This window comes from Aquabacterium parvum, from assembly GCF_001447195.1.
Taxonomy (GTDB): Bacteria; Pseudomonadota; Gammaproteobacteria; order Burkholderiales; family Burkholderiaceae_C; genus Aquabacterium; species Aquabacterium parvum.
The window spans coordinates 56,148-99,343 of record NZ_LFRI01000245.1 but is presented as its reverse complement, the minus strand read 5'-3'; the positions used below and the strand labels follow the sequence as shown (position 1 = coordinate 99,343).

41 protein-coding genes, 3 tRNA genes and 1 pseudogene (1 of these 45 only partly in view) are annotated in these 43,196 nt (G+C 62.1%); 40 read left to right on the top strand and 5 right to left on the bottom strand.

Going from position 1 to position 43,196, the window contains the following annotated elements; genetic code table 11:
- Positions 1-111: 111 nt before the first annotated feature.
- From ABG80_RS09370 to ABG80_RS09325, 12 genes are all read left to right on the top strand, one after another.
- Positions 112-978 carry an ABC transporter substrate-binding protein gene (locus ABG80_RS09370; protein WP_200964292.1) on the top strand — a complete coding sequence of 289 codons (867 nt, stop codon included), beginning with the start codon at positions 112-114 and terminating at the stop codon, positions 976-978.
- A complete protein-coding gene (locus tag ABG80_RS09365; RefSeq protein WP_083505963.1) occupies positions 975-1,784 on the top strand; it encodes an urea amidolyase associated protein UAAP1 in 810 nt (269 codons plus the stop codon). The genes ABG80_RS09370 and ABG80_RS09365 overlap by 4 nt, the downstream gene beginning before the upstream one ends.
- A gap of 20 nt (positions 1,785-1,804) precedes the next feature.
- Positions 1,805-2,473, top strand: a complete 669-nt coding sequence (locus ABG80_RS09360) for an urea amidolyase associated protein UAAP2 (protein WP_200964295.1) — start codon at positions 1,805-1,807, stop codon at positions 2,471-2,473.
- On the top strand, positions 2,473-3,261 hold the full coding sequence (locus ABG80_RS09355; protein WP_058087440.1) for an ABC transporter permease: 789 nt from the start codon (positions 2,473-2,475) through the stop codon (positions 3,259-3,261). Before ABG80_RS09360 ends, ABG80_RS09355 begins: the two co-directional genes overlap by 1 nt.
- 2 nt (positions 3,262-3,263) lie before the next feature.
- Entirely contained in the window at positions 3,264-4,019 is a 756-nt protein-coding gene (locus ABG80_RS09350) for an ABC transporter ATP-binding protein (RefSeq protein WP_058087439.1), read from the top strand.
- Positions 4,020-4,027: 8 nt separating this feature from the next.
- Positions 4,028-4,708 (top strand): nitrile hydratase subunit beta, encoded by a 681-nt coding sequence (gene nthB, locus ABG80_RS09345; protein WP_058087438.1) that lies wholly within the window; start codon positions 4,028-4,030, stop codon positions 4,706-4,708.
- Positions 4,709-4,714: 6 nt separating this feature from the next.
- Positions 4,715-5,308 carry a nitrile hydratase subunit alpha gene (gene nthA, locus ABG80_RS09340; RefSeq protein WP_058087437.1) on the top strand — a complete coding sequence of 198 codons (594 nt, stop codon included), beginning with the start codon at positions 4,715-4,717 and terminating at the stop codon, positions 5,306-5,308.
- Complete coding sequence (locus tag ABG80_RS21365; protein ID WP_083505961.1) at positions 5,305-5,712, top strand: nitrile hydratase accessory protein; 408 nt, start codon at positions 5,305-5,307, stop codon at positions 5,710-5,712. The genes nthA and ABG80_RS21365 overlap by 4 nt, the downstream gene beginning before the upstream one ends.
- Positions 5,709-6,413 (top strand): cysteine hydrolase family protein, encoded by a 705-nt coding sequence (locus tag ABG80_RS09335; protein ID WP_058087436.1) that lies wholly within the window; start codon positions 5,709-5,711, stop codon positions 6,411-6,413. Before ABG80_RS21365 ends, ABG80_RS09335 begins: the two co-directional genes overlap by 4 nt.
- Positions 6,413-6,604 carry a CbtB domain-containing protein gene (locus ABG80_RS24060; protein WP_083505960.1) on the top strand — a complete coding sequence of 64 codons (192 nt, stop codon included), beginning with the start codon at positions 6,413-6,415 and terminating at the stop codon, positions 6,602-6,604. Before ABG80_RS09335 ends, ABG80_RS24060 begins: the two co-directional genes overlap by 1 nt.
- Positions 6,525-7,316: a CbtA family protein gene (locus ABG80_RS24055; RefSeq protein WP_083505959.1), complete on the top strand. Its 792-nt coding sequence runs from the start codon at positions 6,525-6,527 to the stop codon at positions 7,314-7,316. Before ABG80_RS24060 ends, ABG80_RS24055 begins: the two co-directional genes overlap by 80 nt.
- 81 nt (positions 7,317-7,397) lie before the next feature.
- On the top strand, positions 7,398-8,747 hold the full coding sequence (locus tag ABG80_RS09325; RefSeq protein ID WP_083505958.1) for an allophanate hydrolase: 1,350 nt from the start codon (positions 7,398-7,400) through the stop codon (positions 8,745-8,747).
- A gap of 90 nt (positions 8,748-8,837) precedes the next feature.
- Here the strand turns inward: ABG80_RS09325 and ABG80_RS09320 are convergent, their stop codons facing one another.
- A complete protein-coding gene (locus ABG80_RS09320; RefSeq protein ID WP_058087434.1) occupies positions 8,838-9,194 on the bottom strand; it encodes an antibiotic biosynthesis monooxygenase family protein in 357 nt (118 codons plus the stop codon).
- Between the two features lie 388 nt (positions 9,195-9,582).
- Between ABG80_RS09320 and ABG80_RS09315 the strand changes: the two genes are divergently transcribed.
- The 3 genes from ABG80_RS09315 to ABG80_RS09305 are packed head-to-tail and all read left to right on the top strand — an operon-like array spanning position 9,583 to position 13,051.
- Positions 9,583-10,161 (top strand): hypothetical protein, encoded by a 579-nt coding sequence (locus ABG80_RS09315; protein ID WP_058087433.1) that lies wholly within the window; start codon positions 9,583-9,585, stop codon positions 10,159-10,161.
- A gap of 21 nt (positions 10,162-10,182) precedes the next feature.
- Positions 10,183-11,733: a class I SAM-dependent DNA methyltransferase gene (locus ABG80_RS09310; protein ID WP_058087432.1), complete on the top strand. Its 1,551-nt coding sequence runs from the start codon at positions 10,183-10,185 to the stop codon at positions 11,731-11,733.
- A complete protein-coding gene (locus ABG80_RS09305) occupies positions 11,723-13,051 on the top strand; it encodes a restriction endonuclease subunit S (RefSeq protein WP_058087431.1) in 1,329 nt (442 codons plus the stop codon). Before ABG80_RS09310 ends, ABG80_RS09305 begins: the two co-directional genes overlap by 11 nt.
- Positions 13,052-13,128: 77 nt before the next feature.
- On the opposite strand, the gene ABG80_RS23455 is transcribed toward ABG80_RS09305, so the two are convergent.
- On the bottom strand, positions 13,129-13,314 hold the full coding sequence (locus tag ABG80_RS23455; protein ID WP_235513805.1) for a hypothetical protein: 186 nt from the start codon (positions 13,312-13,314) through the stop codon (positions 13,129-13,131).
- Between ABG80_RS23455 and ABG80_RS09295 the strand changes: the two are divergent.
- A pseudogene (locus ABG80_RS09295) lies at positions 13,253-14,778 on the top strand (IS3 family transposase). The gene ABG80_RS23455 and the pseudogene ABG80_RS09295 sit on opposite strands and share 62 nt — an antisense overlap.
- Before the next feature lie 542 nt (positions 14,779-15,320).
- On the opposite strand, the gene ABG80_RS09290 reads toward ABG80_RS09295, so the two are convergent.
- Together ABG80_RS09290 and ABG80_RS09285 are read right to left on the bottom strand one after the other, a co-directional pair.
- A complete protein-coding gene (locus ABG80_RS09290; protein WP_058087429.1) occupies positions 15,321-16,562 on the bottom strand; it encodes an ImmA/IrrE family metallo-endopeptidase in 1,242 nt (413 codons plus the stop codon).
- A 28-nt stretch (positions 16,563-16,590) separates the two neighbouring features.
- Positions 16,591-16,875 carry a type II toxin-antitoxin system HigB family toxin gene (locus ABG80_RS09285; protein WP_058087428.1) on the bottom strand — a complete coding sequence of 95 codons (285 nt, stop codon included), beginning with the start codon at positions 16,873-16,875 and terminating at the stop codon, positions 16,591-16,593.
- Positions 16,876-17,780: 905 nt separating this feature from the next.
- Between ABG80_RS09285 and ABG80_RS09275 the strand changes: the two genes are divergently transcribed.
- The 7 genes from ABG80_RS09275 (at position 17,781) to ABG80_RS09255 (ending at position 26,725) form a co-directional block, all read left to right on the top strand.
- Positions 17,781-20,996 (top strand): type I restriction endonuclease subunit R, encoded by a 3,216-nt coding sequence (locus ABG80_RS09275; RefSeq protein ID WP_058087426.1) that lies wholly within the window; start codon positions 17,781-17,783, stop codon positions 20,994-20,996.
- Positions 20,997-21,249: 253 nt separating this feature from the next.
- Positions 21,250-22,377: an ImmA/IrrE family metallo-endopeptidase gene (locus tag ABG80_RS21355; RefSeq protein WP_083505957.1), complete on the top strand. Its 1,128-nt coding sequence runs from the start codon at positions 21,250-21,252 to the stop codon at positions 22,375-22,377.
- The gene (locus tag ABG80_RS21350; RefSeq protein ID WP_083505956.1) at positions 22,370-22,909 is read left to right on the top strand and encodes a DUF4411 family protein; all 540 of its coding nucleotides are present in this window, start codon (positions 22,370-22,372) and stop codon (positions 22,907-22,909) included. Before ABG80_RS21355 ends, ABG80_RS21350 begins: the two co-directional genes overlap by 8 nt.
- 446 nt (positions 22,910-23,355) lie before the next feature.
- Positions 23,356-23,940 (top strand): aminodeoxychorismate/anthranilate synthase component II, encoded by a 585-nt coding sequence (locus ABG80_RS09270; RefSeq protein WP_058087425.1) that lies wholly within the window; start codon positions 23,356-23,358, stop codon positions 23,938-23,940.
- Between the two features lie 10 nt (positions 23,941-23,950).
- Positions 23,951-24,994: an anthranilate phosphoribosyltransferase gene (trpD, locus tag ABG80_RS09265; protein WP_058087424.1), complete on the top strand. Its 1,044-nt coding sequence runs from the start codon at positions 23,951-23,953 to the stop codon at positions 24,992-24,994.
- 66 nt (positions 24,995-25,060) lie between these two features.
- Complete coding sequence (gene trpC / locus ABG80_RS09260; RefSeq protein ID WP_058087423.1) at positions 25,061-25,861, top strand: indole-3-glycerol phosphate synthase TrpC; 801 nt, start codon at positions 25,061-25,063, stop codon at positions 25,859-25,861.
- Between the two features lie 15 nt (positions 25,862-25,876).
- Positions 25,877-26,725 (top strand): uracil-DNA glycosylase, encoded by an 849-nt coding sequence (locus ABG80_RS09255; protein WP_152987551.1) that lies wholly within the window; start codon positions 25,877-25,879, stop codon positions 26,723-26,725.
- Positions 26,726-26,761: 36 nt separating this feature from the next.
- Here ABG80_RS09255 and ABG80_RS09250 read toward each other — a convergent pair whose 3' ends face one another.
- Entirely contained in the window at positions 26,762-27,406 is a 645-nt protein-coding gene (locus tag ABG80_RS09250) for a porin family protein (RefSeq protein ID WP_058087422.1), read from the bottom strand.
- 353 nt (positions 27,407-27,759) lie between these two features.
- Between ABG80_RS09250 and ABG80_RS09245 the strand changes: the two genes are divergently transcribed.
- From ABG80_RS09245 to rplD, 17 genes are all read left to right on the top strand, one after another.
- Positions 27,760-28,320 (top strand): glycosyltransferase family 2 protein, encoded by a 561-nt coding sequence (locus ABG80_RS09245; protein ID WP_058087421.1) that lies wholly within the window; start codon positions 27,760-27,762, stop codon positions 28,318-28,320.
- Between the two features lie 66 nt (positions 28,321-28,386).
- Positions 28,387-29,148, top strand: a complete 762-nt coding sequence (locus ABG80_RS09240; RefSeq protein ID WP_058087420.1) for a polysaccharide biosynthesis/export family protein — start codon at positions 28,387-28,389, stop codon at positions 29,146-29,148.
- Between the two features lie 12 nt (positions 29,149-29,160).
- The gene (locus tag ABG80_RS09235) at positions 29,161-31,137 is read left to right on the top strand and encodes a GumC family protein (RefSeq protein WP_058087419.1); all 1,977 of its coding nucleotides are present in this window, start codon (positions 29,161-29,163) and stop codon (positions 31,135-31,137) included.
- Between the two features lie 3 nt (positions 31,138-31,140).
- Complete coding sequence (locus ABG80_RS09230) at positions 31,141-32,388, top strand: glycosyltransferase (protein WP_200964291.1); 1,248 nt, start codon at positions 31,141-31,143, stop codon at positions 32,386-32,388.
- A complete protein-coding gene (locus ABG80_RS09225; protein WP_058087418.1) occupies positions 32,385-33,791 on the top strand; it encodes a beta-galactosidase in 1,407 nt (468 codons plus the stop codon). The genes ABG80_RS09230 and ABG80_RS09225 overlap by 4 nt, the downstream gene beginning before the upstream one ends.
- Complete coding sequence (locus tag ABG80_RS09220) at positions 33,788-35,020, top strand: glycosyltransferase family 4 protein (RefSeq protein WP_200964290.1); 1,233 nt, start codon at positions 33,788-33,790, stop codon at positions 35,018-35,020. Before ABG80_RS09225 ends, ABG80_RS09220 begins: the two co-directional genes overlap by 4 nt.
- Positions 35,020-36,429, top strand: coding sequence for an O-antigen ligase family protein (locus ABG80_RS09215; RefSeq protein ID WP_058087417.1), 1,410 nt, complete (start codon positions 35,020-35,022; stop codon positions 36,427-36,429). The genes ABG80_RS09220 and ABG80_RS09215 overlap by 1 nt, the downstream gene beginning before the upstream one ends.
- Positions 36,426-37,253, top strand: coding sequence for an acyltransferase (locus ABG80_RS09210; protein ID WP_058087416.1), 828 nt, complete (start codon positions 36,426-36,428; stop codon positions 37,251-37,253). Before ABG80_RS09215 ends, ABG80_RS09210 begins: the two co-directional genes overlap by 4 nt.
- Positions 37,254-37,268: 15 nt before the next feature.
- Positions 37,269-38,690, top strand: coding sequence for a murein biosynthesis integral membrane protein MurJ (gene murJ, locus ABG80_RS09205; protein ID WP_058087415.1), 1,422 nt, complete (start codon positions 37,269-37,271; stop codon positions 38,688-38,690).
- Positions 38,691-38,726: 36 nt separating this feature from the next.
- Positions 38,727-39,794, top strand: coding sequence for an acyltransferase family protein (locus tag ABG80_RS09200; RefSeq protein ID WP_058087414.1), 1,068 nt, complete (start codon positions 38,727-38,729; stop codon positions 39,792-39,794).
- A 114-nt stretch (positions 39,795-39,908) separates the two neighbouring features.
- Positions 39,909-39,994, top strand: a tRNA-Tyr gene (locus ABG80_RS09195).
- A gap of 81 nt (positions 39,995-40,075) precedes the next feature.
- Positions 40,076-40,149, top strand: a tRNA-Gly gene (locus ABG80_RS09190).
- A gap of 119 nt (positions 40,150-40,268) precedes the next feature.
- Positions 40,269-40,343: transfer RNA gene (locus ABG80_RS09185), tRNA-Thr, on the top strand.
- A 52-nt stretch (positions 40,344-40,395) separates the two neighbouring features.
- Positions 40,396-41,586 (top strand): elongation factor Tu, encoded by a 1,191-nt coding sequence (gene tuf / locus ABG80_RS09180; RefSeq protein WP_058087413.1) that lies wholly within the window; start codon positions 40,396-40,398, stop codon positions 41,584-41,586.
- Positions 41,587-41,665: 79 nt separating this feature from the next.
- Positions 41,666-41,977: a 30S ribosomal protein S10 gene (rpsJ, locus tag ABG80_RS09175; RefSeq protein WP_058087412.1), complete on the top strand. Its 312-nt coding sequence runs from the start codon at positions 41,666-41,668 to the stop codon at positions 41,975-41,977.
- Between the two features lie 291 nt (positions 41,978-42,268).
- Positions 42,269-42,943: a 50S ribosomal protein L3 gene (gene rplC / locus ABG80_RS09170; protein ID WP_058087411.1), complete on the top strand. Its 675-nt coding sequence runs from the start codon at positions 42,269-42,271 to the stop codon at positions 42,941-42,943.
- On the top strand, positions 42,943-43,196 hold the 5' portion of the coding sequence (gene rplD / locus ABG80_RS09165) for a 50S ribosomal protein L4 (RefSeq protein WP_058087410.1). Its footprint extends 370 nt past the window's final position; 254 of the gene's 624 nt are visible here — the first part of the coding sequence; it begins with the start codon at positions 42,943-42,945; the stop codon falls past the right edge of the window. The genes rplC and rplD overlap by 1 nt, the downstream gene beginning before the upstream one ends.

The window sequence follows — 43,196 nt, the reverse complement described above, 5'->3', positions numbered from 1 at the left end:
GCCCCACCACCAACCTGCGCCTGAGATCCTGCAATTCGTCGTTCATCGCTACGTTCCCACGTTCATCTACGTGGGAACGTAGGCTGTCAGAGCACAGCCTTGGTGGCTAGGGTGGGGTTCAATGACCGCTTACGATGCTTCACCCAACAGGGGCTTGATGTCGAGACTGTGTTCTTCGCGAACCCCGGTGACAACAACGCTGCACTTGCTGGCGGCGCCATCGACTTCAGCACGAACCCCTTCACGCTGCCATTCTTCGCCGCCAACAGTGGCGTGCCCATTCGCGTGATTGCAGCGGCAGGCGGCTGGGGCGTTATGGAGGTGGTCTCGCAAGGCAAGTTTGGCTTCAAGTCGATGGACGACCTCAAGGGCTACATCAAAGCGGGCAAGCCCAAACTCAAAATCGCGACTCTGCAAGGTGACACCTTGGAGTTGATTCTCAAGCGCGATTTCAGCCGCCTGTCCATCTCCGAGAAGGACGTTGAGTTGGTGTACTTCAACGACCTCCTTGCCATGGTCGAATCTTTCCGCGCCGGCCAGGTTGACCTGTTGAGCCACATCAAGCCCTACACGACCGACATGGTCGTCAGCAGAGGGGCTGCTGTTCTGACAACGTCAGCCAAGACCTATTCGACCACCACGCCTAACACGGTGGTCAGCGTCCTTGACAAGACTCTGAAGGAACGCCCCCAGGTCATCTCAGCCTATTTAAAAGGCCTGATTTGCGCTGCAGCCATCATCAACAAGCAACCGGAGAAGGCTGTGGAGTACCTGACCAAGGGCAATTACTTCCGCGTCCCACCCAAAGTGCTCTTGGCCTCGTTCAAGGCTGCGCCGGCCCCGGTCAGCTTCGTCCCTGACGTCAACACCATTCAAACCGTTGTTGATGAGCTGACGCAGATGGGGTATGTCAAAGGCACTACCGGCACGAAAGACATTTTCCGCTTAGACACCATCAAAGCACTGGAGAAGCAATGAGCAGCCGAGACACCGGCGCTAGCAGCGTCCTCGCATTCGATGACCTTCCCCCGCTGGCCCGTGCTGCGGTACCAGATCACTCAACGGTCTACTCATCCGACTTGACGCTTTGGCGAGAGCGCATGCCAGGGGGCTTTCACTGGTCAGGGCTTGTGCGCCGTGGGAACAGCCTTCGCATCAAGACCCTGGGTCCACGTGCCAATGTTGCGGCGCTCTTCTACAACTTCGAAGACCGTGGTGAGCGCTACAACATGCCTGACACGTTGAAATCGCAAAGCACCGCCTGCCTGCGCAAGGGGCTGGTCTGCTACTCGGACATGGGGAGAGTGCTTTGCTCCGTCGCCGACTCCAGCATTGACTGGCACGACACCATCGGTGGAATGACTGACGCATCAATCGCGGCAGAAAGGTATGGCGTCAAAACCTACCAGGAGCATCGTAATGCGATGCACCGCAACGCACGCGACGGCTTCCTGACGCAACTTGGGAAATGGGGCCTTGGCAAGCGAGACCTCGTGCCAAACGCGAACTTCTTCAGCAAGGTGGAAGTAGACGACGGCGGCAACATGCTGTTTGCCCCAGACCACTGTGTAGAGGGTGACTTTGTTGACCTGCGTTTTGAGATGAACACCATCGTCGTGCTTTCCACCTGCCAGCACCGGCTGGACCCGAACCCAATCTACGAGCCTACGGCCGTCGAACTGGTTTGTTGGCGCTCCGGCACGGCTGGCAAAGACGATGCTTGCCGCTTATCCATGCCGGAAAACGGGCGTGGCTTCATCAACACCGAACGCTACTACCTATAAGGCAAAGGTCTGTCATGAACATACGCATTGTTGAAAGCAAGCTTGACCCGGCGCACGCCGTCTTCCAAGTTGACCATCCGGCGGGAACGTCGTGGATGCATGAAATCAAGAAGGGCCAGATTTACCGCATTGTCGACCTCGAGGGGAACCAAGCCGTCGACACGCTTTTCTACAATGCCCGAGATACTTCTGAGCGATACAGCTTGGTCCACACGATTCTGGCGCAGCAGAACCTCTATCTCGGCGTCGGCACACAAATCATGTCCAGTGAGAACCGGCCGATGCTCACCATCGTGGCCGACACGTGTGGAAGACATGACACGGTGGGTGGTGGTGCCTGCTCGTCTGAAAGCAACACAGTGAGGTATGCGCTTGAGAAGCGCTTCATGCACAGCTGTCGAGATAACTACATGCTGGGTATTGCGGAGCATCCATCGGGGCTTGACAAGCGTGATGTCGTGTCGAACATCAATTTCTTCATGAACGTCCCGATGACGCCGGAAGGACGCTTGACGTTTGAGGATGGCATCTCAGGTCCTGGCAAGTATGTCGAGATGCGGGCGGAGATGGACATTCTGATTCTCATTTCCAATTGCCCGCAGTTGAATAACCCCGCCAACGGCTACAACCCAACCCCGGTCCGCTATCTGGTGTGGGATGAACCAGCACAGAGCGCAGAGGTAGCGTGATGGGCAAGCGCTCTTTCAAGTCAGCCGCGCCGCCACTCGTTGGTGCTTTGTCAGTCGGGGCATTGCTCGGTGCTTGGGAGCTGGCCGGTCTCAAAGGAGGGGCGCTTGCCAGCGTGTTGCCGCCACCGTCGCAGTTCCTTCACAGCATCGCTGCGAGTGACTTCCGAATTGGTCTAGGTTCACAGGCTGCCACCGTAACTCAATCGCTGATGGCAACGTTCCTACGGGTCTTCGTCGGCATGGGCATCGCGTTTGTCGCGGCCATCCTGACGGGCGCGTTGCTGAGCTTGTCGCGCATCGCGACCTGGGCACTGTCGCCCATCCTGCAACTGCTCGCCCCCATTGCCCCCATTGCGTGGATTCCGACAGCCATCGTGGTCTTCGGCATCAATGACGTGACCGCGATATTCATCGTCTTCATGGGGGTCTATTTCATCTTGACCCTGGCCACTCTGGCCGAGATTCGACGAATCCCGCCTGAATTCAGCATCGTGGCGGGGAATCTAGGAGCATCGCCCGCTCAACGCTGGCTATGGGTGACGCTTCCGGCAATCCTGCCAGGCGTGTTTGTACTGCTTCGCACCAACTTCATCGCTGCCTGGATGGCCGTGCTGGTTGCCGAGATGGTGGGCCTACGAGACGGGCTTGGCGCCATCATCATGATGGGCCGCAATCTCTTTAACAACGAGTTGGTGATGTTTGGCATGGTGGTCATCGGACTGACCGGCTTCATTGTTGACCGCCTGCTGCAGTTCATTGGGCAGCGCATCCTGTGGTGGAGAGTATGAGCATGCTTAAGAAAACTGAACCCACAGATGCATTCCGTGTCGAGCAACTAACGGTGGACTTCGGCGGCAATGATGGTGGACCACTCCAGGATTTTTCGCTCGCGATTCGCCAAGGTGAAATCACCTGTCTTCTGGGTCGCTCGGGTTGCGGCAAGACGACTTTGCTGAAATCCTTGGGGGGCTTCGTGGTGGGGCGCGACACAGGTGGCGTGCTGTTCGAGGGCCGTTACATCAATGGCCCGACGCCTGACATCGTGATGATCTTTCAGGAGAACAACCTGTTCCCTTGGCTGACCGTGCGCGGAAATGTTGAGTTTGGTCTCAAGTTCAAACCAAAGACCAAGGCTCGCGAGGAGGCGGTCAACGAGATGCTGAAGACCGTGGGTTTGGACGAGGCGGCCGGTCGGTACCCAAACGAGCTTTCGGGCGGAATGCGTCAGCGCACGGCCATCGCCAGGGCACTCGTGTCGGACCCTCATGTCCTGTTGCTCGACGAACCTTTTAGCGCACTTGACATCAGCTTGAGGCGACGCATGCATGCTTTGATGCTGGAACTCTGGGAAAAGACCGGTATGACGATGGTGATGGTCACTCACAACATCGAAGAGGCGCTGCAGGTCGGCCACCGGGTCGTCGTGCTGGGTGACCGGCCAGCGCGTGTTTTGATTGACGCAGACACTCGTTCCGAAGCCTTGAAGGACCGCTATTCGCCAGAGTTTCTGGCGTTGCAGCAGCGGATTGAATCAGTCATCTACTGAAAGCAATCATGAACGGCATTCACGACATGGGTGGCCTGCACGGCTTTGGCTTGGTGGCTCGCGAGAAAGATGAGCCGGTGTTTCACTCTCGTTGGGAAAGCAGGGTCTTTTGCATGACCCAGGTTCTTGATACAAAACAAATCTGGAATCTGGACGAGCACCGCCACGAAATCGAACTCATGCCGACCGCCGACTACCTGACGGCTGGGTACTACGGCCGCTGGCTTTTCGCGATGGAGCGTTTGCTGGCCCGCAAGGACATTTTGGGTGTGCAAGAGGTCCAGCAGCGAGTCGACGAACTCAGTGAAGGGGCCGAGCGACTCACCCCACCGGCGGCTGGAGCCAGAGCCTGGCCCTTGTCGAACGACAGGAAGGTTCGATGGGGCGCGTGGCGCCATGAAGAGACCGTGACACCTCGCTTTTCCGTTGGGCAAATCGTCCGGGTTCGCAACCTCCATCCGGAGGGCCATACCCGGGTGACAGCTTATGCGCGCGGAAAGGTCGGCGTGGTCGACCGGGTCAACGCCGAAGCCTGGATATTCCCGGACACCAGAGCCCACTACCGGGGCGAGCACCCGCAGCCTGTTTACGGCGTGCGCATTCCGGCAACGGAGCTGTGGGGGCCACAAGCCGAAGCCAACACCAACGTCTTCATCGACTTGAGCGAAGACCACCTTGAACCAGCCTGAACTGACATGGACAATCACTCAAACACTGAAAAACCTTGGCAAGCGGTTAGGACCGAGGCGGTCGAAAGCCTGCTCGTCGAGCTCGGCGTGATTGACTCGGCGCGAGTCGATGAGTTTGTCCGCCACTATGAGGAGAAGGTCGGGCCAAAAGGTGGCGCTCGGGTTGTGGCCCGGGCCTGGATGGACCCTGACTTCAAGGCGCGCCTCATGGCGGATGGTCTGGCGGCCTGCGCCGAGTTGGGCCTGGGCGGGCCTGAGACCGAGAAGCTCCATGTGGTTGAGAACTCGGCGACAGTTCACAACGCGGTGGTCTGCACCTTGTGCTCATGCTATCCGTGGCCCATTCTCGGCGTCCCCCCGGCCTGGTACAAGTCCAGCGCGTACCGGTCACGCATGGTGCGAGAGCCACGTCGCTTGCTTGCGGAGATGGGGCTCGTGCTTGACCCTGCAGTCGAGGTTCGTGTCTGGGACAGCGTCTCGGAGATTCGCTACCTGGTGTTGCCCGAAAGACCTGCTGGCACTGAATCGTTTACGGAAGAACAACTAGCTTCGTTGGTGAGCCGTGACGCGATGATTGGCGTGGCCAAGGTGGCACTATGAATGCTGCTCTCGAAACGGCACCAGCAACCTTTCCCACGCCATGGGCTGCCCGGGCATTTGCGCTGGTCAATGCCGCAGCGCAATCTGGCCTGTTCGACCTGCGGGAATTTCAGCAGGCCCTGATTACCTCGATCCGCGCCAAAGAGGCTGAGGGAGGCTGTATTGGCGACGAGGCGGCCTACTACGACTGTTGGATTGAGTCGCTGACCAACCTTGTGCGAGACAGGGGCGTCTCACCCACAAAGCTTGCGGAGGCAGAAGCCGCCATCAGAGAGCGCTTTGCTTCTCGGCAACATCAGCATGACCACCACACCCACCATGACCACCACGGTCATGACCATCACAGGCATGACGAGCATCCTGGCGATACGCCTCGACCCATTTTTGTGGAGCAAGCACGATGAGACAGGTAAGCGCCCAGCCGTACATGTTTCCGGTAGAGAGGCACTTTGACCCGAAGACTGCTGTCCTCGTGGTGATTGACATGCAGAGGGATTTTTGTGACCCCCAAGGCTACATGGGACGCCGCGGCTCGGATGTCAGTGCGGCCCAAGCGCTGGTCCCTCGGATTGCCTCATTGCGAACTGCGGCGCGGGCTGCAGGCATGCGTGTCATCTACACGCGGGAAGGTCACCACCCCGACCTTGGTGACCTACCAGCAAGCAAGCGTGCCAAGACGCGAAGAGCGGGAGCGGAGATTGGCTCGAAGGGCGCCTTGGGACGACTGCTCATTCGAGGAGAGGTGGGCTGGGACATCATTGCTGAGCTAGCACCAGGGCCGGGTGAGACGGTGATTGACAAAGTTGGCACGGGCGCCTTCTACGCAACCGAGCTTGAGCACCGTCTTCGCGTGCAGGGCATCGACCAGGTGATTCTGGTAGGTGTCACCACGGGCGTGTGCGTCTCGACAACGGCACGTGAGGCCTCAGACCGCGGCTTCCATGTGCTGGTCCTGGCCGACTGCTGTGCAGAACCGGAGCAGCGCATGCATGACATCGCATTGGAGCTTCTCCAAGTGGAGGGTGGCTACATCGCCGCCGTGGCCGACAGCCATGCATTGATGGATGTGCTCTCCAGTCATTTCGAAGCCAAAGGAGGGGAGTGATGAACAACCATGTTGAGTTCACGGAAGCTGGGGTACCTGGCGAAGCCAGCAGTGTCCGTTCTCGATGGGTAAGCGCTGCCATCTCAGTGCTTCTGGGGATGTTGATTGTGTATGGCGTCGGCTTTGCGCCCGGCACCCTGCATGGCAGTGCACACGACGCCCGACATTCAGTTGGCCTCATCTGTCATTGAGGCGGCCATGCTGACTCGAATTCTCCTCATTGGAATCCTCGGTGGCGCGATGGCCGGCTCAGCGGCATCGTTGGTGCAAGGCACAGTCCTTCAACCCATGATTGTGTTGGCAGAGGCCGCAGAAGCTGCACAGCCGGAGCGCGAGGCCGTCTCTGACCATGACCACGGGGAACATGAACACACGCACGGATCAGACGAAGAGCCGCCCGGCGACCCCATCGTGCGAAAGATATCGACCGCTGTAGCCGTGATCTGCACCGCCATGGGCTATGGACTGATGCTCAGTGGCGTACTTGCACTGTGCCGCAAACAGGGGTGGCGGGCTGGCTTGACCCTTGGCGCGATTGGATTCCTTTCTTTTCAATTGGCCCCTGGGCTAGGAATACCTCCACAACCGCCTGGGATGCCATCCTATGACGTGCACATGAGGCAGTTGTGGTGGCTTCTGACAGCATTCGGCACATTGGGGGCCTCCTTCTCGGCCATCCAAGGCGTCAGACGTCGCAAAGTGGCGCTCTTGACGACATCGCTTGCCCTGATAGCTCTGCCTCACATCCTGCGGTTTTGGCTTCCTGGCACGGGGCCCCTGCCCGAGCTGGCTTACCTGACCACACCGTTTGTGCTCGCCTCATTTGCCATGACGGCAGTGCTTTGGCTGTCGTTAGGCGCGGCGGTCGGATTTCTACAAGCCCGCATACCGCCATACGCATAGCGCAGCGGTTTTCATCAATTCAGTTCACACCGGTGAAACACCCGGTGCGAGTCAACTCGTCTTTAACCACAGAGAGTACACATGCACATCAGCATAGAGCCACACATTCGCGGGCTGATTCAAAAGACGGTGACCGGCGAGTTGCACCCCTTGACCATCGTCGACGAGGTGCTTCATCGGCTGGAGAGCCAGCGCGAGAATCCCATCTTCATATTCACGGTAACCCCGCAAGCCCTGCGCCAGCGAGCCAATGAGCTTGCCGCCCTGACGGAAGTAGAGCGAGCGCGCTTGCCGCTTTATGGTGTGCCGTTTGCCGTGAAAGACAATATTGACGTGGCAGGCATGCCCACGACTGCCGGTTGCCCCCAGTACGCCTACACCCCCGAGAAAAATGCTTTTGTGGTTGAGCGCCTACTCGCCGCCGGCGGCATGCTGGTCGGAAAATGCAATTTGGACCAGTTCGCAACGGGGTTGACAGGCATGCGTTCGGTTTATGGCAGTCCTATCAATCCCTACAGCCCTGACCACATTTCTGGTGGTTCAAGCTCCGGCTCGGCTGTGGCGGTGTCTTGCGGCATTGTCCAGTTTTCCCTTGGGACGGACACTGCGGGTTCGGGGCGCATTCCTGCAGGTTTCAACAACATCTTGGGCTTTCGCCCATCGGGAGGCCTTCTCAGTGCATCAGGTGTTGTTCCTTGCGCCAAATCACTTGACACGATTTCGGTGTTTGGGAACTGTGCTGACGACGTCCGACGCGTTCTGGAGGTGGCCGTTGGTTTTGATGTTGAGGACCCTTTCTCGGTTGAACTGCCAAGCCGCTCAGATGCATTCACGGCACCTTCCTTTGGCGTTATCGAATCCCGAGACGAGTTTTTCCTTGGTGACGCTCACGCCCGCTCGGCCTATGAGCGGGGCGTAGCGCGACTGAGGGCGCTTGGCTACCGAGTCGAACTTATCGACTACGCGCCGTTCAAGGAAATCTCGGATATGACGTACTTCGGGCCGTCCATGGCAGAGCGGACTGCCGTGCTTGGTGACTTCATCGCTAGCCATCCTGAGGCCAGCTACACACCCGTCGTGAGAGACGCAATTGCCAATGCCGTCAAGTTTTCGGCAATCGATGCTTTTGAGATGATGCATCGCATCAAGGAACTTGAAAGAACAATCGAACTTGATGTGTGGTCGAGGGTGGACGTACTGTGTCTTCCAACAGCACCCACGATACATACCCGGGAGGTGGTCAGGAAAGACCCGGCCTATGGCTCGAGCAGTCTCGGTGCCTACACAAATTTCGCGCCGTTCCTGAGCATCCCCGCCGTCTCCGTTCCGAACGGCTTCCGGCCTGATGGTCTGCCATCGGGCATCATGTTTGTGGGCCGCCGTGCCGACGACATGCGTTTGCTTCAGGTCGCTGAGATGTTCACCGGGTAGCCAGGTTTGCTGGCATGGAAGGGCGCTTGATTGTTCCCTCCTGTGGCTGCAAATTTGCAAGTCGGTCAAAATGCCAAGGTGGGGCAAGGTTTAGGACCCAGCTTCCCATCGATCCGAGCTGTATGGGTTTGACACCGGCAGGAGGCCCTTCAATTTTGAATCCCCGTATACCCTAAGGACCTCTGCTATTACCACTTGATAGCCATTCAGCCACTGTCCCTGCTTTGCCTTGGCTTCCAAATGCGTTGGATGCTTCATGAGGGCCTTTAAGGCTTCAAGGGATTCCCAATAGTAGACGTTGGACACAAGACCCGTGGAGTTGTTCTCCCAAGTCTCCTCGCCTAAGTAGCCGGGGATGTCGCGCGCTGCTTCAGCGATAGCTTGGTCCAGCCGATGAAACTCATCATCAAACTGGTTCTTGGCAAAGATGAAGGTAGACAAAAACATTGTGGTGCTCCTGGTGATTTAGTTGATTGCTGGTTAAAGCGACTCAAGGGAACTCTCTTGACTATGTATGCCCAGAGGGCTGTAGCTTCATGCGTCAACCGTGATTGCGTGGAGGAGCTTTTCACGCAAAACCGTCGAGTGACCGCTGTTGCTGACGCAAGCGGCCCATCGTTTCTCCGCGCACGAGGTCCGCAACCGCTGCAAAGGGGTCATCGCCGACCGGTCGCCCTCCTCGGGGCGAGGACCGCGCAGGAGGGCCGCCGTTGGACGACTGTCGCAGGCTTTGTTGCGCTGTCGCGCACTCTATTGCGCGTGAACAGCTGCTCACCGGGGTTGACTCCCTAAGCTTGCGTGTGACCGTGGTCGGGTCAATGCAAGGAGACCCGACATGCGCAAGTTTTGGTACATCACTGGCGAGCTGGCCGAGGTGCAGCGGTACATCAATGTGCCGATGCGATGGTGCGAGCAATACCCTGCCCGCGAACGGCGCGAGTTCTGGATTGCCGCCGATGATGGTCGTGACATCAAGCTCGTTGTTCACAGCAGGGTGATGCCCGCGCGCCGGGGGCACCGGGTCAATGTGTTGCTGCTGGGCAATTGGGTGGTCGGGCTGGCCAACCTGACGACGGGGCGGCAGGTGAATTTCGTGTCAGAGGATCCGCCAATGTTGCTGCGCAAGTGCGATGCGCTGGCGGTGCTGGTCATCCTGGCTGGCGGCCTGGCCGCAGCGGTTGCCTGGGACGTTCGGAGCCTGGTGCTCACCGTGCCGGTGGTGCTGATGTACCTGCCGTTGCGTGTTTTGGGCCGTTGGCTGACGACGTGCCGACTGCGTTGGCAGGTGAGCCATTGGCTGGCATCCATGGCCTGGGCGCCGTGCGCTAGAGACAATGCCGCCTTGGCCCTGCCATCGCGTACGGCTCACAACGTCTACAGCCTCTGTCTGAAAAGCCGGAAATCAGAGGATTGAACGCCCGATAAGATCACCCCCATGATTGACGACATCAAAAAGACACTCTGGGCCACCGCCGACAAGCTGCGCGCCAACATGGACGCCGCCGAATACAAGCATCTTGTGCTCGGCCTGATTTTCGTGAAGTACATCTCGGACACTTTTGCCGCCCGCCGCGCTGAGCTGAGCACCCGCCTGCGTGACCCCAACGACGAATACTTCTATGGCGATGCCAGCCAGGAAGACATCGATGCGGAACTCGAAGACCGCGACTACTACCGCGAGGTCAACGTGTTCTGGGTGCCCGAGCCTGCGCGGTGGGAGGCCATCCGAGCCGCAGCCAAGCAGCCTGACATCGGCAAACGCATTGACGACGCCCTGAGCCTGATCGAAGCAGAGAACCCCAAGCTTAAAGGCATCCTCGACAAACGCTATGCCCGCGCCCAGTTGCCCGATGGCAAGCTGGGTGAGCTGGTTGACTTGATCTCCACCATCGGCTTTGGCACCGATGCCAGCACCGCCCGCGACGTGCTGGGCCAGGTGTACGAATACTTCCTGGGCATGTTCGCCAGCGCCGAAGGCAAGCGGGGCGGGCAGTTCTACACGCCCGCCAGCATCGTCAAGACCTTGGTGGCTGTGCTGGCCCCACACCATGGGCAGGTGTATGACCCGTGCTGCGGTTCAGGCGGGATGTTCGTGCAATCCGAGAGGTTCATTGAGGCGCATGGAGGCCACCTGGGCGATGTGTCCATCTACGGGCAAGAGGCCAACCCAACCACCTGGCGCTTGGCGGCCATGAACCTGGCCATTCGCGGCATCGACTTCAACCTGGGCCGCGAACCTGGCGACACCTTCACCAAGAACCAGCATCCTGATTTGAGGGCTGACTTCATCCTGGCCAACCCTCCTTTCAACATCAGTGACTGGTGGCATGGCAGCCTGGAAGGCGACCCTCGCTGGCACTATGGCGACCCACCGCAAGGCAACGCCAACTACGCCTGGTTGCAGCACATGCTGCACCACCTCAAGCCCACCGGGCGCGCGGGCATCGTGTTGGCCAATGGCTCAATGTCATCCAGCCAGAACAACGAAGGCCAGATCCGAGCGGCCATGGTCGATGCCGACGTGGTCGAGGTGATGATTTCTTTGCCTGGACAGTTGTTCTTCAACACCCAGATCCCGGCTTGCTTGTGGTTCCTGGCCAAGCGCAAGCAGCGCAAGGGCGAAGTGCTGTTCATCGACGCCCGCAAGCTGGCCCGCATGATCAGCCGTGTGCAGTGCGAGTTCACTGATGAGGTGATCGAGCGCATCGCAGGCACGGTGGCTGCTTGGCGCGGCGAGGCCGATGCCGCCGCGTATGAAGACGTGCCCGGCTATTGCCGCAGCGTGCCGTTGGCCGAGATTGCGCAGCACGGCCATGTGCTGACGCCAGGGCGCTATGTGGGCGCCGAAGAAGTGGAAGACGACGACGAAGCCTTTGCCGACAAGATGCAAAAGCTCACCGAAAAGCTGGGCGAGCAGATGGCCAAGGGCGCGGAGCTGGATGCGCTGATTCGGCAGAAGCTGGGGGGGCTGGGGTATGAGTTCTGAGTGGCCAGTCCTACCACTTGAGGAATGCTTAGACGCCCTCATTGACTATCGCGGAAAGACGCCTGATAAGACCGACTCGGGCATTCCCCTCATTACCGCAAAGATCATCAAGGCGGGGCGAATTGAGACCCCTACGGAGTTCATCGCTGTCGATAACTACGACGCATGGATGAGGCGTGGCATACCTCGGGCTGGCGATGTAGTGCTCACGGTCGAGGCCCCACTTGGGGAGGTAGCTCAGCTTGGAAAAGAGAAGGTGGCTCTTGCTCAGCGGGTCGTCACCCTGCGAGGTAAGAAGGGGCTTTTGGACAGCACGTATCTGCTGTACCTCCTTCAGTCGGAAGAGCTTCAAGATCAACTACGGTCTCGTGCAACTGGTACCACCGTGCTGGGCATCAAGCAAAGCGAGCTGCGAAAGGTCCCTATCAAGTTGCCGCCGGTCGATGTTCAGCAGGAGGCCGCGGGAGCGCTAAAAGCACTCGACGACCGCATCACCCTCCTGCGCGAAACCAACGCCACCCTCGAAGCCATCGCCCAAGCCCTGTTCAAGTCCTGGTTCGTCGATTTCGATCCCGTGCGCGCCAAGCTGGCTGGTCTCGCGCCCGAAGGCATGGACGAGGCCACTGCTGTGCTCTTCCCTGATGCCTTCGAAGAGTCGGCTCTTGGCCTGGTGCCGAAGGGGTGGGGTGTTCATCGACTGGGCGACATTGTTGAGCGAGTAACCAAGGGCACGACGCCAACAACGCTGAAGCGCCCCTTTGTAGAGTTCGGAATTAATTTTGTCAAAGCGGAATCCATGACGGATGACGGCGACTTTATCCCTGCAAAGTTTGCGTTCATTGATGCTGAGACTCATAAGCTGCTTCAGAGGTCTCAACTGAAGGAGGGTGATGTATTGATCTCGATTGCTGGCACCATCGGGCGAACAGCCGTCATGACTGAAGACTTCTTGCCAGCGAACACCAATCAAGCCGTGGCGATTATTCGACCTAGAGATGAACTGCTACCGAGTGGGCTCATTGTTCGGTTTCTCAACAGGGCCGAGTCGAAGCAACTCATGGGCGAACGTGTTGTTCAGGCTGTGCAGGCAAATTTGAGTCTGGGCACGCTATCTGACTTGAAGCTTGTGGTGCCGCCTTCAGATGTCATTCGCCAAATATTCAACGCAGCCTTAGCGCCAATTGATGCTGCCAAGACGATTAATCGGAAAAGGGCTCGCACGTTGGCCACCCTCCGCGACACCCTCCTCCCCCGCCTGATCTCCGGCCAACTGCGTTTGCCAGAAGTCCAGAAGCTCAACGAAGAGGCCATCGCATGATTAGTGATCTGACGGTGCATAGACCAATGAATGAGCCCGCACGAAGCGGGCTCAGGGTCAAACGGGCAACGGTGAGGTCACTTGCCCTTTGGCTTGCCCGCCGCGTCAGAATAGTTGTCGTGCCGATAGAACTCAACAATGAGCGGGCGGCGATGAAGGATTTCAGTGGCTCGATACGGACAAGCATTCAAAGACAGAGCGGTGGCCAGGTTGTTGCCGCCGGAGAGCGCGGCGTTGGCGGTGGTCTCGAAAGAGATAGGCATTGCAGTGGACACGCTGGAGCGTTGGCTCGCGGATGCCCTGTCCAAGCCTGCCCGAGGGCGGGCTTGGACAGCCAGTGCTCGGCTTGAGGCTGTGATCACCACGGCCTCGATGAGCGAGTCAGACAAAAGTGCCTGGTGCCGAGAACACGGTGTGTATCCGAACGAGCTGGATCAATGGCGCGCCAGCTGCACCACGGCATTGTCCGACCCCCACGAGGCTCGCGCCAGCCCTCAGTCGACCCGGCAAGACCGCAAACGCATCAAGGAACTCGAACATGATCTGCGGCGCAAGAACGCCGCGCTGGCCGAGACAGCAGCCTTGCTGGTGCTATCAAAAAAACTCGAGGTGATCTTCAACAAGGGCGAGGACGAATGATCGCCCTCGAAGATCGCCGAATCGTGGCCCACAACATCCAGATTGCCCATGCGAATGGCGCGCGTTTGCGCCCGGCGTGTGAGATGGCTGGCATTGATCTGCGCACCCTGCAGCGCTGGCAGGCTCACGCGGGGCTCACAGCGGGCGATGGCAGGCCTTTGGCTGCCCGTCCCATGCCCCGTCATGCCTTGACGCCAGACGAGCGTGCGCAGCTCCTGGCCGTGGCCAACCAGCCTCGCTTTGCCAGTGTGCCGCCAGCGCGTATCGTGCCGATGCTGGCCGACGAAGGCGTCTACCTGGCCAGCGAGTCGAGCTTCTGCCGTGTTCTGCGCGAGCACGGGCAGAGCCGTTGCCGAGGCCGCGCCAAGGCTCCCAGGGCCTCGCGTCCGCCGACCACGCACATCGCCACGGCTGCACGACAAGTGTGGTGCTGGGACATGACCTATCTGCCCGCGAACGTCATGGGGCGCTGGTTCCACCTGTACCTGATCCTGGATCTGTACAGCCGCAAGATCGTTGGCTGGGAAGTGCACGACACGGACGACTCGGTTCATGCCGCGCATCTGGTGCGCCGCACCGCCTTGGCCGAGGGCATTGCCATGCTCGCCCAAAAACCCGTACTGCATGGCGATAACGGCTCCACGCTCAAGGCCACGACGGTGTTGGCCATGCTCAACTGGCTGGGCGTCAAACCTTCGTACTCCAGGCCACGTGTGAGCGATGACAACGCCTATGCCGAGTCCTTGTTCAGGACAGCCAAGTACCGCCCAGAGTTCCCCGCCAAGGGCTTCGCAAACCTCGACCAGGCCAGGACATGGGCCGCTGACTTTGTTCGTTGGTACAACCACGATCACCGCCACAGCGGCATCAGCTACGTCAGCCCGGCTCAGCGCCATGCCGGTGAGGATCACGCCATCTTGGCTGCTCGCCACGCGCTGTACACACAGGCCCGCGAGGCCAACCCAGCTCGCTGGTCTGGCTCGACGCGCGACTGGTCACCGCTAGGGCCGGTCACTCTCAATCCAGAACGTGATTGCGTCGTCAGGGGCCACTCCCCAGCAGTGGATATATCGCTTCTGGCTGCATGAATGACGCGACAACTACCTTGACACGCGCCGCTTGCCACCAGGCCGTTGTGTCAGCGCTGAGGCTGCCACCGACTTCACTGCAGCCGGGGTCTTGGGGTTGCTCAACAGCTTGGAGGCTGTGGAGGCGACGCGAGCAGACGTCTGCTCATTGGGGGTCTTCTTGGTTGCCAAGATGGATACCTTTCAAAGTTCACGTGCAAGGAAGTGGCAGGCGCCTTGAGAACAAGGCACCTGCCACCAATGGGTCAGACGAACAATTCCATCTGACCGGGATGCGAGCGCCAGTGTTGGCAAACAAGTTCCCGGCGTCCAAGCCGGAAACGGACGTATGCCCGCACAAAAACGCTCTTCCAACGGGCGTAGGCCATGCCAACTCCTTTGCGAAGAATGGAGGGGTTTTCACGTATGCCCGTGCACTGCGAACTGGTAAGATCCGCCGTCTTCGCTAAGACGTGTTGTGCATGGGTGGTTTGGTAGACCCCTGTTCACCTCACCAAAGGCCCTTGAGTGTTAGCGCACTCCGGGGCCTTTTTCTTTGCTGATCAACTGGGTTGAGCGTGCTCCTGAAGTTGATCAGGGAACTGGCTGCGGACTTCAGCCTTGATGCTGCTGAGCAAGCGCCAGTTGCCGGATTCAAAACGCACGCGCCCAGCCACGATGGTGGGATGGATGCGCAGCTTGTCTGCCAAAGCCATGGCGGCATCCATCGTGGGAGAGCTGACCAAATCTGACGCCAACCATTCGGCTTGTGGAATCAGAATTTCCCGAGCGCCATCGTCGGCCTGGCGTTCCTCTTTGGTTTGCTGATGGATCTTGTCTTCAAGGTTGTCGGCGATGAAAGAACAGCCAGGGCCCAAATGCATTTTGACGTGCACCAGCTCGTGCAGCAAAGCGAACCAGAAGTTATCGAGCCGGTCATGTCTTAGCGTCAATGCCACAACGGGGCGATCCCCATCAAGCATGGCGGCACCATCAAGATAAGTCCTGTTGAAGTGGTTCTCGAACACCAGGGCAATGCCCATGTCGGCCAAGAATTCCTGCGCCAGACGAGGCCCTTGCTCGAAGCGAGACAGGCGCGCCAACTCTTTCAGGCGCTCGTCCGTCAAGCTGCCGTCCACGTACGCCGATTTGAACTTGATTTGGCGAGCCTTTTTGAGCACAGCCACATGCCAAGTCAGCAGGGCATAGTCATCCATCGTGCGGCTACCGCTTTGGTGCATTGGCGCACGCAGCCTTGCTTGCTGGGTGGGGTGTAGCTGGATGCCGCGCATGAAGGAACGAACCAATTCCTCGGCGTTGTCCTTTGCTTCTCGGAGCGTGCCTCGAAAGTCTTTGAAGTAACCACGGTTGAACATTTCCTTGATGGGGAACTTGCTCGCGTCGTAGGCCGGGTCCTCAGACAGGTCAATCGCATCATCGGTCTTGGCCAGCAAAACATCAGCCGGGATGCCCAGCTCTTGATGCAGCTTGCGGATCATGGCCAGGTTGAGCGGGCGCTTTCGTGCCAACACCTCAGACACCTTGGGCAGTGAGCCCATGTACTGCACCAGATCCACCTTCTTGAGCCCCAGCTGATCCATGCGAAACAAAATGGCCTCAATCGGATCAGGAGCCACGGGCTCGACTTTGCTGCGCTCGTAAGACTCAATGACCAAGGCCAGCAATTCCAGTTCAGCTTCCTTGCTGGAGCCCGGCGCCAATTCTTCGTCCATCAAAGCCGACAGACGAACGACAGCCGCATCGTAATCACGCTGCGTCTTGATCACTTTCACCTGTTGCTTCATACCCGTTCCTTTCATTTGCCGAGCCAGCTTAAAACTTCAGCTTGTCGTACTCGGCATGTGTGCCAACCCACTCGATCAAGATCACGCCGTTTTGGTACTTGGCCTTGATGACCAATCGGTAGGTGTTGCCCTTGATGTTAAAAATTACCTTGTTGTCCGCCAGAAAGCTGGCACTGGGGTATCGGATCTTGACGTCCTGCGGGCCTGCCCAATGGGCGCGCTCAGCCTCAATGCGCCAGGCGTCAAGTGGCCCACGTGCATCAGCGTGTTTGCGTTTGAAATCGTCGAGCTTGATGAGGCCAAGTAGTTGCATGGTTTGGTCATGACTGTTCCCCCCAGTCCTTTGCGTATGATACTTCCCTGCGCAGGGTTGTGTCAATTGTGGTTGAGCGGAGGAAGTGTCATGACAATGGCACGGGCACCTACGCTGTGGAGCGCATGAAGCAGATGTTTGTGGGGCCACTGAACCCCGAAACGGGGTTGGGGCTGGAACTGTTCACGGTTCGCCTCCCGCAGTTCCCAATCGAGGGGGGCGTGAGACCATCTTGAACGCACCCACCCACCGCGATTACCTGAACCCTGGCGAAATCCTGATTCGTGTTGAGTTGCGAGACCTGCTCGGGTTGGGTGATTCGCCCTCAGCCAGTGTGGAGGCCTCGCATCACCTGACCAAATGGAGCCAGGACGATGGCTTCCTGGCTGGTCAAGCAGGTGCTACGTGGTAAGCCGTTCCACACCTTGAAATGAGCGTTTAGCAACTGTTAAGCAAACTGCTAAACAGTCTAAAAATGGCTTTCAAATCAATAGCTTGCAGATGAGTTTGCTAAACGCGTTGTTAAATGCATGCCCCTCAGGGGGCTACGGCCCGGATGGCCCACCGAGGCGGCGTCTGCCATCAGCTCCGGTAATAACGGCGGTAGCTCCGGTAGTAAGCACGCCAGCTCCGGTAGCAACGGCGGCGGCTCCGCTATGCGCGCAACTTGCCGTTCTGGGCGTAGAGAGTGCTTAAAAGCAAAACCTTTGCGACAAGGCCGGAAGGGGAATTTGTCTTTAAATTCAATGGTTTAAGTGCTTAAACGCAAAACATAGTGCGCCTGCCAGAAAGCGAAAAGCCCCGATGAACCCACCGAGGCTGCAGCGCCAACCGGGAACCCCCAATCCACTTGGGCTACATTTTAACTACCTCGCGTCAAGCAAGCAATAAGCATCAGGGTGTCGATGACCGAAGACCAACTCGAACAAGAAGCACTGGGCTGGTTGGCTGAGGTGGGCTATGCGGTTCATTCCGGCTTAGACATTGCGCAAGACGGCAGCAACCCGCAACGCGCCGACTACCGCCAGGTCATCTTGCCCTTCCGGCTGCGTGAAGCCATCCAGCGCCTGAACCCCAGCATCCCCACGTCGGCGCGTGAAGACGCCCTGCAACAGGTGCTGGACCTGGGCATCCCGGCCTTGTTGCCTGCCAACCGTGCCTTGCACAAGCTGCTGGTGGGCGGCGTGCCAGTGCAATACCAGAAAGACGGCGATACCCGGGGTGACTTCGTGCGCCTGGTCGATTGGTCTGATGTATCGCGCAACGAGTTCTGGGCCGTCAACCAGTTCACCATCAAGGGGCCGCACCACACCCGCCGCCCTGACATCATCCTGTTCATCAATGGCCTGCCTCTGGTGCTGCTGGAGCTGAAAAACCCCGCCGACCAGGTTGCCGATATCTGGAAGGCCTACGACCAGATCCAGACTTACAAGGCCCAGATCCCCGATGTGTTCCAGTACAACGAGGTGCTGGTCATCTCGGATGGCACCGAGGCACGCCTGGGCTCTTTGTCAGCCAACGCCGAGCGCTTCATGCAATGGCGCACCATTGATGGCGTCAGCCTCGACCCGCTGGGCGAATTCAACGAGCTGGAGACCTTGGTTCGTGGCGCCCTGGCGCCGCAGTACCTGCTGGACTACCTGCGCTACTTCGTCCTGTTTGAGGATGACGGTGCCCTGATCAAGAAGATCGCCGGGTATCACCAGTTCCATGCCGTGCGCGCCGCCATTGAGCACGTGGTCGCCGCGTCGCGCACCGACAGCCCGGCCAGCATCCAAGGTAAGGGTGGCGTGGTCTGGCATACACAAGGCAGCGGCAAGAGCATCACCATGACCTGCTTTGCCGCTCGGGTGATGCAAGAGCCAGCGATGGCCAACCCCACCATCGTCGTCATCACGGACCGCAACGACCTAGATGGTCAGCTCTTTGGTGTGTTCAGCCTTGCGCAGGATCTGTTGCGCGAGCAGCCCGTGCAGGCCACCACGCGGCAAGAGCTGCGTCAGCTCCTGAGCAACCGACCATCCGGCGGCATTGTCTTCGCCACCATCCAGAAGTTCATGCCTGGTGAAGACGAAGACATGTTCCCGGTCTTGTCCGACCGCCGCAACATTGTCGTGATCGCCGATGAAGCCCACCGCACGCAATATGGCTTCGAGGCCAAGCTGAAGACCCGCAAGCTCAAGCCCGAGGCTGGGAAGAGTCCCGCCACGGCGCTCATCACAACCGATGGCGACGGTACTGTGGTGGCCTCCACGGCTGACTTCGCGCCGCCTGAGTACAAGACCAGTTACCAGGTGGGCTATGCCCAGCACCTGCGCGATGCCTTGCCTCAAGCCACCTTCGTGGCCTTCACCGGCACGCCCGTCAGCAGCACCGACCGTGACACCCGCGCTGTGTTCGGTGACTACATCCATGTCTATGACATGCAGCAGGCCAAGGAAGACGGCGCCACGGTGGCCATCTATTACGAGTCACGCCTAGCCAAGCTGAGCCTGAAAGAGGACGAGCTGGCCCACATCGACGACGAAGTGGACGAGCTGGCCGAAGACGAAGAAGAGAGCGACCAGGCTAAGCTCAAGAGCCGTTGGGCGGCGCTGGAAAAAATCGTCGGCGCCACACCGCGCGTGGCCAGTGTGGCCAGCGACTTGGTCAAGCACTTTGAAGAACGCGACAAGGCCCAGCCCGGCAAGGCCATGGTGGTGGCCATGAGCCGCGACATCTGCGTGCACCTGTATGACGAGATCACCAAGCTGCGCCCCGATTGGCACGATGCGGACCCGGAGAAGGGCGCCATCAAGATCGTGATGACCGGCTCGGCCAGCGACAAGGCCTTGCTGCGCCCACACATCTACAGCGCCCAGGTCAAGAAGCGGCTTGAGAAGCGTTTCAAAGATCCCACCGACCCGCTGCGCTTGGTGATCGTGCGCGACATGTGGCTCACCGGCTTCGATGCACCGTGCGTGCACACCTTGTACGTGGACAAGCCCATGAAGGGCCACAACCTCATGCAGGCCATTGCCCGCGTGAACCGTGTGTTCAAGGACAAGCAAGGCGGCCTGGTGGTGGACTACATCGGCATCGGCAATGAGCTGAAGGCCGCGATGAAGGAATACACCGCCAGCAAAGGCCGGGGCAAGCCCACGGTCGATGCCCACGAGGCCTACAGCGTGCTGGCCGAAAAGCTCGATGTGCTGCGCGCCATGCTGCACGGCTTTGACTACAGCGGCTTCCTCACAGGGGGCCACAAGACCTTGGCAGGTGCCGCCAACCATGTGCTGGGCATCAAGACCGAGCAAGGCCGCGAAGGCAAGAAGCGCTTTGCCGACACGGCATTGGCCATGAGCAAGGCCTTCACCCTGTGCTGCACGCTGGACGAGGCCAAAGCCGTGCGCGAAGAGGTGGCCTTCATGCAGGCCGTCAAGGTGATCCTGACCAAGCGAGACATCTCAGCACAGAAGCGCACCGACGAACAGCGAGACCTGGCCATCCGCCAGATCATCAGCTCTGCCGTGGTGTCTGAAAGCGTGGTTGATATCTTTGATGCCGTGGGCCTGGACAAGCCCAACATCGGATTGTTGGACGATGACTTCCTTGCCCAGGTGAAAAGCCTGCCCGAGCGCAACTTGGCGGTGGAGTTGCTGGAGCGCTTGCTCGAAGGCGAGATCAAGAGCCGCTTTGCCACCAATGTCGTGCAGGAAAAGAAGTTCTCCGAGCTGCTGGGCAACGTCATCAAGCGGTACCAGAACCGATCCATCGAAACCGCGCAGGTGATGGAGGAGCTGGTCGAGATGGCCAAGAAGTTCAGGGAGGCGGCATCGCGCGGCGAGACCCTGGGCTTGACCGACGACGAAGTGAAGTTCTACGACGCACTGGCCATGAACGAGTCAGCCGTGCGCGAACTGACCGATGAAACGCTCAAGAAGATCGCCCACGAACTGACTGAAAACCTGCGCCAGAACATCAGCGTGGACTGGTCACAACGTGAAAGCGTGCGGGCCAAGCTGCGGCTGATGGTCAAGCGCATCTTGCGCAAGTACAAGTACCCGCCAGATGCTGCGGATGCGGCGGTGGAGCTGGTGCTGGAGCAGGCTGAGTCGCTCGGGGATGCATGGGTGGGTTAGCCTCGCATCATTTTTTGGTTACGCGCAGGGAGATAGACGAAGTGCCGAGATTCAGGGCATCTGCCGCATAACGGGCCTAAACATCCCTCAGTCTCGGGGGTGGCGATGCCAAAAGTGCTGCCAGACTTCAACCTTGTAAGAACTTGTCCGGATCGGCAGGGCTTGTTGTGGCGGCCACAATGACGTGTTGCCCTGAGCGCACGCATTGCTGCGATCGTTCCGTACTTGGTTGTTTGCGCCTAGACTGATTCAAATGCAGAATTTGACCTTATCTACTGATGTACTTACATGGGCGGCCGATCAAATCGGCAGGTCCTATGAGTCTTTGGTTGAAGGTCTGGCAAAGCGCGAAAAAGATAGGGATCGGCTTCTTGAGGGGCGACTGACTCCCGCTCAAGCTGAGAAGGTGGCTAAGCTCACTGGAGTGCCATTTGGCCTGCTCTTTCTGTCGGTGCCGCCTACTATCCGACGACCTGCAATACCGGATTTACGTCAAACGGTAGATCCATTGCCCCTTAGTAAGGATTTTCAGGAGGCGTATGAAGATGCGCTTCGGAAGCAGCAATGGTACGCCGAGCATCTTAAGGAGGCCGGAGCAGAGCCATTGCCAATCGTTGGGAAATTTAATGCCAAATCTTCCCCCGCCGATGTGGCGGCAGATATTGTTAGTTCTCTTGGTATATCCGATGCTCTTCGGAAAACGGCTGCGACAACAGAAGATTATTTCAGTATTTTGGCCGAACGGATTGAGAATCTTGGCGTGCTTGTTATGAAGACTGGCATTGTTAAGTCTAATACAAAACGCCCGCTCTCGGTTAGTGAGTTTAGAGGATTCGCTGTAGCTGATAAAATTGCGCCGCTCGTTTTTATTAATGGGCGTGATGCGGAGGTGGCGGCAGTTTTCACGTTGATTCATGAGATTGCCCACATTTGGACTGGTCAAAGCGGCATATCGGATATAGGGCTTGCAAAGACGAGTAATCGTGGTATTGAGCAGCTTTGCAACCAAGTTGCTGCCGATGTTTTGGTTCCCAAAGATGAGTTTTCTCAATTTTGGAAGACCTTGGGGGACGTTTCTGCTGTAGCGAAAAAATTTCGTGTAAGCCGTATTGTTGTGGCTCGACGGGCGCTGGATTTTGGTTTTATTCAATACCAAGAGTATTCTGATATCGTAAATCAGAGTCGAATGAAACCCGCAAAAGCAGGGGGCGGGGGAGATGCATACCTCACAATACCTGTCCGAAATAGCAAAAAATTAACCGCAACAATTGTGAGAAGCACGATGGCTGGGGAAACATTGCTTCGAGAGGCGGCAACTCTTCTGCATGTGAAGCCAGATACGATAATGGAATTGGGGCGAAGGGGGAAGATTTTTGGCTAGCAAGTATTTGATAGATGCAAACATCTTCTTCCAGGCAAAAAACTTTTGGTACCAGTTCGGATTCTGTCAGCAGTTCTGGACGTGGCTTGAAGATGGGCACAGCGCGGATGTTCTTTTTAGCATAAAGAAGGTCAAGAAGGAAATAGCCGATGGCGTTGCTTCTTGTCCTGTCAAAGGCTGGGTAAAGCACTCGCTAGATAGCAGCTTCTTTCTCGATGACGAAAAGGTTGGGAAGGTTAATCTTCATTATGCAAGTCTCATGGATTGGGCTGCCCAGCAACAAGCTAAACAAGTATATTCGTACGCGGCCCTTGCAACCTTTGCAAATAAAGATAAGGCCGACGCGTATCTAGTGGCGGCGGCGAAGCATTACGACTGCGTGATTGTTACTGCCGAAACTCCAACCTCGGGTACAAAAGGGGTAAATAATATAAAAATCCCAAATGCTGCTAATGCAGTGGGTGTGCAGACAATAACCTTATTTCAGCTGCTGAGTAAGCACGCCGGACCAGCTTTTAAGTTTCAACCTTGAAGATGCGCTGGCGATTGTCCGGTTTTCCTCTGCATTACGGGGCAGGGCCGACCGCTATAAACGCCGCTGCAGGCAGCCTCTGCCAAAGCGAAGCCGCATCCTTGATACGCAGATGATGTAGACGCGCTGATCACGTGTTCCACATGGTGGGAACTGGGTCCCATAGCTCGCTACGCAAAGGCATTTAGCAAGTTGGCGAGAGTCGATGCCCAGATTGGCTAAAATCATCACCTATGCGTGCGTTCTTGTCTTCCTCAGCACCCCTCTACCGTCAGCGTTGGCGTAAGCCAGCGACCTGATCGACCTATTGCGCCCCTGCTGGGCGCCAGACTCCCCACCTGCATGTGACACTGGCTGTCCAGTGAGCAAAAAAGCGGGTATCAAAGCGGGTATCAAAACGAGGGCTGCCAAGAAATCCCTCATGAAATCAATAGGATAGAGCGCATATGCTGCTGATGATCGACAACTACGACAGCTTCACCTTCAACCTGGTGCAGTACTTCTGCGAACTGGGTGAAGAGGTCAAGGTGGTGCGCAACGACGAGGTCACCCTCGACGAGATCGCCGCCATGAAGCCCGATCGCCTGGTGCTTTCGCCCGGCCCCTGCTCACCCGCCGAAGCCGGTGTGTGCGTGCCCGCGCTGCAGCGCTTCACCGGCCAGCTGCCCATCCTGGGCGTGTGCCTGGGGCACCAGAGCATCGGTGCGGCCCTGGGCGGCAAGGTGATCCGCGCCCGCGAGCAGATGCATGGCAAGACCAGCGTCATCACCACCGATGAGCAGGGCGTCTTCGCCGGCCTGCCCAGGCAGTTCACCGTGATCCGCTACCACTCGCTGGCCATCGAGCGCGCCACGCTGCCCGAGTGCCTGCACATCTCGGCCACCACCGAAGACGGCGAGATCATGGGCGTGCGCCACAAGGGCTCGCTCACCGACCCCCACTTCGCACCCCTGGAAGGCGTGCAGTTCCACCCCGAGTCCATCCTGACCGAGCACGGCCACGCCATGCTGGCCAACTTCCTGAAGATGTGAGGCGCCAGCCATGAGCCAGATCACCGATCAGCAAGCCCTGCAGCGCGTCATCGAGCACCGCGAGATCTTCCACGACGAGATGCTGGGCCTGATGCGCCGCATCATGACCGGTGAGATGTCGCCCGTGGTCATGGCCGCGCTCATCACGGGCCTGCGCGTCAAGAAAGAAACGGTGGGCGAGATCACTGCAGCGGCGCAGGTCATGCGCGAGTTCGCCACGCCCGTGCAGGTCGATGACAAGCGCCACATGGTCGACCTGTGCGGCACGGGTGGCGACGGCGCCCACACTTTCAACATCAGCACCACGGCCATGTTCGTGGCCGCCGCGGCGGGTGCCCGCGTGGCCAAGCACGGCGGGCGCTCGGTGTCCTCGTCCACCGGCAGCGCCGACGTGCTCGAATCGCTCGGCGTGGGCATCAACCTGCAGCCCGCCAACGTGGCCCAGGCCCTGCTTGATACCGGCATCGGCTTCATGTTCGCGCCCAACCACCACGGCGCCATGAAGCACGCCGCGCCCGTGCGCAAGGAGCTTGGGGTGCGAACGCTGTTCAACATCCTCGGGCCCTTGACCAACCCGGCCGGTGCGCCCAACCAGCTCATGGGGGTCTTTCACCCCGACCTGGTCGGCATCATGGCCCGCGTGCTGCAGCGCCTGGGCTCCAAGCACGTGCTCGTCGTGCACGGCAGCGATGGCCTCGACGAAATCACCCTCAACGGCGACACCCTGGTGGCCGAGCTCAAAGACGGCGAGGTGCGCGAGTACCGCATCAACCCGGGCCAGTTCGGCATCGCCGAGCACGACGGCTCCATGCTCAAGGCCCAGACGCGCGAGATGTCGCAGGCCGTGCTGCAGCGCGTGCTGGCCAACGAGCCTGGCCCGGCGCGCGACATCGTGCTGATGAACGCCGGTGCCGCGCTGTACGCCGCCGATGTGGCGGACAGCCTGGCCGATGGCATCGAGCGCGCCCGCGAAGCCCTGGCTTCGGGCCGGGCCGCCGAGAAGCTCGAACAGTTCGTGCAGGCCACGCAGCGCCTGGCGGCTTCGCAAGCCTGATTCCGCCCTTCGCGCCAACAACGATCGCCGGCGAGCTCACCCGCGACGCCCCTGAAAGCCCACCTCATGTCCGACATCCTGCAAAAGATCGTCGCCGTCAAGCACGAAGAGATCGCGCTGGCGCTGAAAACCCGCTCGCTGGCCAACGTGCGCGCGCAAGCCGAGCAACGCAACAGCGACCTCAACGATGTGCGCGACTTCACTGGCGCCCTGCGCGCCAAGGTGGCCGCTGGCCAGGCCGCCGTCATCGCCGAGGTCAAGAAGGCCAGCCCCAGCAAGGGCGTGCTGCGCGAGCAATTCGTGCCGGCCGACATCGCGCGCAGCTACGCCCAGCATGGCGCCGCCTGCCTGAGCGTGCTGACGGACGAGCGCTTCTTCCAGGGCTGTGAGGCCTACCTGAAGCAGGCCCGCGAGGCCTGCAGCCTGCCCGTGCTGCGCAAGGATTTCATGGTCGATGCCTTCCAGGTCTACGACGCCCGGGCCATGGGCGCCGACTGCATCCTGCTGATCGCCGCCTGCCTGGACGATGCCCAGATGCGCGACCTCGAGGCCCTGGCCCACGAGCTGGGCATGGCCGTGCTGGTCGAGGTGCACGACGGCGAGGAGCTGGACCGGGCTTTGAAGCTCAAAACCCCGCTGGTTGGCATCAACAACCGCAACCTGCGCACCTTCGAGGTCACGCTGGACACCACACTGGGCCTGCTGCCGCGCGTGCCCGCCGACCGCCTGCTGGTGACCGAGTCCGGCATCCTGGGGCGCGAAGACGTGCAGCGCATGCGCGCCGCCGACGTGCACGCCTTCCTGGTGGGTGAGGCCTTCATGCGCCAGCCGGATCCTGGCGTGGCCCTGGCCCAGTTGTTCAACTGAACGCCAAAGCGGGCCATGGCAAGCAAGGCATCGGCACCGAAGCAGGTGCCTCAAGCGGCGCTGGATTTCGGTGCTGAGCCAGTGGGTGTGTCGGCTGTGTCTGCCTCGGCTGGCGAGCCTGCAGCGACCCAGGCGCCCGCGCTGTCACGCCCGCTCGACGACCTGTTCGATGCCGTGCCGCCCGACTGGCGGCCGCTGACCGATGCCTTCCGAGCCAGCCCGCAGGGCCGGGCCCTGATCGATCGTGTCGACCTGGCCCGCGCGGCGGGTGCGGTCATCTACCCCGACGAGGTTTTCCACGCGCTGCACCTGACGCGACGCGTCGACGTGAAGGTGCTCATCCTGGGCCAGGATCCGTATCACGGACCCGGTCAGGCCCATGGGCTGGCGTTCTCGGTGCGCCCGGGCGTGGCCATCCCGCCCAGCCTGCGCAACATCCGCAAGGAGATCCAGCGGGAGCTGGGCTTGCATGCGCCCGTGCACGGCTGCCTGCAAGGCTGGGCCGAGCGAGGGGTCTTGCTGCTCAACACCGCGCTGACGGTGCAGGCCGCCGAGGCTGGCAGCCACGCCGGCTGGGGCTGGGAGCTGCTGACCGACGCCCTGGCCCAGGCCGTGGTGGCAGATGCCGGTGCGCTGGTGGTGATGCTGTGGGGTGCGCATGCCCAGCGCAAGGCGCCATTGCTCGAAGCCGCGCGGCGGGCGTCGGGGCAGTCGCTGGACGACCTGCTGGTGCTGCAAAGCAACCACCCCTCGCCCTTGTCCGCCACGCGCGGGCCGTTGCCCTTTGTGGGCAACGGGCACTTTGGTCGGGCCGTGGCGTTCTGGCGTGAACGCGGTCAGGCGCTGGACTGGGGCTTGGCCTGAGGCCTGCCTGGTCCGGCGATGCCGGATTCGACGGGTTCAGTCCACGTACCAGACGCTCTGGATGGCGACGTGGTCGCCTTTGACCTTGTCGAGCTCCGGGAAGTCCTTGTAGCGGAAGGTCTCGTACACGTAGCGGCCCTTGAGGCTCCAGCCCGGCGTCACCGCGTACTCACCTTCGACGATGAAGCCGGTGCTGGCCTTCATGTCGAACTTGGCATCGAAGCGGGTGGTGTCGCCAGCAAGGCGGCCGTTGTCGATCTTGACCGTGGGCTGGGTGGACTTGCGCACACCGAAACCGATGCGTGCGCGGTCGGTGGCGTGCCACAGCAGCGTGGCCTCGACGGGGACGCGGCGGAAGCGGTACTTGGTGTTGTCCTGCCCGTTGCTCTGGTCGTTGTGGTACGCCACGACGGTTTGCAGGCTCCAAGGCAGGTTGCCCAGCTTCAGGCTCAGGCCCACGCGCAGGTCCAGGCCGTCGCCAGCCCTGATGTTGGTGACATCGTTGGCGCTGGCGCCCTCGGCGTCGTTCTGCACGCGCAGCAAAGTGTCGCCACCCGCAGCCAGGCCCACGCCGATGAACGGACGCAGCCCTGTTGGCGAATAGGTGTTTTCGGCGACTTGGGCGCCAGCCGTGGCGACAAAAGAGGACAGCAGGCAGGCTGCCAGCAAGGTCTTGCGCATCTTCTTCCCTGTTGAATGTTGGCTCAAGCGCCCGATTCTGCCCCAGTCGCGCCGAGCACGGGGAGGCCAGCAGGCGCCTTAGATCCCCCGTCAAGTGTGACTTTGACCAAACAGAGTGGCAATGCATGTGTTCTGAAACAGTAACCCACCCATGCTCGGGATTACACGGGGTTTGATCCCTCTGACACACTGGCCCTCAGCGTTTTCCCACCCTTTTGGGCGTGCGCAGGGCGATGCGGTTGATCCCTTGGCTGACCCATCCACCCATCGAACCCGCTCCAGCCCAACCGGATGAACACCATGAACGACCGCCAACACCCACTTCCCTCGCTGGGGGCAGCCTGCCCGCCGGCGTGCGCCTGGTGCTGTCGCCGCGCAACGGTGGCTTCGGGGCGGGCGTCAACATCGGTGTGGCTGCGTTGAGCACCGACCTGGTGCTGGTGCTCAACCCCGACACCTACTTCCTGCGCAACCGGGTGGAGGTGCTGCAGCGCTTGTTCACCGAGACGCCCAACCTGGGCATCGCCGGGCTCAAGCTCATCAACCCCGATGGCAGCCTGCAGTACTCGGCGCGGCGCTTTTATTCCCTGCTGGACATCCTGGCGCGCCGCACCCCTTTGGGCAACCTGGGGCCGCTGCGCAAGCTGGTCAGCAGCCACCTGCTCAAGCGCAACTGGCAGGTCGTGGCCGTTCCCGAGGTGGAGCTGGTGCACGAACACCAGCGCCACAGCCAGGCTGGCATCTGGTCCAGCTCGGGCCAGACCCACCTGCGCAGCATGGTGCGCTTCTTCACCAAGTTCGGCGTGCCCTGGGTGCGGCGTCCCCATCGCTCGAAGATGAAGTCGGCCTACCTGAGGTGGCGCAGGCAGGTCATCGAGCATGGGGTGGGCGCCCAGTCCGACGCCCAGGTCTGATCGACCCTGCCGGCCCCTGTGGCCGGCTTTGGTTTGGCTCTCGTTCCTCTCCACTCCTGGTTCGACATGAAGCGCATTGCCCTGGTCCTGTCCAGCTGCCTGCTGGTGGCCTGCACCCCGATGGGGAACCTGCAGCCCTCCGAGCAGGTGCGATACCTGACCGCCGAAGACCTGGCCGCCATGGCCAAGGAGCCCACGCGTGTTCAGGCGGGTGACACGCTGCGCATCGTGCGCGACGCGCAGGACCCGGCCATGGACTTGCGCAACCTGGTGGAAGACAGCCAGACCCAGCTCTACGTGGTGCGCCCGGACGGCAGTTTTTCCTTCCGCTTCGCCGGTCGTGTCGAAGCCGCAGGCAAGACACCCGATGAGCTCGCCACCGAGATCTCCGCCAAGCTCGACGCCTACTACCGCCAGCCCGGCGTGACCGTCAACATCGTGTCATCGCCCAGCAGCAAGGTGGTCATCGGCGGGGCCGTGCGCGCGCCCGGCGCCATCGACACCAACGCGATCGCCACGCTGGAGCAGGGCCTGTTCGCCGTCGGTGGCCTGCTGCCCGCGGCCGACCCCACCCACATCGCCCTGCTGCGCTTGAACCAGGCGCAGCGCTACCAGCTGTACTTCGTGGACATGAGCCGCATCCTGCAAAGTCAGTCGGGTGACGCGGCCACGCCCAACCTCGCCTTGCGTCGCGGCGACATCCTCTTCGTGCCCAAGTCGACCGCCGGCAACGTGGGCGATGGCGTGGAGGTCTACATCAACCAGATCCTGCCCTTCTCGCGTTCGCTGGGCATCGGTTATTCCTGGGGTGAGACCCGCGTGAAGTAAGGCCCGGCCCACATGATCGACATCCGTTCCTCGCGCGACATCGTCCGCCTCTACTACATCTTCCGCCGCAACTTCGTGGTGGCGATGGCCGTGACCGCGCTGCTCATCGTGGCCGGGGCCTTCTTCTGGCCGCCCAGCTACACCTCCGAGGCGCGCCTGCTGGTGCGCGCCGGCCGCGAGAACGTGACGGTGCCGCTGGACGTGGGCGAGCGCCAGGCCTACACGCCCTACGCCACGCAGCGCGACCCGATCGTCGACGACGAGAAGATGCTCACGGGTGACCCGGTGGTCAACCAGGTGGCGCGCCTGTACCTGGCCGAGGTGGCCGCCATGCCGGCACCCGAGGGTTGGAAGGCGCAGGTCAAGATCGCGCTCAAGAAGGGCGTGCAGGCCGTCATCGATGGCATTCGCTGGGTGACCGTGGCGCTGGGCCTGAGCGAGGCACAGAGCCCCGAAGATCGCCTGGCCACCAAGCTCGCCAGCAAGTTCAAGGTCAGCCACGGCATCGGCTCCAACGTGATGGAGCTGAGCTTCACCTGGGACGACCCGCTGACCGCGCAGCGCATCATGCAGACCTGGATCAAGGTCTACACCGATGAGCGCACCAACGTGCTCGGCCGCAAGAGCCTGGTGCCCTTCTACGACGGCAAGGTGCGCGGCGCCGACCAGCAGATCGAGTCGCTGAAAGAGCAGATGCGCACGCGCCTGGCCGCCATCGACGGCGTCAGCGCCGAAGAACGCCTGACCGCGCTGACCAAGCGCATCAACGAGCTGCGCGACCGCCAGGCCGAGGCCCAGTCCGAGAAAAGTGCCATCGAACACGGCGTGGCTTTTGCCACCAGCCAGGCCGGCCGCATGAAACGCGAGGTGGTGGCCGAGCGCGAGGTGGGGCTGAGCCCTTCCTGGATCGCCATGAGCGCCCAGTTGGCCGAACTCAAGCGCCAGCGCACCGACGCGCTGCGCGTGTACAAGGAGGGCGCACCGGCGCTGCAGGCCATCAACGAAAGCATCGCGGCGGTCGAAGCCCAGCTCAAGGCCGAAGAGCGCAACACCCAGCGCGCCGAGAAGCGCACACCCAACGAGTTGGGCGTGCTGCTCGAGCGCAACCAGCTTGAAAAATCGCTGCGCCTGCAAGAGCTGCGCTCGATCACGGCATCCATCGAGCGCGAGCTTGAAACCTTGGGCAAGGCGCGCGCCCGCGTGCTCAGCCAGGAGCCCGAACTCGCCCGCCTCGAACAAGCTTTGCAGGTGGCCGAGAAGTCTCGCCTGCTCTACCTCGACAGCCTTGAAAAGGCCCGCATCGACCAGGCCTTGGACGACAGCCGCATCAACAACATCGCCGTCATCCAGGCTGCGTCGTTCAGCCCCAGCCGCTCCAGCCCCAAGAGCCTGCTGATGCTGTTCCTGGCCTTGCCCGCGGGCGCCATGGTCGGCCTGTTGACCGTCTACATCAGCGCCATGCTCGACCAGCGCATCCACGATGGCGGCCGCATCGAAGCGCGCTTTGGCGTGCCGCTGTGGGGCACCGTCAAAGACGTCAAACCGGGCGAAGAAGACAACGAGTTCTACGCCAGCTTGCTGCGCATCGTGGGCACCTTGCCGATGGACCGCATCCGAGACAAGGGCCTGATCGTGGGCCTGGCCTCGTCGCGCAAGGGCGAGGGCGTGAGCTTTTTGATTGTGCACATGGTGATGCAGCTGCAAGCCCTGGGGCTGACGGTGCGCGTCAACCCCGAAGACGCCCGCGTGTCGCCTGGCGAGGTGGTGCTGATGAACGGCTCGAACCTGCTGAGCAGCCAGTCTGCCTTCGTTCGCCTGCGCCACGCCGACCTCAACGTGCTGGTCGTCGAGGCCCGCACCAGCGTCGTGCCCGTGGTGGAGAACGCCCTGGGCATGCTGCGCACCGCCTTCCGCCGTGTCGACGGCGTCATCCTCAACCGCCGTCAGTACGAGGTCCCGGCCTCGGTGATGCGCTTCTGGCAGCGTTGACCCATGCGTGGCATCCGAGTCGTCCTTTTGTCGCCCTTGCCGCCTGAGCGAACGGGCATTGCCGATTACGCCGCGAACTGGCGCCGCGCAGCCAATGGCGCCGGCATCGAGGTGCTGACGCCCCTGCAAGGCCAGCAGCCCATCGAGTCCTTGCAGGCCGCGCGCCGCTGGGTGTCCGAGCGCGACTGGTCTCGCGTGGACGTCGTTCACGCCGAGCTGGGTGGTGGGCGCCATGGTGAGTTTTTTGTGCTGGCGGCCTTGTCCGAATTGCGTGACAGGCCTGCGCTGTCGGCCACCGCGCACGACCCGGAGCGCCTGGTGTGGCGTCCGGTGGCGCGCTGGTGGCGTGCGCTCGATGGCTCGCGCGTGCTGCCCAGCTGGTTCAGCAAACTCACCGCCGTGCTGGTCGACCCGCACACGCTGATGTGCGAGCGCCGCCTGGCCAAGCGCCTCGATGGGCTGGTCACGCTCACCCGCACCGGGGCGCAGGCCCTGAGCAAGCGCATGCGCCTGGTGCCCGAGCGCGTCAGCGTCATCCCCCATGGCGTGCTCAGCCTGCCGGTGGCGCCGCTGCCCGATGACACCGTGCTGCGGGTGCTCTACTTTGGCTACATCTACAGCGGCAAGGGCATCGAAGACTTGGTCGACGCGGTGGGTCAGGTGGTCAAGCAGCACCCGGAACACGCCGGCCGCATCCGCCTGACGATCGCCGGGGGCACGGCGCCCGAGATGACCTTCGGCGGCGGTCGCAGCTACCTCGACGAGCTGCGCCAGCGCGTGGCCGACCGCGGCATCTCCGGGCATGTGGACTGGGAGCTCGACGTCGAAGAGCCCGACATCCCGGCACTCATCCAGCGCCATCACCTGGTGGTGCTGCCATACCGCGAGTCGCGCAAGCTCTCGCTGCTCGGGCAGATGCGTGGCACCAGTGGTGCGCTGGCCTGGGCCATTGGCTGCGGACGCGCGGTCATCACCTCCGACGCCCGCTCCTTTGCCGAAGAGATCTCGCACGGCAATGGCCTGGCCTACAAGCAAGGCCAGGTCGGGCAGCTCGCCCAGGCCCTGCATGGCTTGCTGGTCGACCCCAGCAAATTGATCGACTGGACGAAGGCCGCCGGCCGCGTCGCAGAGGCCCGTCAGTGGGACTGCACCGGTCACGCCTTTGCCGGGCACTTCCAGCAGGTCGTTCAGCGTCGAGGCAAGGCGCGGGCCCGTGCCGGCTTGCCCGTGGCCAACCGGGGGCAGGCGTGAGCGACGGCGGCGCAGGGCTGGATCGCCGCGCCTTGTTGCAGGCCGGCGGCGCCCTCGCGACCCTGACCGCTTCGGCCGCAGGCTGGGCTGCCTGGCCCTGGCAGAAACTGCCCGAGCAGGTGCTCAAGCCGGCGCGCACCGTGGTCTGGCAGGACTTCCTGGGCTTGAACGCCCAGCTGCAGTGGTTCCCGCCCGAGGTGGCGGCGCACCAGGTGCAGCGCATGAAAGAGCTGGGCCTGAATTGGGTGCGCCTGGGCTTGCACTGGATGCTGCTCGAGCCCAAAGAGGGGCAGTTCGACCTCGCCCCCATCGACCGCATGATGAAGCTCGTCGAAGGCAGCGGACTCAAGAGCATCGTCTACATGGTGGGCACGCCGCGCTTTGCCTCGTCGGTCGAAACGGGCAACCAGTACGAGCGCTACTTCGACAAGTTCCCGCCGCGCGATCCACGCCTGTACGCGCAGCGCCTGATGCAGGTGGCCAAGCGCTACCCGCAGGTCAACGTCTGGCAGGTCTGGAACGAGCCCAACATCCTGGGCTTCTGGGCCCCCAAGCCCGACCCCGAAGGCTACGGTCGCATGCTGCTGGCCTCGGTCCAGGGCCTGCGCGCCACCGTGCCGGGCAAGCCCATCGCCATGGCCGGCATGGCCTACTTCAGCGAGATGGGCGACGGCAGCGGGTTGATGATCGAAAAGCTCGGCCGCCTGGGCGCCTTCAACCTCGACGTCACCGTGGCCTACCACCCGTACACCACGAAGGCGGAGGGCTCCGACGCCGACGCCCGCGACTTCGTCAAGCGCGTGGTGCCCGCTCACCAGTGGCTGCGCTCGGCTGGCGTCAAGCAGATCTGGGCCACCGAATGGGGCTGGTCGAGCTACAAGGGCCCGGTGGAAGAGCAGCCCATCGTCGGCGAAGACGGCCAGGCCGACTTCACGCTCAAGCGCCTGGCCCTGATGGCCGCGCTCGATTACGACAAGGTCTTTCTGTTCACCTTGTCGGACCTGGACTCGCGCGCGTCCGAGCGCGACCAGCACTACGGCCTGCTGCGCCTGAACGGCGAGCCCAAGCCCGTGTTCCACGCGCTCAAGCGCTTCCTGCAGGTCTGTGGCCCCCGCCTGGAGCCCGACACGCCGCCGGCCGTGGAGGCCGTCAAGGGCGATGCCCCAGAGGGCCTGGTCAGCATCGGCTGGCGCCGCCCAGATGGCTCGCGCCTGTGGATGGCCTGGGCCGAGAAGAAGGCCGAGGTGCGCATCGCCGCTCAAGGCAAGGGCGCGGTGCTGCACCACCCCGTCTCGGGCCGGCAAACCCCCATCGAGCCCAACCAGGGCAAGCTGCGCCTGACCCTGGAGCCGGGCCTGCAGATCCTGGTGCAGGCCGCTGCGACAACCTCGGGGAAGCCGTGAAGTCCCTGCGCATCCTCTGGACCCTGCCCTACCTGCCCTGGCCCGTGACCAGTGGCGGCAAGTCCCGGCAGTTCAACCTCATCCGCGAGATGGCGGCGCGCGGCCACCGCCTCACGCTGCTCATCCAGTCCAAGACGCCGGCCGACGAGGCCACGCGCCGCGTGCTGGGCGCGCTGGCCGAAGAGGTCATCGTGCTGCCGCGTCGCCCGCTCAAGCACCCTGCCACCTTGTGGCGGGCGGCCATGTCGCGCCAGCCCTTGCTGACCACCATCAACGGCCACGCGCCGGCCTTGAGCGCGCGCTTCGAGCGCTTGCTGGCCGAGCAGAAGTGGGACATCGTGCAGGTCGAACACAGCTACGGCTTTCAGCCCTTCGAGCAGGCCTTGCGCCGCCACCGCCAGCGCTTCGTCATCACCGAACACAACGTCGAGTCGGCGCTGGGTTCGGCCACCTATGGCAAGTGGCCGGCGTGGCTGCGAGGCCTGGCCGCCTGGGACCAGCGCCGCGCCCGACGCTGGGAGCGCCACGTGTTGGCCCAAGCCAGCGCCATCGTCGCGGTCACGGACGCGGACGCCGGGCAACTCGGTGTGATAGGCAATGGCCGGCCCACCCACGTGGTCAGCAATGGCGTGGACACGCACGCTTTCGCTGCCGTGCGGCACGACGCGGCCTCGCGCACCGTGCTCTTTCTGGGCAACTACGAGTACGCGCCCAACGTCGATGCCGTCGAGTGGGCCCTGACCGACATCGCCCCGAAGGTGTGGGCCCTGGCGCCCGATGTGCGTTTTCGAATCTGCGGCCATGGCATGCCGCAAGCCTGGGCCAAGCGCTTCCCTGATGAGCGCATCGAGTGGCGTGGCTACGTGCCCGACCTGACCGAGGTGCAGTCCCACAGCGCCGTGTTCATGGCGCCGCTGCGCTTTGGCGGTGGCTCCAAGCTCAAGGTGCTCGAGGCCATGGCCGCGGGCCTGCCGGTGGTCTCCACGCGCGAAGGCCTGTCGGGCCTGCCCATCATCGACGGACGCCACGCCCGCATCGCAGACACGCCCGAGGCCATGGCCCAGGCCCTGATCCAGGCGCTGGACCACCCTGATGCCGCCCGGGCCATGGGCAACGCCGCTCGGGCGCTGGTGCAGGCAGAGTTCGACTGGTCTGCGGTGGCCGCACAGCTCGAAGGCGTCTACGCCTCGGTGCTGACTGGCGATCGATCTGCCAGCGGGGTGCACTGATGCACCAGGGCGCTCGCGCCTCGCTGCTCCTTCCGGTCACCCTGGGGGCGCTGTTCGCTGCCTTGATGGTGCTGACCACCCCGGTGCTGACCGGCATCGCCCTGGTGGCGCTGGCGTCCCTGCTCTTCGTGGTCAGCCAACCCAAGCGCGGCTTCCTGCTGTTTTGCCTGTTGGCGCCCGCCCTGCCCTGGATGACGATCTCGCTGGGCGTGCGCATCACCACCTCCGAAGCGCTGCTGGCGCTGACCTGGCTCGGTGTGTTCTGGCACTGGCTCACTGGCACGTTGCCGGGCATCCACTTTGGTCCCACCGAGCGGCTGGTGGCCCTGTTCCTGGGCTGGACCGTGGTTCCGCTGATCGTGGGGCAGTTCATCCCCGAAGGCGATGGCATCGGCCCGGTCAACTGGGTGCGCTACCTGCTCAACGTCTCGCCCATCGCTTTGTTGCCCATCCTCGCGCCCACGCCGCGCGAGCGCGAACAGGTCATCCTGTGCCTGCTGCTGGGCTTCGCGCTGCTGGCCTGCATCTCGCTGGGGTTCTTCTTCGCAGGCCGCGACGCGCGCCTGATGGTGCCGTTCCTGACCAAGCTGCAGTACGCCCACCCCGAGGTCATCGCCGACATCTTCGGCGCCGACCCGGGCCGCATGGCCTCGCCCTGGGTGCACCCCAACTCCACTGGCGGCGCCATGCTGCTGGCCGCCCCGTTGGGCCTGTTCTACGGCGTGGCCAACGTGGGCTGGCGTCGGGCGCTGGGCTGGTTCGTGGCCGTCACCTCGTTGGCGGGCATCGTGTTCTGCGGCTCTCGCGGCGCCCTGGTGGCCATGGGCGTGATCGTGATCTGGCTGGCCTTCAAGCGCACGCCCTATGCCTTGCGCGGCCTGGCCATCGCAGGTGTGCTGGCGGCCGTCTTCGTGGCCACCTACCCACCCGCCCAGAAGCGCTTTGCCTCGCTGTTCTCCAGCAACGACGTCAGCACCGGCGTGCGCTTCGAAGAGTACAAGCGCTTCCCCGAAAACGCCTTGCGCTACCCGCTGGGCCTGGGCTTCAAGGCCGACACGCCCGCCTCGTCTCCCGAGAAGGACGTCTACGGCATCTCCAACCTGTGGCTCAACTACTGGTTCAAGCTGGGCCTGCCGGGCATGGTGCTGTTCATCCTGGCCACGCGCGCCTGGTGGCGTGAGGTGCGCATGCCCGGCCGCTTCGAGCGCGTGGACCGCAGCAACGCCATGCGCATCGCCACCGTGGGCACGGTGCTTGCGGCGCTGTCCACCGGTTTCATCGACCACTACTTCAGCTTCACGCAGGTGCTCATCGCCCTGTTCTGGCTGGTGTTCGCCTTGGGCTTGCATTACGCCCGCACGCCCGACGCCGCCTTGTCATCGTCGTCCTCACATCCGATCCGACCATGAAACACCGCATCTATCACAGCAACAACGTCCGCCAACGGCTGGGCGAGTACGCCGCGCGCTTGGGTGTCGCCGAGCCGGAGCTGCAGACCGCTTACGACTGGTGCCTGGCCAACAACGTCGTCTTCGAGAGCCAGGGCAAAGGCCCGGACGACGTGATGGTCCACATCGCCAGCCTGGACATCCGCCAGCGCATCACCGAGCCGCTGGCGCGCCGGCTGTTCGTTGCGCTGTTCGACGAGGTCCCCGGGCGCAAGCTGCCTCTTTACGGCAAGAATTGGCCGACCCTGGTCGACCGCATGCGGCGCGTCTGGGAACAGGTCTACAACATCCTCATCAACAAGATCCCCAGCCACACCTTGCGCGTGAATTGGCTGCGCCTGGGCGGCGCCAAGATCGGCAAGGGCTCGTCCATCTGGCGCAACACCGAGGTCATCGGCGTCGAGAGCCTGACCATCGGCGATGACTCCTGCATCGGCTGGCATTGCCAGATCGACGCGCGCTCGGGCCTGACCATTGGCAACCACGTCACCATCGCCTCTCACGTGCTCATCGTGGCGGGCGGGCACGACCTGGAGGCGCCCGAGTTCTGGTCGGTGTCCGCGCCCGTGCGCATCGACGACTGGGCCTGGGTGACTTCGCGCGCCATCGTGCTGCCGGGCTCGCACATTGGTGAAGGCGCCGTGGTCTCGGCCAACACCACCGTGAGCAAGAAGGTCGAGCCCTACACCATCGTGGCCGGCTTCAGCGCCAAGCCCGTGGGCCAGCGCGTGCGCAACCTCAACTACAAGGTCGGCGGGCGCAGCCTGTTCGCCTTCCTGCACTGAGCGGGCGGCCTGAGCATGCTCGGAGCGTCTGGCGCCCTCACCCTGGTCACCGTGGCCGGTCTGGCTGCGGGCCTGGGTCGAGAGTGGCTGCTGGTGCACAACTGGGGCGCGGGCGCGCGCACCGACGCCTTCCTCGTGGCTTTGTTCCTGCCCGAAGCCATCCGCATGATGCTGGGCGGCGGCCTGCTGTCGTCGGCGGCCATGGCCTGGTGGCAGGCTTTGCCCGCACACGAGCGGCCGGCTCAGCTGTCGCGCTTCACCATCGGCATGGCCGGCGTGGGCGTGGTGCTGGCGTTGCTTTGCTGGCTGGCGCGCGAAGGCCTGCTGCGCTTCATCGGTCCGGGCATGGACGCTGCCCATCTGGTGGCGGCCGAACAGGCCCTGGCGGTGCTGGCCTGGAGCCTGCCCGCCTTCATCCTGCAGGCCGCTTGGTCGGTGCCCCTGCACGCCGACGGGCGCTACCTGCTGCCAGGCTTCGCTTCGCTGGCTTACAACCTGCCCGCAGTTGCCTGCCTGGCCTGGCTCGGGCGCGACTGCACCGAAACCGCCGTGGCCTGGAGCTTCGTGGGTGGCGCGGTGTTCAGCGCCCTGATCCTGCTGCCCGGCGTGCGCCGTTTGGGCCTGCCCTGGCGCGAGTTGCGCTGGTCGGGTGCGCTCATGCGTCAGATGGGCAAGCAGGTGGCGCCGCTGCTGGGCAGCGCCCTGACCGGGCAGGGCGTGGCCCTGCTCGAGCGCGTGGTCGCGTCCTACCTGGGCGATGGCGTCATCACCTTGCTGAACCTGGCGCGCAAGCTCGCCAACCTGCCGCTGGTCGCGCTCACGGCGGTCAGCCAGGTGCTGCTGGGTCTGATGAGCCGAGGTCAGGCCGCAGACCGTGAGCCTTTGCTACGCCAGGGGCTCGCTGCCAGCACCCTCATCACCACCCCGGCGGCGCTCGGCCTGCTGATGTCGGCGCCTGCGCTGGTGGCCTTGTTGTTTCCCGGTGTGACCGGCACCGACCGCTTGGCCCCGTTGCTGGGCTGGTACGCCGTGGCCCTGGTCATCGCCGGCTGGAACGCTTTGCTGGCGCGCTATTGCCACGCCGCCGGAGACACCCGCTTGCCCTTTGCCTGCGACCTGGCTGGCAGCTTGGCGCAGGCCATCGCCATGCCTTTGCTGGCTTGGGCCTTTGGCCTGATGGGCCTGGCGGCCGCGACCCTCATCGGTGTGGCGGTGACGGGCGCCATGCTGCTGCACCACAACGGCCTGTGGCCGCGCGTGGACCTGGTGCGCCTCGTGCTCGTGTCGGCCTTGCCGCTCGCAGCCGGCGGGCTCAGCCTGGGCAGCCTGCCTGCCGAGCCCGCACTCCGTTTGGCCGCAGCCACCGCCGCCGGCCTGCTTTGCCTGGGCCTGGTGGCCGCCGTGTTGCGCCCCTGGCGGCAGTCACGGGGACGTTGATGGCGAATCGAGCCCGTTGCTGCAGTTGAAGCCAAGATGAAACGCGCCAACCACTTCGATGTCCTGCGCCTGGCCGCTGCCGCTGCGGTGGCCATGCTGCACCTCATCGACCTCACGCGCCTGCCCACCTTCGAGCGTTGGCTGGGCTGGATGCCTTTGCAGTTCGGCCTGCCGGTCTTTTTCGTGCTCAGCGGCTACCTCGTGAGCATGAGCTGGGGGCTGCGCCCCGGCTGGCGGTCTTACCTTGAGCGCCGGTTGCGCCGCATCGTGCCTGCTTACGTGGTGGTCGTGCTGTTCTGTGCAGTGGGGGGCGTGCTGCTGTCCACGCACGGTTGGCAGGCCTATTTCAGCGCGCCCGCTTGGTGGCGCCACCTTGCTGCCAACCTCACCTTCCTGAACTTTCTGCAGCCGGGCCTGCCTGGTGTGTTCGCCGACAACCCTGTGCCCGGGGCCGTCAACGGCGCACTCTGGACGATCAAGGTCGAGCTGATGTTCTACGCCGTGGTGCCCCTCTTCATGGGCGCTGTCAGGCGTTGGGGTGCCACGCCGGTCTTGTTGGCCGGCTATGTGCTGTCAGCTTGCTGGTGGACCTTCTTCACCGATTGGGCTGTGCAGACGGGGCGCCCAGTCGGTCACGAAATTGCCAAGCAGATGCCGGGGCAGCTCATGTACTTCCTGGCCGGTGCCTGGGCCTGGTGTGAGCGCGAGCGCGTGGCCCGCTGGGGCAGGGCGTGGGGCCTGGGAGGCATGTTGGCCTTGATCTGCCTGACCTGGTTGGACGGGCCCCGCACCGCAGGCGCCGATTGGCCCGACGTGCTGGTGCCATGCTGCCTGGCGGCGTTCGTGAGCTGGCTCGCCGTTGGCGTGCGCCCGCAGTCTTTGTTCGAGCTGCGATACGACCTGTCTTACGGCATCTACCTTTGGCACTTCCCGATCATCCAGGCCCTGGTGAGCCTGGGTGCGTTCGAGCTCGCGCCCTGGCCCGTGGCCCTGTTGGCGGCGGTGCTGATTGCCGCCATGGCCTGGGCTTCATGGCACCTGGTCGAAGCCCCGGCCTTGCGCCGCACACACCACACTGCCGCAGCCACGCCTGTGGTGTCCTGAGCACAAACTGCAGGAGGCCGCGGCTGTTTCCGTGGTGCCGCAGCCTCAGCGTGATTTTTCGCCACGATGCTTGCGAATGCTTGATCGGCTGTGCTAAAGTCTAGGGCTTGCCTTGGAGGGGTGCCCGAGTGGCTAAAGGGGGCAGACTGTAAATCTGTTGGCTTACGCCTACGCTGGTTCGAATCCAGCCTCCTCCACCAGGCAAACCTGCTTTGCTGAACGCATCAGGGCGCCATGCAGCATGCATGTGCGGCGTGTGCGGGCAGCGGAATGACTCCCGAGCGGGAGTAGTTCAATGGTAGAACCTTAGCCTTCCAAGCTAATGACGCGGGTTCGATTCCCGTCTCCCGCTCCAAGTGGTCAAGGTTCTGTCATCGTCAACGTGATACCATCGCGGTCTTCGCCGGAATGGCGGAGGCTGTGTCAGGTCGACACGGGTTTGGGTTCATCACCCGATCCCATACCCGTGTCGATGCCCATGTGGCTCAGTGGTAGAGCACCCCCTTGGTAAGGGGGAGGTCGGCAGTTCGATCCTGCCCATGGGCACCACACCCCCCCTTTCCCTTCTCTTCCTATTTCAGGATCGCTAGGAGCGACAAACATGGCAAAAGGTAAGTTCGAGCGGACCAAGCCGCACGTGAACGTCGGCACCATCGGTCACGTTGACCACGGCAAGACCACCCTGACGGCTGCCATCGCAACCGTTCTGTCCAAGAAGTTCGGCGGCGAAGCCAAGGCTTACGACCAGATCGACGCAGCGCCTGAAGAAAAGGCCCGCGGCATCACCATCAACACCGCTCACGTCGAGTACGAAACGGCCAATCGCCACTACGCTCACGTTGACTGCCCCGGCCACGCCGACTACGTCAAGAACATGATCACCGGCGCTGCCCAGATGGACGGCGCGATCCTGGTGTGCTCGGCCGCTGACGGCCCGATGCCCCAGACCCGTGAACACATCCTGCTGAGCCGCCAAGTGGGCGTGCCTTACATCATCGTCTTCCTGAACAAGGCCGACATGGTGGACGACGCCGAGCTGCTGGAGCTGGTCGAAATGGAAGTGCGCGAACTGCTGTCCAAGTACGACTTCCCTGGCGACGACACCCCGATCATCAAGGGTTCGGCCAAGCTGGCACTGGAAGGCGACACGGGCGATCTGGGCGAGCAAGCCATCATGCGCCTGGCCGAAGCCCTGGACACCTACATCCCCACGCCTGAGCGCGCTGTGGACGGCACCTTCCTGATGCCCGTGGAAGACGTGTTCTCGATCTCGGGTCGCGGCACCGTGGTGACCGGCCGCATCGAACGCGGCGTGATCAAGGTTGGCGAAGAAATCGAAATCGTCGGCATCGCTGCCACCCAGAAGACCACTTGCACCGGCGTGGAAATGTTCCGCAAGCTGCTGGACCAAGGTCAAGCTGGCGACAACGTGGGCATCCTGCTGCGCGGCACCAAGCGCGAAGACGTGCAGCGCGGCCAAGTGCTGTGCAAGCCCGGCTCGATCAAGCCGCACACGCACTTCACCGGTGAGATCTACGTTCTGAGCAAGGACGAAGGCGGCCGTCACACGCCGTTCTTCAACAACTACCGTCCTCAGTTCTACTTCCGCACGACCGACGTGACCGGCTCGATCGAGCTGCCGGCCGACAAGGAAATGGTCATGCCTGGCGACAACGTGTCGATCACCGTCAAGCTGATCGCCCCCATCGCCATGGAAGAAGGCCTGCGCTTCGCCATCCGTGAAGGCGGTCGCACCGTCGGCGCCGGCGTCGTGGCCAAGATCCTCGACTGATCCATGACGTGTTCTCGCGATCAGCCTGGCTTGGTTTCAGGTCGGTCGCGAGCTTGTTCTTTATTGCTTAGGAGCCGTCATGGCACAACAAAAGATCCGCATCCGCCTGAAGGCGTTCGACTACAAGCTGATCGACCAATCGTCGGCTGAAATCGTCGAAACCGCCAAGCGCACCGGTGCCATCGTCAAGGGCCCCGTGCCCCTGCCCACCCGCCTGCAGCGTTTCAACATCCTGCGCTCGCCGCACGTCAACAAGACGTCGCGTGACCAGTTCGAGATCCGCACCCACCAGCGCCTGATGGACATCGTCGACCCGACCGACAAGACGGTCGACGCCCTGATGAAGCTGGACCTGCCCGCTGGCGTGGACGTCGAAATCAAGCTGCAGTGATGCAGCTGAGTCCGGATGCCGGCGGTCACGTCGGCGCCGACTCCCCAGAAAGCCGCACCTTCCCGGTGCGGCTTTTTCATTCCCCCTCATTCCCCGCCATCGGCAGGCTGAGGCACTTGCGCTTTTTTTAAGCATTTGCTACAGTCGTGGGCTTTCCTGAAATGGGCTGCGTGTCTGCATTGGTTCATCCGGTGTTTGCGCGCAGTGCATGGATGGGATTTCCGGGCCCGGCCAATCGATGTCGGGTTTTTGTAAAAGGCTCCACGCATCGTTGTGGAGTTGGAGAAAAATATGAGTCTTAGCAATCGCCTCGGATTGCTGGGCCGCAAGGTGGGCATGATGCGCATCTACACGGACGACGGCGACGCCGTGCCCGTGACGGTGCTCGACGTGTCCAACAACCGCGTGTCCCAGGTCAAAACCGTTGAGAACGACGGCTACGTCGCCCTGCAAGTCGTGTTCGGTGCCCGCAAGGCATCGCGCGTGACCAAGCCTGAAGCCGGTCACCTGGCCAAGGCAGGCGTCGAAGCTGGTGAGTTCGTCAAGGAATTCCGCGTCCCCGCGGAAGTCGCAGCCGAATACAAGGCCGGCACCACCATCGCCCCCGCCGCTCTGTTCCAGGCCGGCCAGATGGTCGACGTGCAAGGCACTTCGATCGGCAAGGGCTTCATGGGCACCATCAAGCGCCACAACTTCGGTTCGCAGCGCGCTTCGCACGGTAACTCGCGTTCGCACAATGTCCCCGGCTCCATCTCGATGGCCCAGGACCCTGGTCGCGTGTTCCCTGGCAAGAAGATGTCCGGTCACCAAGGTGACGAGACCGTGACCACGCAAAACCTCGACGTCGTGCGCGTTGACGAAGCCCGTCAACTGCTGCTGGTCAAGGGCGCGGTTCCTGGTGCCAAGGGTGGCTTTGTCACCGTGCGCCCGGCCGTCAAGGTCAAGGTCAAGAAAGGAGCCAACTGATGGCACAGCTCGAACTGCTCAATGAGCAAGGTCAGGCTGCTTCCAAGGTTGAAGCATCCGACACCGTGTTCGGCCGCGAATACAACGAAGCCCTGATCCATCAGGTCGTCGTCGCCTACCAGGCCAATGCCCGTCAAGGCACCCGCGCCCAGAAGGACCGCGAACAGGTCAAGCACACCACCAAGAAGCCTTGGCGCCAAAAGGGCACCGGCCGCGCTCGCGCCGGTATGTCCTCGTCGCCTCTGTGGCGTGG

Excerpts from the sequence above, each read along its gene's own strand:
- ABG80_RS09365 (WP_083505963.1), top strand. The coding sequence starts at position 975 with ATGAGCAGCCGAGACACCGGCGCTAGCAGCGTCCTCGCATTCGATGAC.
- ABG80_RS09355 (WP_058087440.1), top strand. The coding sequence starts at position 2,473 with ATGGGCAAGCGCTCTTTCAAGTCAGCCGCGCCGCCACTCGTTGGTGCT.
- ABG80_RS09350 (WP_058087439.1), top strand. The coding sequence starts at position 3,264 with ATGCTTAAGAAAACTGAACCCACAGATGCATTCCGTGTCGAGCAACTA.
- nthB (WP_058087438.1), top strand. The coding sequence starts at position 4,028 with ATGAACGGCATTCACGACATGGGTGGCCTGCACGGCTTTGGCTTGGTG.
- nthA (WP_058087437.1), top strand. The coding sequence starts at position 4,715 with ATGGACAATCACTCAAACACTGAAAAACCTTGGCAAGCGGTTAGGACC.
- ABG80_RS21365 (WP_083505961.1), top strand. The coding sequence starts at position 5,305 with ATGAATGCTGCTCTCGAAACGGCACCAGCAACCTTTCCCACGCCATGG.
- ABG80_RS09335 (WP_058087436.1), top strand. The coding sequence starts at position 5,709 with ATGAGACAGGTAAGCGCCCAGCCGTACATGTTTCCGGTAGAGAGGCAC.
- ABG80_RS24060 (WP_083505960.1), top strand. The coding sequence starts at position 6,413 with ATGAACAACCATGTTGAGTTCACGGAAGCTGGGGTACCTGGCGAAGCC.
- ABG80_RS24055 (WP_083505959.1), top strand. The coding sequence starts at position 6,525 with ATGGCGTCGGCTTTGCGCCCGGCACCCTGCATGGCAGTGCACACGACG.
- ABG80_RS09325 (WP_083505958.1), top strand. The coding sequence starts at position 7,398 with ATGCACATCAGCATAGAGCCACACATTCGCGGGCTGATTCAAAAGACG.
- ABG80_RS09320 (WP_058087434.1), bottom strand. The coding sequence starts at position 9,194 with ATGTTTTTGTCTACCTTCATCTTTGCCAAGAACCAGTTTGATGATGAG.
- ABG80_RS09315 (WP_058087433.1), top strand. The coding sequence starts at position 9,583 with ATGCGCAAGTTTTGGTACATCACTGGCGAGCTGGCCGAGGTGCAGCGG.
- ABG80_RS09310 (WP_058087432.1), top strand. The coding sequence starts at position 10,183 with ATGATTGACGACATCAAAAAGACACTCTGGGCCACCGCCGACAAGCTG.
- ABG80_RS09305 (WP_058087431.1), top strand. The coding sequence starts at position 11,723 with ATGAGTTCTGAGTGGCCAGTCCTACCACTTGAGGAATGCTTAGACGCC.
- ABG80_RS23455 (WP_235513805.1), bottom strand. The coding sequence starts at position 13,314 with ATGCCTATCTCTTTCGAGACCACCGCCAACGCCGCGCTCTCCGGCGGC.
- ABG80_RS09290 (WP_058087429.1), bottom strand. The coding sequence starts at position 16,562 with ATGAAGCAACAGGTGAAAGTGATCAAGACGCAGCGTGATTACGATGCG.
- ABG80_RS09285 (WP_058087428.1), bottom strand. The coding sequence starts at position 16,875 with ATGCAACTACTTGGCCTCATCAAGCTCGACGATTTCAAACGCAAACAC.
- ABG80_RS09275 (WP_058087426.1), top strand. The coding sequence starts at position 17,781 with ATGACCGAAGACCAACTCGAACAAGAAGCACTGGGCTGGTTGGCTGAG.
- ABG80_RS21355 (WP_083505957.1), top strand. The coding sequence starts at position 21,250 with ATGCAGAATTTGACCTTATCTACTGATGTACTTACATGGGCGGCCGAT.
- ABG80_RS09270 (WP_058087425.1), top strand. The coding sequence starts at position 23,356 with ATGCTGCTGATGATCGACAACTACGACAGCTTCACCTTCAACCTGGTG.
- trpD (WP_058087424.1), top strand. The coding sequence starts at position 23,951 with ATGAGCCAGATCACCGATCAGCAAGCCCTGCAGCGCGTCATCGAGCAC.
- trpC (WP_058087423.1), top strand. The coding sequence starts at position 25,061 with ATGTCCGACATCCTGCAAAAGATCGTCGCCGTCAAGCACGAAGAGATC.
- ABG80_RS09255 (WP_152987551.1), top strand. The coding sequence starts at position 25,877 with ATGGCAAGCAAGGCATCGGCACCGAAGCAGGTGCCTCAAGCGGCGCTG.
- ABG80_RS09250 (WP_058087422.1), bottom strand. The coding sequence starts at position 27,406 with ATGCGCAAGACCTTGCTGGCAGCCTGCCTGCTGTCCTCTTTTGTCGCC.
- ABG80_RS09240 (WP_058087420.1), top strand. The coding sequence starts at position 28,387 with ATGAAGCGCATTGCCCTGGTCCTGTCCAGCTGCCTGCTGGTGGCCTGC.
- ABG80_RS09235 (WP_058087419.1), top strand. The coding sequence starts at position 29,161 with ATGATCGACATCCGTTCCTCGCGCGACATCGTCCGCCTCTACTACATC.
- ABG80_RS09230 (WP_200964291.1), top strand. The coding sequence starts at position 31,141 with ATGCGTGGCATCCGAGTCGTCCTTTTGTCGCCCTTGCCGCCTGAGCGA.
- ABG80_RS09215 (WP_058087417.1), top strand. The coding sequence starts at position 35,020 with ATGCACCAGGGCGCTCGCGCCTCGCTGCTCCTTCCGGTCACCCTGGGG.
- ABG80_RS09210 (WP_058087416.1), top strand. The coding sequence starts at position 36,426 with ATGAAACACCGCATCTATCACAGCAACAACGTCCGCCAACGGCTGGGC.
- murJ (WP_058087415.1), top strand. The coding sequence starts at position 37,269 with ATGCTCGGAGCGTCTGGCGCCCTCACCCTGGTCACCGTGGCCGGTCTG.
- ABG80_RS09200 (WP_058087414.1), top strand. The coding sequence starts at position 38,727 with ATGAAACGCGCCAACCACTTCGATGTCCTGCGCCTGGCCGCTGCCGCT.
- tuf (WP_058087413.1), top strand. The coding sequence starts at position 40,396 with ATGGCAAAAGGTAAGTTCGAGCGGACCAAGCCGCACGTGAACGTCGGC.
- rpsJ (WP_058087412.1), top strand. The coding sequence starts at position 41,666 with ATGGCACAACAAAAGATCCGCATCCGCCTGAAGGCGTTCGACTACAAG.
- rplC (WP_058087411.1), top strand. The coding sequence starts at position 42,269 with ATGAGTCTTAGCAATCGCCTCGGATTGCTGGGCCGCAAGGTGGGCATG.